Origin of the sequence: Sphingobium sp. YR768 (assembly GCF_900111125.1) — a bacterium.
Taxonomy (GTDB): Bacteria; Pseudomonadota; Alphaproteobacteria; order Sphingomonadales; family Sphingomonadaceae; genus Sphingobium.
In genome coordinates this window covers 399,217-454,317 of record NZ_FOGE01000002.1, presented here as the reverse complement: position 1 = coordinate 454,317, position 55,101 = coordinate 399,217, and the positions used below count along the sequence as shown (strand labels likewise).

Annotated in this window: 56 protein-coding genes, 1 tRNA gene, 1 pseudogene and 1 riboswitch (2 of these 59 cut by a window edge); of the genes and pseudogenes, 27 read left to right on the top strand and 31 right to left on the bottom strand. The window is 63.3% G+C overall.

Translation table 11 applies throughout. The features are described 5' to 3' along the window. The 4 genes from BMX92_RS04565 to BMX92_RS27270 form a co-directional block, all read right to left on the bottom strand. Nucleotides 1-1,076 carry the 5' portion of an alpha,alpha-trehalose-phosphate synthase (UDP-forming) gene (locus BMX92_RS04565; protein WP_093012680.1) on the bottom strand. The gene continues 322 nt to the left of window position 1, outside the view, so only the first 1,076 of its 1,398 coding nucleotides appear in the window; the start codon lies at nucleotides 1,074-1,076; its stop codon lies off the left edge, out of view. Next, on the bottom strand, nucleotides 1,073-2,842 hold the full coding sequence (locus tag BMX92_RS04560; protein WP_256213277.1) for a glycoside hydrolase family 15 protein: 1,770 nt from the start codon (nucleotides 2,840-2,842) through the stop codon (nucleotides 1,073-1,075). The genes BMX92_RS04565 and BMX92_RS04560 overlap by 4 nt, the downstream gene beginning before the upstream one ends. Nucleotides 2,843-2,944: 102 nt before the next feature. Beyond that, nucleotides 2,945-3,700 (bottom strand): trehalose-phosphatase, encoded by a 756-nt coding sequence (gene otsB / locus BMX92_RS04555; RefSeq protein ID WP_093012484.1) that lies wholly within the window; start codon nucleotides 3,698-3,700, stop codon nucleotides 2,945-2,947. 102 nt (nucleotides 3,701-3,802) lie between these two features. Continuing rightward, nucleotides 3,803-3,973 carry a hypothetical protein gene (locus BMX92_RS27270; RefSeq protein ID WP_177184929.1) on the bottom strand — a complete coding sequence of 57 codons (171 nt, stop codon included), beginning with the start codon at nucleotides 3,971-3,973 and terminating at the stop codon, nucleotides 3,803-3,805. A gap of 132 nt (nucleotides 3,974-4,105) precedes the next feature. On the opposite strand from BMX92_RS27270, the gene BMX92_RS04550 reads away from it, so the two are divergent. The 5 genes from BMX92_RS04550 (at nucleotide 4,106) to BMX92_RS04530 (ending at nucleotide 9,789) form a co-directional block, all read left to right on the top strand. Next, on the top strand, nucleotides 4,106-5,026 hold the full coding sequence (locus tag BMX92_RS04550) for a LysR substrate-binding domain-containing protein (protein WP_177184933.1): 921 nt from the start codon (nucleotides 4,106-4,108) through the stop codon (nucleotides 5,024-5,026). Between the two features lie 43 nt (nucleotides 5,027-5,069). Next, nucleotides 5,070-5,312 (top strand): type II toxin-antitoxin system CcdA family antitoxin, encoded by a 243-nt coding sequence (locus BMX92_RS04545; RefSeq protein ID WP_093012481.1) that lies wholly within the window; start codon nucleotides 5,070-5,072, stop codon nucleotides 5,310-5,312. Then, on the top strand, nucleotides 5,312-5,605 hold the full coding sequence (locus BMX92_RS04540; RefSeq protein WP_256213266.1) for a CcdB family protein: 294 nt from the start codon (nucleotides 5,312-5,314) through the stop codon (nucleotides 5,603-5,605). Before BMX92_RS04545 ends, BMX92_RS04540 begins: the two co-directional genes overlap by 1 nt. Nucleotides 5,606-5,657: 52 nt before the next feature. Further along, nucleotides 5,658-7,946: a DNA topoisomerase IV subunit A gene (gene parC / locus BMX92_RS04535; protein WP_093012475.1), complete on the top strand. Its 2,289-nt coding sequence runs from the start codon at nucleotides 5,658-5,660 to the stop codon at nucleotides 7,944-7,946. An 88-nt stretch (nucleotides 7,947-8,034) separates the two neighbouring features. Beyond that, a complete protein-coding gene (locus BMX92_RS04530; RefSeq protein ID WP_093012472.1) occupies nucleotides 8,035-9,789 on the top strand; it encodes a putative bifunctional diguanylate cyclase/phosphodiesterase in 1,755 nt (584 codons plus the stop codon). Here the strand turns inward: BMX92_RS04530 and BMX92_RS04525 are convergent. The 4 genes from BMX92_RS04525 to BMX92_RS04510 are packed head-to-tail and all read right to left on the bottom strand — an operon-like array spanning nucleotide 9,753 to nucleotide 12,679. After that, nucleotides 9,753-10,964, bottom strand: a complete 1,212-nt coding sequence (locus tag BMX92_RS04525; RefSeq protein ID WP_093012469.1) for a CCA tRNA nucleotidyltransferase — start codon at nucleotides 10,962-10,964, stop codon at nucleotides 9,753-9,755. The genes BMX92_RS04530 and BMX92_RS04525 overlap by 37 nt on opposite strands. Then, nucleotides 10,945-11,553: a CoA pyrophosphatase gene (locus tag BMX92_RS04520; protein ID WP_093012466.1), complete on the bottom strand. Its 609-nt coding sequence runs from the start codon at nucleotides 11,551-11,553 to the stop codon at nucleotides 10,945-10,947. The genes BMX92_RS04525 and BMX92_RS04520 overlap by 20 nt, the downstream gene beginning before the upstream one ends. After that, a complete protein-coding gene (locus BMX92_RS04515; protein ID WP_093012462.1) occupies nucleotides 11,550-12,116 on the bottom strand; it encodes a DUF1285 domain-containing protein in 567 nt (188 codons plus the stop codon). Before BMX92_RS04515 ends, BMX92_RS04520 begins: the two co-directional genes overlap by 4 nt. Nucleotides 12,117-12,160: 44 nt before the next feature. Then, nucleotides 12,161-12,679, bottom strand: a complete 519-nt coding sequence (locus BMX92_RS04510) for a GNAT family N-acetyltransferase (RefSeq protein WP_093012459.1) — start codon at nucleotides 12,677-12,679, stop codon at nucleotides 12,161-12,163. A 130-nt stretch (nucleotides 12,680-12,809) separates the two neighbouring features. On the opposite strand from BMX92_RS04510, the gene BMX92_RS04505 reads away from it, so the two are divergent. After that, entirely contained in the window at nucleotides 12,810-13,193 is a 384-nt protein-coding gene (locus tag BMX92_RS04505; RefSeq protein ID WP_093012455.1) for a dihydroneopterin aldolase, read from the top strand. An 82-nt stretch (nucleotides 13,194-13,275) separates the two neighbouring features. On the opposite strand, the gene BMX92_RS04500 is transcribed toward BMX92_RS04505, so the two are convergent. Then, complete coding sequence (locus BMX92_RS04500; RefSeq protein WP_093012452.1) at nucleotides 13,276-14,223, bottom strand: isopenicillin N synthase family dioxygenase; 948 nt, start codon at nucleotides 14,221-14,223, stop codon at nucleotides 13,276-13,278. Between the two features lie 102 nt (nucleotides 14,224-14,325). Here BMX92_RS04500 and BMX92_RS04495 point away from each other — a divergent pair, with 102 nt between their 5' ends. Next, nucleotides 14,326-14,733: an EVE domain-containing protein gene (locus BMX92_RS04495; protein WP_093012674.1), complete on the top strand. Its 408-nt coding sequence runs from the start codon at nucleotides 14,326-14,328 to the stop codon at nucleotides 14,731-14,733. A gap of 150 nt (nucleotides 14,734-14,883) precedes the next feature. Then, complete coding sequence (locus BMX92_RS04490; protein WP_093012449.1) at nucleotides 14,884-15,162, top strand: hypothetical protein; 279 nt, start codon at nucleotides 14,884-14,886, stop codon at nucleotides 15,160-15,162. Between the two features lie 128 nt (nucleotides 15,163-15,290). Here BMX92_RS04490 and BMX92_RS04485 read toward each other — a convergent pair whose 3' ends face one another. Further along, a complete protein-coding gene (locus BMX92_RS04485) occupies nucleotides 15,291-15,593 on the bottom strand; it encodes a glycine zipper 2TM domain-containing protein (RefSeq protein WP_093012671.1) in 303 nt (100 codons plus the stop codon). A gap of 134 nt (nucleotides 15,594-15,727) precedes the next feature. On the opposite strand from BMX92_RS04485, the gene BMX92_RS04480 reads away from it, so the two are divergent. The 3 genes from BMX92_RS04480 to BMX92_RS04470 all read left to right on the top strand — a co-directional run bounded on the left by BMX92_RS04480 (nucleotide 15,728) and on the right by BMX92_RS04470 (nucleotide 20,965). Beyond that, the gene (locus tag BMX92_RS04480; RefSeq protein WP_093012446.1) at nucleotides 15,728-16,168 is read left to right on the top strand and encodes a cupin domain-containing protein; all 441 of its coding nucleotides are present in this window, start codon (nucleotides 15,728-15,730) and stop codon (nucleotides 16,166-16,168) included. Nucleotides 16,169-16,914: 746 nt separating this feature from the next. Then, a riboswitch (cobalamin riboswitch) is annotated at nucleotides 16,915-17,165 on the top strand. A 181-nt stretch (nucleotides 17,166-17,346) separates the two neighbouring features. After that, on the top strand, nucleotides 17,347-19,464 hold the full coding sequence (locus BMX92_RS04475) for a TonB-dependent receptor (protein ID WP_093012443.1): 2,118 nt from the start codon (nucleotides 17,347-17,349) through the stop codon (nucleotides 19,462-19,464). Beyond that, complete coding sequence (locus BMX92_RS04470; RefSeq protein WP_177184928.1) at nucleotides 19,451-20,965, top strand: PepSY domain-containing protein; 1,515 nt, start codon at nucleotides 19,451-19,453, stop codon at nucleotides 20,963-20,965. Before BMX92_RS04475 ends, BMX92_RS04470 begins: the two co-directional genes overlap by 14 nt. Before the next feature lie 13 nt (nucleotides 20,966-20,978). On the opposite strand, the gene BMX92_RS04465 is transcribed toward BMX92_RS04470, so the two are convergent. The 4 genes from BMX92_RS04465 to BMX92_RS04450 all read right to left on the bottom strand — a co-directional run bounded on the left by BMX92_RS04465 (nucleotide 20,979) and on the right by BMX92_RS04450 (nucleotide 24,600). After that, nucleotides 20,979-21,054 (bottom strand) — tRNA-Thr (locus BMX92_RS04465). Nucleotides 21,055-21,151: 97 nt separating this feature from the next. Further along, complete coding sequence (locus BMX92_RS04460; RefSeq protein WP_093012668.1) at nucleotides 21,152-22,009, bottom strand: hypothetical protein; 858 nt, start codon at nucleotides 22,007-22,009, stop codon at nucleotides 21,152-21,154. Next, on the bottom strand, nucleotides 22,006-23,316 hold the full coding sequence (locus BMX92_RS04455; protein ID WP_093012436.1) for a replication-associated recombination protein A: 1,311 nt from the start codon (nucleotides 23,314-23,316) through the stop codon (nucleotides 22,006-22,008). The genes BMX92_RS04460 and BMX92_RS04455 overlap by 4 nt, the downstream gene beginning before the upstream one ends. A gap of 105 nt (nucleotides 23,317-23,421) precedes the next feature. After that, nucleotides 23,422-24,600 (bottom strand): glycosyltransferase family 4 protein, encoded by a 1,179-nt coding sequence (locus BMX92_RS04450; RefSeq protein WP_093012433.1) that lies wholly within the window; start codon nucleotides 24,598-24,600, stop codon nucleotides 23,422-23,424. A gap of 125 nt (nucleotides 24,601-24,725) precedes the next feature. On the opposite strand from BMX92_RS04450, the gene BMX92_RS04445 reads away from it, so the two are divergent. Beyond that, nucleotides 24,726-24,944, top strand: a complete 219-nt coding sequence (locus BMX92_RS04445) for a hypervirulence associated TUDOR domain-containing protein (protein ID WP_093012430.1) — start codon at nucleotides 24,726-24,728, stop codon at nucleotides 24,942-24,944. 82 nt (nucleotides 24,945-25,026) lie between these two features. Here BMX92_RS04445 and BMX92_RS04440 read toward each other — a convergent pair whose 3' ends face one another. After that, the gene (locus tag BMX92_RS04440) at nucleotides 25,027-25,317 is read right to left on the bottom strand and encodes a GIY-YIG nuclease family protein (RefSeq protein WP_093012427.1); all 291 of its coding nucleotides are present in this window, start codon (nucleotides 25,315-25,317) and stop codon (nucleotides 25,027-25,029) included. 110 nt (nucleotides 25,318-25,427) lie between these two features. Here BMX92_RS04440 and BMX92_RS04435 point away from each other — a divergent pair, with 110 nt between their 5' ends. Together BMX92_RS04435 and BMX92_RS04430 are read left to right on the top strand one after the other, a co-directional pair. Then, complete coding sequence (locus BMX92_RS04435) at nucleotides 25,428-25,856, top strand: hypothetical protein (protein ID WP_093012424.1); 429 nt, start codon at nucleotides 25,428-25,430, stop codon at nucleotides 25,854-25,856. Between the two features lie 133 nt (nucleotides 25,857-25,989). After that, entirely contained in the window at nucleotides 25,990-26,643 is a 654-nt protein-coding gene (locus BMX92_RS04430; protein ID WP_093012421.1) for an MOSC domain-containing protein, read from the top strand. A 106-nt stretch (nucleotides 26,644-26,749) separates the two neighbouring features. Here the strand turns inward: BMX92_RS04430 and BMX92_RS04425 are convergent, their stop codons facing one another. Beyond that, complete coding sequence (locus BMX92_RS04425; protein WP_093012418.1) at nucleotides 26,750-27,886, bottom strand: pyridoxal phosphate-dependent aminotransferase; 1,137 nt, start codon at nucleotides 27,884-27,886, stop codon at nucleotides 26,750-26,752. A gap of 57 nt (nucleotides 27,887-27,943) precedes the next feature. Between BMX92_RS04425 and BMX92_RS04420 the strand changes: the two genes are divergently transcribed. Beyond that, nucleotides 27,944-28,207 carry a hypothetical protein gene (locus BMX92_RS04420; RefSeq protein WP_093012415.1) on the top strand — a complete coding sequence of 88 codons (264 nt, stop codon included), beginning with the start codon at nucleotides 27,944-27,946 and terminating at the stop codon, nucleotides 28,205-28,207. A gap of 135 nt (nucleotides 28,208-28,342) precedes the next feature. On the opposite strand, the gene pgl is transcribed toward BMX92_RS04420, so the two are convergent. The 8 genes from pgl to BMX92_RS04380 all read right to left on the bottom strand — a co-directional run bounded on the left by pgl (nucleotide 28,343) and on the right by BMX92_RS04380 (nucleotide 37,967). Next, the gene (pgl, locus tag BMX92_RS04415; RefSeq protein WP_093012412.1) at nucleotides 28,343-29,035 is read right to left on the bottom strand and encodes a 6-phosphogluconolactonase; all 693 of its coding nucleotides are present in this window, start codon (nucleotides 29,033-29,035) and stop codon (nucleotides 28,343-28,345) included. A 5-nt stretch (nucleotides 29,036-29,040) separates the two neighbouring features. Further along, nucleotides 29,041-29,520 (bottom strand): YbaK/EbsC family protein, encoded by a 480-nt coding sequence (locus BMX92_RS04410; protein ID WP_093012409.1) that lies wholly within the window; start codon nucleotides 29,518-29,520, stop codon nucleotides 29,041-29,043. Next, nucleotides 29,517-30,521: a UDP-glucose 4-epimerase GalE gene (gene galE, locus BMX92_RS04405; RefSeq protein WP_093012406.1), complete on the bottom strand. Its 1,005-nt coding sequence runs from the start codon at nucleotides 30,519-30,521 to the stop codon at nucleotides 29,517-29,519. The genes BMX92_RS04410 and galE overlap by 4 nt, the downstream gene beginning before the upstream one ends. 64 nt (nucleotides 30,522-30,585) lie before the next feature. Then, nucleotides 30,586-32,763: a 3-hydroxyacyl-CoA dehydrogenase NAD-binding domain-containing protein gene (locus BMX92_RS04400; protein ID WP_093012403.1), complete on the bottom strand. Its 2,178-nt coding sequence runs from the start codon at nucleotides 32,761-32,763 to the stop codon at nucleotides 30,586-30,588. Between the two features lie 115 nt (nucleotides 32,764-32,878). Beyond that, nucleotides 32,879-34,087 carry an acetyl-CoA C-acetyltransferase gene (locus BMX92_RS04395; RefSeq protein ID WP_093012665.1) on the bottom strand — a complete coding sequence of 403 codons (1,209 nt, stop codon included), beginning with the start codon at nucleotides 34,085-34,087 and terminating at the stop codon, nucleotides 32,879-32,881. Between the two features lie 305 nt (nucleotides 34,088-34,392). Further along, a complete protein-coding gene (locus BMX92_RS04390; protein ID WP_093012400.1) occupies nucleotides 34,393-35,844 on the bottom strand; it encodes an NAD(P)(+) transhydrogenase (Re/Si-specific) subunit beta in 1,452 nt (483 codons plus the stop codon). A 13-nt stretch (nucleotides 35,845-35,857) separates the two neighbouring features. After that, nucleotides 35,858-37,432 carry a Re/Si-specific NAD(P)(+) transhydrogenase subunit alpha gene (locus BMX92_RS04385; RefSeq protein WP_093012397.1) on the bottom strand — a complete coding sequence of 525 codons (1,575 nt, stop codon included), beginning with the start codon at nucleotides 37,430-37,432 and terminating at the stop codon, nucleotides 35,858-35,860. A gap of 145 nt (nucleotides 37,433-37,577) precedes the next feature. Then, complete coding sequence (locus tag BMX92_RS04380) at nucleotides 37,578-37,967, bottom strand: winged helix-turn-helix transcriptional regulator (RefSeq protein WP_093012394.1); 390 nt, start codon at nucleotides 37,965-37,967, stop codon at nucleotides 37,578-37,580. Between the two features lie 106 nt (nucleotides 37,968-38,073). On the opposite strand from BMX92_RS04380, the gene BMX92_RS04375 reads away from it, so the two are divergent. Continuing rightward, nucleotides 38,074-38,685: an NAD(P)-dependent oxidoreductase gene (locus tag BMX92_RS04375; protein WP_093012391.1), complete on the top strand. Its 612-nt coding sequence runs from the start codon at nucleotides 38,074-38,076 to the stop codon at nucleotides 38,683-38,685. 174 nt (nucleotides 38,686-38,859) lie between these two features. Here the strand turns inward: BMX92_RS04375 and yghU are convergent, their stop codons facing one another. Both yghU and BMX92_RS04365 read right to left on the bottom strand, forming a co-directional pair. Next, nucleotides 38,860-39,729, bottom strand: coding sequence for a glutathione-dependent disulfide-bond oxidoreductase (gene yghU / locus BMX92_RS04370; RefSeq protein ID WP_093012388.1), 870 nt, complete (start codon nucleotides 39,727-39,729; stop codon nucleotides 38,860-38,862). A gap of 89 nt (nucleotides 39,730-39,818) precedes the next feature. Then, complete coding sequence (locus BMX92_RS04365; protein WP_093012386.1) at nucleotides 39,819-40,253, bottom strand: universal stress protein; 435 nt, start codon at nucleotides 40,251-40,253, stop codon at nucleotides 39,819-39,821. Between the two features lie 386 nt (nucleotides 40,254-40,639). Between BMX92_RS04365 and groES the strand changes: the two genes are divergently transcribed. Continuing rightward, on the top strand, nucleotides 40,640-40,927 hold the full coding sequence (gene groES / locus BMX92_RS04360) for a co-chaperone GroES (RefSeq protein ID WP_093012383.1): 288 nt from the start codon (nucleotides 40,640-40,642) through the stop codon (nucleotides 40,925-40,927). Nucleotides 40,928-41,030: 103 nt separating this feature from the next. Next, nucleotides 41,031-42,674 carry a chaperonin GroEL gene (groL, locus tag BMX92_RS04355; RefSeq protein ID WP_093012380.1) on the top strand — a complete coding sequence of 548 codons (1,644 nt, stop codon included), beginning with the start codon at nucleotides 41,031-41,033 and terminating at the stop codon, nucleotides 42,672-42,674. A 397-nt stretch (nucleotides 42,675-43,071) separates the two neighbouring features. Here the strand turns inward: groL and BMX92_RS28345 are convergent. Continuing rightward, nucleotides 43,072-43,194: pseudogene (locus tag BMX92_RS28345) on the bottom strand (GNAT family N-acetyltransferase); the annotation flags it as partial. Between the two features lie 87 nt (nucleotides 43,195-43,281). Continuing rightward, the gene (locus BMX92_RS04350; protein WP_256213265.1) at nucleotides 43,282-43,989 is read right to left on the bottom strand and encodes a GNAT family N-acetyltransferase; all 708 of its coding nucleotides are present in this window, start codon (nucleotides 43,987-43,989) and stop codon (nucleotides 43,282-43,284) included. Nucleotides 43,990-44,153: 164 nt separating this feature from the next. Between BMX92_RS04350 and BMX92_RS04345 the strand changes: the two genes are divergently transcribed. After that, a complete protein-coding gene (locus BMX92_RS04345) occupies nucleotides 44,154-46,145 on the top strand; it encodes a putative bifunctional diguanylate cyclase/phosphodiesterase (protein ID WP_093012659.1) in 1,992 nt (663 codons plus the stop codon). Nucleotides 46,146-46,167: 22 nt separating this feature from the next. On the opposite strand, the gene BMX92_RS04340 is transcribed toward BMX92_RS04345, so the two are convergent. Beyond that, the gene (locus BMX92_RS04340; RefSeq protein ID WP_256213276.1) at nucleotides 46,168-46,986 is read right to left on the bottom strand and encodes a crotonase/enoyl-CoA hydratase family protein; all 819 of its coding nucleotides are present in this window, start codon (nucleotides 46,984-46,986) and stop codon (nucleotides 46,168-46,170) included. 373 nt (nucleotides 46,987-47,359) lie between these two features. Here BMX92_RS04340 and BMX92_RS04335 point away from each other — a divergent pair, with 373 nt between their 5' ends. Both BMX92_RS04335 and tgt read left to right on the top strand, forming a co-directional pair. After that, nucleotides 47,360-47,539, top strand: coding sequence for a hypothetical protein (locus BMX92_RS04335; RefSeq protein ID WP_093012374.1), 180 nt, complete (start codon nucleotides 47,360-47,362; stop codon nucleotides 47,537-47,539). Nucleotides 47,540-47,588: 49 nt separating this feature from the next. Next, a complete protein-coding gene (tgt, locus tag BMX92_RS04330) occupies nucleotides 47,589-48,719 on the top strand; it encodes a tRNA guanosine(34) transglycosylase Tgt (RefSeq protein WP_093012372.1) in 1,131 nt (376 codons plus the stop codon). Nucleotides 48,720-48,799: 80 nt separating this feature from the next. Here the strand turns inward: tgt and BMX92_RS04325 are convergent, their stop codons facing one another. Then, nucleotides 48,800-50,308, bottom strand: a complete 1,509-nt coding sequence (locus BMX92_RS04325) for a sensor histidine kinase (RefSeq protein WP_093012656.1) — start codon at nucleotides 50,306-50,308, stop codon at nucleotides 48,800-48,802. An 88-nt stretch (nucleotides 50,309-50,396) separates the two neighbouring features. Further along, the gene (locus tag BMX92_RS04320) at nucleotides 50,397-50,600 is read right to left on the bottom strand and encodes a NepR family anti-sigma factor (RefSeq protein ID WP_093012369.1); all 204 of its coding nucleotides are present in this window, start codon (nucleotides 50,598-50,600) and stop codon (nucleotides 50,397-50,399) included. 335 nt (nucleotides 50,601-50,935) lie between these two features. On the opposite strand from BMX92_RS04320, the gene BMX92_RS04315 reads away from it, so the two are divergent. The 6 genes from BMX92_RS04315 to prsK all read left to right on the top strand — a co-directional run. Continuing rightward, nucleotides 50,936-51,727, top strand: coding sequence for a response regulator (locus BMX92_RS04315; RefSeq protein WP_093012653.1), 792 nt, complete (start codon nucleotides 50,936-50,938; stop codon nucleotides 51,725-51,727). Between the two features lie 77 nt (nucleotides 51,728-51,804). After that, nucleotides 51,805-51,936 (top strand): hypothetical protein, encoded by a 132-nt coding sequence (locus tag BMX92_RS27875; RefSeq protein ID WP_256213263.1) that lies wholly within the window; start codon nucleotides 51,805-51,807, stop codon nucleotides 51,934-51,936. Between the two features lie 116 nt (nucleotides 51,937-52,052). After that, complete coding sequence (locus BMX92_RS04310) at nucleotides 52,053-52,697, top strand: sigma-70 family RNA polymerase sigma factor (RefSeq protein ID WP_093012650.1); 645 nt, start codon at nucleotides 52,053-52,055, stop codon at nucleotides 52,695-52,697. Nucleotides 52,698-52,747: 50 nt separating this feature from the next. Next, complete coding sequence (locus tag BMX92_RS04305; RefSeq protein ID WP_093012366.1) at nucleotides 52,748-53,011, top strand: hypothetical protein; 264 nt, start codon at nucleotides 52,748-52,750, stop codon at nucleotides 53,009-53,011. A gap of 549 nt (nucleotides 53,012-53,560) precedes the next feature. Further along, nucleotides 53,561-54,949, top strand: coding sequence for a TIGR03013 family XrtA/PEP-CTERM system glycosyltransferase (locus BMX92_RS04300; protein WP_093012363.1), 1,389 nt, complete (start codon nucleotides 53,561-53,563; stop codon nucleotides 54,947-54,949). A 13-nt stretch (nucleotides 54,950-54,962) separates the two neighbouring features. Further along, nucleotides 54,963-55,101, top strand: the start of a protein-coding gene (gene prsK / locus BMX92_RS04295) for an XrtA/PEP-CTERM system histidine kinase PrsK (protein ID WP_093012360.1). 1,934 nt of this gene lie beyond the right edge of the window; only the first 139 of its 2,073 coding nucleotides appear in the window; it begins with the start codon at nucleotides 54,963-54,965; its stop codon lies beyond the right edge, outside the window.

The following is a 55,101-nucleotide window of genomic DNA, read 5'->3' as shown; positions in this document are numbered from 1 at the left end:
GGCGTCACCAGCCCGATCTTGGCGCCGCGATAGATGCCCGCCAGCTTGTCGCGGGGATAGCCCTGATTGACGTAGCGGATCGGGGTCCAGTCTACATCGCTATATTCGCCGTTGATCCGCCCGGCGAGGGAATCGAGCGTGGCGCGGATCTGCTGATAGCTTTCCACCTCCCCGCGCGATGGCGGCGCGATCTGCGTCAGCACCACCTTGCGATGCTGTTCGGGATGATCCTTGAGGAAACGGGCGTAGCCGCCGAACCGCTCCTCCAGTCCCTTGCTGTAATCCAGCCGGTCGACGCCCACGATCATCGTGCGGTCCTGCAAGGAGGCGCGGACCAGCGTACTCATCTCGTTGGCGGCGTCGCTGGTGGCGGCTTCGGCAAATTCCTGGGCATTGATGCCGATCGGGCAGGCGACCGCCTGAATGGTGCGATCGCCGACGGTGACGAAGTCGCCATCGACCGTTCCGCCCATTTCCCGCTCCACATAATGGCGGAAGGATTCCAGCCACTCCTCGGTATGGAAGCCGATGACGTCATAGGCGAACAGGGTGCTGACCAGCTTGGTATGGTGCGGCAGCGACACCAGCAGTCGGGTGGGCGGCCAGGGGATGTGCAGGAAGAAGCCCATGCGGTTCTTCAGCCCCTTGTCGCGCAGCATCTGGCCCAGCGGGATCATGTGATAATCATGGACCCAGATGATGTCTTCGGGTTCGATCAGCGGGGTGGCGGTGTCGGCGAAGCGCAGGTTGACGCGGTTATAGCCGCCCTCGAAATCGCGGGCATATTCGGCCAGGTCGATGCGGAAATGGAAGAGCGGCCACAGCGTCTTGTTGGCATAGCCATTATAATATTCGTCGACATCCTGTTCTTCCAGATCGATCGTCGCCGTCTTGACGCCGTCATCCTCGGCAAAGCCGATATGGCCGGTGAAATTGTCGGTGACTTCCCCCGACCAGCCGACCCAGATGCCCCGGCTTTCGCGCAGCGCCTGCGACAGCGCGACAGCAAGACCGCCCTGATTGCCGGTCTTGCTGGGCCTACTGACCCGGTTGGATATGACGATAAGACGGCTCAACGCATTGCGCTCCATGGTTTGCTCAGCAAGACGGCGCAGTTGATGATGCCGACCAATGAGTAGGTCTGGGGATAGTTCCCCCACAATTCCCCGGTCGCGGGGTCGATATCTTCGGACAACAGCCCGGCGGCGGTGCGGCGGGACAGCATCTCCTCGAACAGGGACCGGGCCTCTTCCGTGCGGCCGGTACGATGCAGCGCCTCGATCAGCCAGAAGGTGCAGACGTTGAAGGCGGTGACGGGTTCGCCGAAATCATCGGGGGCGCTGTAGCGCAGCATGTCATTGCCCCGGCGCAGATCCGCCTCCAACGCGGCGAGCGTGCCGACGAACATCGGATCGTCGGCACTCAGGAAGCGCAGGTCCAGCAACTGGAGCAAAGATGCGTCGCGCGCATCATCCTCGAAATTGGCGGAGATGGCCTTGGTGTCTTCCCGCCAGGCGGCCTCCACGATGCGCGCCTTCATGGTTTCGGCGCGATTTTGCCAGTGGGCGGCGCGCAGCGGCAGGTCGAGTGCGGCAGCGGCATGGGCAAGGCGATCGCACGCCGCCCAGCACATTACCGCGCTATAACTGTGGACATGGGCGCGGGTGCGCAATTCCCACAGGCCTGCGTCCGGCTGATCATAGACGGCCCAGGCGCGCTCGCCCACCGCCTCCAGCGCCTCGAAATCGGCATGACCGGCCATGCGCAGCAATCGCTGGTCGATAAAGCCCTGAACCGAGGACAGGACGATCTGGCCATAGGCATCATGCTGTATCTGTTCATAGGCGGCATTGCCCACGCGCACAGGCCCCATGCCGCGGTAGCCCGGCAGGCTTTCGGCCTCCCATTCATGCAGCGTGGCATTGCCGCGCACATCATAGAGCGGCTGAATATGCCCGCCCTTCGCCCCGTCCACGATGTTGCGCAGATAGACGAGATAGGTTTCCAGCACGTCGAGCGCGCCCAGCCGGTTCAGCGCCTCCACCGTATAATAGGCGTCGCGCACCCAGCAGTAGCGATAGTCCCAGTTGCGGCCGCTGTCGGCATGTTCGGGAATGGAGGTGGTCAGCGCCGCGACGATCGCGCCGGTTTCCTCATGCTGGCAGAGTTTCAGCGTAATGGCGGATCGGATCACCGCTTCCTGCCATTCGGCCGGGATGGCGAGGCCGCGCACCCATAGCTGCCATTCCAATATCGTATCGTCCAGCATCCGCTCGATCGCGGGGCGCAGCGCGTCGGAGAAACCTTCGTCCGGGCCCATGAAGAAATGCATGTCGGATTCCAGCCGGAACCAGCTTTCCTGCGCGATCAGGCCGATGGGCGCATTGGTCGACACGCGCATCGCCATATAGGACAGGACCATGCGGATATGGTTGGAGCCGTAATTGACCGGCACCTTGTCGCCATTCCAGTTGGTGGTCGGGCGCAATTTCACCCGGATGCGCGGGCTGCCCGCCACCGGGCGGACGATGCGGATGAAGGCCACCGGGCGATACATGCGGCCCTGATGCTTATGGCGCGGGCAGAAATCATAGGTTTCGATCGCATTGCCCTGCGCATCGCTCTGGCGCGTGACCAATATGGGCGTGTTTCGGATATACTGTTGTTCGACCGCGACGCAATTTTCCAGCTCGATCGCCCAGAAGCCGCGCGACTGGCTGTCGTCCCAGTCCTTATGGTCCAGCAAAGCGGAAAAGACCGGGTCGCCGTCGACGCGGGGCACGCAGGCCCACACCATACGGCCTGCGCGATCGATCAGCGCGGAAGCCTGGCAATTGCCGATAGGCCAGAGGTCGAGATTGCGCTCGTTCCCGGCGTGGATGGAAGGATTTGCTGCTTGGATTGCTCTGCCCCTTCGCTGGTCAGGATGAAGGGCACCGACAATTCAGCCGGTGATCCCCTGCGTCAGATAATGCCTGACGGCCCCAACCTGTTCCAAAGAGAATGTCGCCAATGTGGGGCGGGGCGATCCGACGAGGATTCCAGCACCACCCAGTTCGACCGCTACGGCAAAGCCTTCCTCGTCGGTGACGTCGTCGCCGATGAAGATGGGAACGCCGCCGGCCATGGGCGCGGATTGCATCAGCGCCTTGAGCGCGCTGCCCTTGTCCGCGCCGCCGGGGCGCAGTTCGTACAGCATCTTGCCTTGCTGCACGGTCAGGCCATGCTGGCGCGCCAGATGCTTGGCAAGGTCGGCGGCATCCTCCTGCCACTGCGGCGCGCCGCGAAAATGCAGGCCGACGCTGATCGATTTGCGTTCGACCAGCACGCCGGGCTTGTCGCTGGCAAAGGCGTTGAAGGCGGTTTCGACCGCATCGATGGCGGGCAGGCGCGGCGGCGTGTCCACCGCTTCGCCGGGCCGGGCGAACTCCAGCCCATGCGTGCCCGACAGGAGGAAATCGCCAAAGCCCAGATCGCACAAGGTTGCCACGGAGCGTCCGCTGACGATCGCGAGCCGTCCGCCCAGCCGATCGCGCAGCTCTGCCAGGGTCGCCAGCAGATCGGCATCGACCACAACGGCATCGGGCGTGTCGGCCAGCGGCGCCAGCGTGCCGTCAAAATCGAGGAAAAGCGCAGCGCCGGTCAGCAGGCCGATCGGCGGGGCGGGCAGGGCGATGGGGGAGAGAAGGGTGTCGGTCACGCCTTTAAGAGTGGCGTCTCAGGCCAAAACCGCAACCCCTCATCTCGCAATCGCAGCAATTTCCTAAGAATCCGTTTGAGAATGCGCCATCCGGCGCAGTCTCTAAGATCGGCAGGCGGGGTCGCTGGTCCTGTTATCGGTCCAGGGCGATGTCCACTGGATCCGGTGCAGCGCCCGAAACGCCTGCATGATCCCGGCGATCAACCGGTCGATGCCCTGATTGGTGTGTTCGCGGCCGTCATTCCACAGCCGGTCGTCATATTCGTCGCGCATGACGCGGTCCTTTTCTATGAGTCGGTGGTTAGCGCGGTGCGATTGTCCGCAGGCCGGCAATTGCCGGATATGCGCGATTCCCGCCAACAAAAGGCTGGACGTCTTAAATAAGGACAGCTTATGGTTCTGGCCATGTCCAGCCTGCCGCCGCTCTCCGCCATTCGTGTGTTCGAAGCCGCCGCCCGGCTGGAGAATTTTACCGCCGCCGCGCAGGAACTGGGTATGACCCAGGCGGCGGTCAGCTATCAGGTGAAGTTGTTGGAAGAGCGGCTGGGCCTCAGCCTGTTCCGGCGGGTCGGGCGCAAGGTGGCGCTGACCGACAAGGGGCGGGAGATTGCACCGGTCCTGACCCGCGCGTTCGACCTGATGCGCGATGGCTTTACCGCGCTGACGCAGGATCATTCGGCGGTGCTGACGATCAGTTGCACCAACAGCTTCGCCCATCTGTGGCTGGCGCCCAGGATCGGCGCCTTTCAGATGCGCCACCCGCATCTGGCGGTTCGCATCCAGTCCAATGACGCCATTGTCGATCTGGCCCGCGATGGCGTCGACCTCGCCATTCGCGGGGGCAAGGGGGAGTGGCCGGGGCTGGAAGCGAAGCTGCTCACGCACAGCCGCCTTGTGCCCATGTGCAGCCCCGACTGGCTCGCGCGGCATAGCCCGATCGCGGATGCCGCCGCCTTGCTCGCCTTGCCCCGGCTCTCGCCGGAGGATAGCTGGTGGCATGACTGGCTGGCGGCGATGGGCGTGGAGGCGAGCGATCATGACGGGCCGCCCGCCATCGCGCTCGACAGTCAGGTGATGGAGGGGCGGGCAGCCATGGCCGGGCAGGGCATCGCCATTCTGACCCATATGTTCTGGCGAGCCGAGGTGGAGGCCGGGCTGTTGGTGGAGGCGGTGCCATCCTATGTGCGCGACAAGGCGAGCTACTGGATCGTCTACCCGCCCCACGCCCGCAACGCGCCCAAGATCAAGGCCTTTCGCGACTGGATCAGCGCCGAATTCGCCAGCGAGATCGCGGCCGATCCGGACGGGCGCTACTTGCCGCGGTGATGCGTCATGCGTATGTTCATGCGCATATTCAGTGAGGGCCGCCATGACCAAGCAGGAACGTATCGGAACGCGCAAGGCGACCAACCTGTCGCTGGATGCCGATCTTGTCGCGGATGCGCGCGATCTGGGGATCAACCTGTCCCGTGCGTGCGAGGACGCGCTTCGGAAGGAGATTTCCGCCGAGCGCGGGCGGCGGTGGCAGGAGGAAAATAAGGACGCGATTGCTGCCTGGAATGACTGGGCCGAAAATAACGAATTGCCGCTCGACAAATATCGGCAGTTCTGATGCGTTTCGGGGTGTACCGGCTGTCTGGCGGCGGTCTGGTGCTCGATTGTCAGAGCGATCATGTCGATCATCTGGGAACGCGACTGGTGGTGCCGCTATTGCCGCCCGCTGACATGCCCGCCGCATTGCCGGCTTTGCATCCCAGCTTCGTCATAGAAGGCGAGCGGTTGATGATGGCGACCCATTTGGCTGGCGCGGTGCATTCGCGATTGTTGAAACAGCCGGTTACGATTTTGGACGACCATCACGCCGCCATTATGCGTGCAATAGACATCCTGTTGACGGGTTTCTGACTCTGCGCAATTCCCGTTCCGTTCTTCTCTTCTGCCTGCTAAGCCGTCCCCGATGACCGATTTTCGCGACCCGTTCGACGCTATCAAGGATCACCCGTTCGATGATGCGCTCTCGCAGCGCTATCTCGTCTATGCGCTGTCGACCATCACGGCGCGGTCGCTGCCGGATCTGCGCGACGGGCTGAAGCCGGTGCATCGGCGCCTGCTCTGGGCGATGCGGCTGCTGAAGATGGAGCCGGGCGGGGCGAACCCCGATATCCTCGTCGCCAATCCGGCGCGGAACACCACCAGCTACAAAAAATGCGCCCGTGTCGTCGGCGACGTCATCGGTAAATATCACCCGCATGGCGACGCGTCAGTCTATGACGCGATGGTGCGTCTGGCGCAGGATTTCTCGCTGCGTACACCGCTGGTCGACGGGCAGGGCAATTTCGGCAATATCGACGGCGATAATGCGGCGGCGATGCGTTATACCGAAGCGCGCCTGACGCAGGCGGCGGCTGACCTCATGTCCGGGCTGGACGAAGGCACGGTCGATTTCCGCCCCACCTATAATGGCGAGGATGAGGAGCCGGAGGTTTTCCCCGGCCTCTTTCCCAATCTGCTGGCCAACGGCGCCAGCGGCATCGCGGTCGGCATGGCGACCAGCATCCCGCCGCACAATGTCACCGAACTGATCGACGCGGCCGGCCTGCTGATCGAAAATCCCGATGCCGATCATGCCGCGTTGATGCAGATCGTGAAGGGCCCCGACTTCCCGACTGGCGGTGTGCTGGTGGACAGCCCGGCGATCATCTCCGAAGCCTATGCCACCGGGCGCGGCGCTTTCCGCACGCGGGCGCGCTGGCATAAGGAGGAGGAAGGGCGCGGCAGCTGGATCGCGGTCGTCACGCAAATTCCCTATCAGGTCCAGAAGTCCAAGCTGATCGAGCAGATCGCGGCGCTGATCAACGACAGGAAGCTGCCGATCCTGGCCGATGTGCGCGATGAATCCGACGCGGAAATCCGCATCGTCATCGAACCGCGCGCCCGCACGGTCGAACCGCAGATGCTGATGGACAGTCTGTTCCGGCTGACCGATCTGGAAAATCGCTTCCCGCTGAACCTCAACGTGCTCGATTCCACCCGCACGCCGCGCGTGCTGGGGTTAAAGCCGCTGCTGGTGGAATGGCTCAAGCATCAGATCGACGTGCTGGTCCGCCGTGCCCAGCATCGGCTGGACAAGATCGCCAATCGGCTGGAACTGCTCGACGGCTATATCATCGCCTATCTCAATCTCGACCGGGTGATCGAGATCATCCGGACCGAGGATGAACCCAAAGAGGTGATGATGGCCGAATTCGGCCTCAATGACCGGCAGGCCGAAGCGATCCTCAACATGCGGCTGCGTTCGCTGCGTCGGCTGGAGGAGATGGAACTGCGCCGCGAGCATAGCGAACTGCTCAAGGAAAAGGACGAACTGGAAAAGCTGGTCGAAAGCCCGGCCCGCCAGCGCACCCGCCTGAAGAAGGATCTGGCCGCGCTGCGCAAGCGCTATGGCCCGGAAACCGATCTGGGCCGCCGCCGCTCGCTGGTGGAGGAAGCCGCGCCCGCGCGGGAAATCCCGCTGGAGGCGATGATCGAGCGTGAGCCGATCACCGTGATCCTGTCCGAACGCGGCTGGATCAGGGCGATGAGCGGCCATCGCGATCTGGCCGCCGCCGATACGCTCAAATTCAAGGAAGGCGATGGCCCGCAATTCGCCTTCCACGCTTACACCACCGATAAGCTACTGATGGCGACGGCGACGGGTCGTGTTTATACGCTGGCGTCGGACAAATTGCCGGGCGGGCGTGGCTTCGGCGATCCGGTGCGGTCGCTGGTCGACATGGATAATGAAGGGGCGATCATCGCCCTGATGCCGGCGCGGATCGGCAGCGACCTGTTGCTGGCCTCCTCCGACGGTCGTGGTTTCGTGGCGGCGGTCGGCGATCTGATCGCCGAAACGCGCAAGGGCAAGCAGGTGGTGAATGTCCGGGCAGGCGCGAAGCTCAGCGTCATCCGCCCTGTCCCGGCCGAGGCGGACAGCATTGCCGTGATCGGTGAGAATCGCAAATTGCTGGTTTTTGCCCTTACGGAAATGCCGAAAATGGCGCGCGGGCAGGGCGTGCAAATGCAGCGTTACCGGGATGGCGGCCTGTCCGATGCGATCGCCTTCACGCTGTCCGATGGCCTTAGCTGGACCATGGGCGGCGAGTCGGGGCGGACCCGGACGGAAAGCGACATGATGCCCTGGAAAGTGGCGCGTGGCGCTGCCGGCCGGATGCCCCCCACGGGTTTCCCGCGTGACAACCGCTTCTAAACCGGGCGTTTCTCCTTTTTTTCGGGCAGCCGCCGCAAAGGTGAATAACGTTTCCTGAAAATTTACCCCTGCGCGATACAGCGGACATATGGAATCCATTTCGGTGCGCAATTTGCCGGTCGTCGAGACCAGCGGCACCCCTTCAGAGGGGGAGGGTGTCGCGCATCCGTTGTACAGCGTCGGGATGACGCAGTGGCTGTCTGCCTTGCCGCAGGTCGCCGCCATATTTTCGTTTGAAGACAAACAGATAAAGCTAATCGAAGGCAATGTGCGGTTCAACGCAGCCTTCCAGGCAAATTTGGAAGGCGGCGCCAGCCACGCTCGCGCAGCGGGCGAATGGCGGGAGCGGGTCATCGCTTTCATCCATTCCGAACGCGATTCGGACAGTTTCGAGATTCGCCGCGACGGCAAGCTGGGGCCGGAATATTTCATGTGCACCGTGGGGCGTCTGCCTGCGGCTGAGGATCGTCCCGAACATTTTCTGTTCACCGCGATCGACCGCACCAGCGAACGGGCGATCGAAAAGAATCTGCGCCGGGAGCTTTTGTCGGACGGGCTGACCGCATTGCCCAACCGCACCGGCTTTGGCGAAGAGATTGACGATAGGCTGGCCAATTCGGTCTGGCCCGACAATGCCCAGTTCGGCATCATCGCGATCGACCTTAGCCGTTTCAGCCGCGTCAATGAATCGCTCGGCCCGATGGCCGGGGACGAATTGCTGATCACGGTCGCCAAGCGGCTCAAGTCCAGCCTGCGTCAGGGCGATGTGCTGGCCCGCATCGGTGGCAATGATTTTGCGATCTTTGCGCGTCTAAACAATGGCTTGTCCGATGCTCTTCATATCGTTCAGAGGATCAAGGAGGCGCTGAGTTCGCCGATCCGCCTGAGCGATCTCCAGATCCGCGTCGATTGCGCCATCGGTTGCGCCCTGTCGATCAACCTGGACGATGACCCGGACGATATCGTGCGCAAGGCGCAGGCGGCGGTGAAGATCGCCAAGCGCAGCGGCAAGGTCGAAATCTATCGCAACGGCGTGCTCAAGGAAGCGCAGCGCCGCTTCTCGATCGAAAGTCGTCTGCGCGATGCGCTGGCGCAGGGTGGGCTGACGCTGGCCTATCAGCCGCTGATCCATCTCCAGACCGGCGAGATTACCGGGTTCGAAGCGCTGGCCCGCTGGGATGACGAGGAACTGGGACCGGTATCGCCGGTGGAGTTCATCGCCGTGGCCGAAGAGAGCGGGCTGATCACGCCGCTCGGCCGCTGGGCCGCCTATGAAGCGGCGCAGGCGCTCTCCCGCTGGGATGCGAAGTTCGGGCAGGCGCTGCCGGTCGGCGTCAACGTCAACCTCTCGCCCATCCAGATGGCGCGGGACGATGTGGCGTCGATGTTCGAGGAAGCGCTGCGCTATTCCGGCATCGCCGGCAGCCGCCTGACCGCCGAACTTACCGAAAGCGCGATCATCGCCGATCCCGACAAGGCGCGTAAGTTGCTGGTCGCACTCAAGGATTTGCAGATGCCGATCGCGATGGACGATTTCGGCACCGGTTTTTCCAACCTCGCCAGCCTGCACAGCCTGCCGATCGATATCTTGAAGATCGATCGCAGCTTCGTGTCCACCATGCTGGAAGATCGCGACAAAACGATCATCGTCCGCACCATATTGTCGCTCGCCGAATCGCTGAACCTGAAGGTCACGGCCGAAGGGATCGAGACGCAGGGTCTGGCCCATGCCCTTCAGAAGATGGGCTGCTGGCAGGGGCAGGGCTATTATTTCGCCAAGGCCATGTCCGAGGCTGATGCCTATGATTATTGGCGCGCGCGCTGGAATTTCGAAACGGTCTGATCCGCCAGTTCGCCGACGCGCGCAGCGTCGGGGAAATCTTCCGCTACCCAGAGCCTTTGCACTTCATGCAGGGCCTTCGCCACGTCCGGTCCGGGCTGAAGCCCCCGCGCGATCAGGGCACCGCCGCCGATCGGCAGGCTGGGCGGTGTCCAGCCGATTACGTCCGCCAGCGCATCCAGCGGCTGGCCGGCATCGATCAGCAACCGGTCGATCGCGCCTTCCACCCCGACCCGATAGGCCAGCGCGCGCGGCGTTTCCCCATCCACGCCCGGCTCCAGCGCCGTCATCAGCCGTTTGCGCGCCTTGTTCGACAATTTGAGCCGCGCGCCGATCTGGTCCGCCAGCGCCGGATCATGCGGCAACAGCACGGCCAGGCGACGCAGCGCCGATCCGCCGACACCGCTCTCCGCTTCGCGCGCCATCAGCCTCTCGACCCGGTCGACGCCCGCCATCACCACTTCTGGCAGGACCGGCACCAATATGCCGCCCTCGACCATCAGCCGCAGCGCATGCACCGGCGCCGCCACGCCCAGCAATTTCAGCAATTCGTCCGCGATTCGTTCGCGCGAAAGAGCCATCAGGCTGTTGGCGGCGGCAACGCAGGCGTCATAGGCGATGCTGTCCACTTCATTGTCGCCATAGCGCGCCAGGAAGCGGAAATAGCGCAGGATGCGCAGATGATCTTCGGCGATCCGCGCGGTCGCATCGCCGATGAAGCGCAACTTCCGCGCCTCCAGATCGGCAAGGCCGCCGAAAAAGTCGCTGATCTCGCCGCTCAGCGGATCGGCATAGAGGGCGTTGATGGTGAAGTCGCGGCGGGCCGCATCCTCGCGCCAGTCGTCGGTATAGGCGATGGTCGCGCGGCGCCCGTCGGTGCTCACGTCGCGGCGCAGCGTCGTGATCTCCACCGGGCCATCGGGCAGGACGGCGGTGATCGTGCCATGGTCGATGCCGGTCGGCACCGCCTTGATCCCCGCCGCCTTCAGCCGGTCGACCACATCATGCGGGTCGAGGCTGGTCGCGATGTCCAGATCATTGACCGGCAGCCCCAGCAGCGCGTCGCGCACCGCGCCGCCGACATAACGGGCCTTGCCCGCCGCTGCGTGCAGCGCGACAAGCAGGCCATCGAGGCCGGGACGATGACGCCAGTCGGCGTCAGGCAACAAGACGGTCATGACCCAGCCTTCGGGAAAGATTGGCAAGAATGGCGGCGGTGATCCCCCAGATGCGGCGGTCCTGCCAGAAAATCTCATAATAGGCCCGCATCGCCCCGGCATATTCCACCTCGCGCCGGATGCGGTTGGCGGGGTCCAGCGCGTAGGCGAGCGGCAGTTCGAACCAGCTTGCTACTTCCCCCGCCTGCGCGCGCAACGGCAGGTCTGGCGGAATGACGCCCAGCACCGGCACGATGTCGAACCCGGTGAAGGTGCAATAGCGGTCCGATGTGCCGATCACCTGCACCGCGGCCGGGGGCAGGGCGATCTCCTCCTGCGCTTCCCGCAGGGCGCCGGCAATCTCGTCCACATCGCCCGGATCGACCCGGCCGCCGGGAAAGGCGATCTGCCCGGCATGTTTGCGCAACGTCGTGGCGCGCTCGGTCAGGATCAGGCCCGGTTCGGGCCGGTCGGTGATCGCCACCAGCACGGCGGCGGGCGCCAGCACGATCTCCTCCACGATGCGCGGGTCACGCACATCGGACAAAGGCAGTTCTTCGCGCCGATGCCCCTCCTCCAGTGCGGCGCGCAGCCTTTCCGTCAGGCTCATGCAGCGCCGTCCAGCGGGAAGAAGGCGCCCTCGCTCCACAGGCCGACGCGCTCGCCCTCTTCCTCCAGCGCCAGGTTCATCAGCTCATAATAGACGCTGCGCGCGACCAGCGCTTCCAGCCCGCCGCGCACATGCAGATAGGGGTGGGGGCCATCCACCGTCTCGCGCAGGCTGAGCATATGGTCCGGTCCGGCCGTGACCAGATCGCCGCTGTTCAGGCGGAAAGCCAAAGTCCGCGCCCGGCCTTCCCCCTCGGTCCTCAGTTCCACCGCGACGAAAGGCGCATCCTCGACCGCGATATCCAGCTTCTCGACCGGCGTCACCAGCACATGGCTGCCATCGGGTTCGCGACGCAATATGGTGGAGAAGAGCCGCACCATCGTTTCACGGCCGATCGGCGATCCCTGATGATACCAGGTGCCGTCGCGCGCGATCCGCATTTCGCTGTCGCCGCAATGGGCGGGGTTCCATTGGTCCACCGGCGGCAGGCGCTTTTCCGCCATCAGCCGCGCAATATCGGCCAGCGACAGGGTGGACAGATCGGGCAGGGGTTCCATGGGCATGGGGCGGAGATAGGAGCGCGCCTGCCCGAAGGCAAAGGGGTAATTCAGGCGGTGACCGCAATTCGCGGCGCGAGCATGCCCGTGCCGCCGATCGCGGCGCCATCGACCGACAGGGCCAGCAGGCGGCGCTTCTCGAACGGGCCGGGCGCGTCCCATCCGTTGGTGCCTTCATCGGTGAAGCCCCAGAAGCGGCCATAATATTCCGGATCGCCGATCATCATCAGCGGTTCGCAGCGCATCGCGCGGGCGGCGGCGACCACCGCGTCCATCAGCGCGCGGCCATGGCCGCCCTTCTGATGCGCCGGTTCGACCGCGACCGGGCCGACCATGATCAGCGGCAACTGGCCGCCATCCGCCAGCGTCAGCGCCACCGGCCAGCTTTGCAGCGATCCGATCAGCGCGCCGTCCGCATCGACCATGGCGAAGGACAGGGCCGGGAGCCAGGCCATGCCGTCGCGGATCTTGTAGGCGGTTCGGCCATGGCGATCAGGACCGAAGGCCGCGTCGAGCAGTTGCTCGATCGCTGCGTCAGACTGACTATCCAAGGGCACAATGTGAGACACGACTTGCCGTTCCGCCTACTATGGCGCATGGGGCAGCGCCGGAAGCGGGGGCTTTAGCGCCCGCCTCGCAAAAGGAAAGACTAAATAGGCCCCGCCTGCCGGCAGGAGTGGGACCATATATGGCAAGGCTATGCAGACAGGATTTGACGATTTTCTGACGCTGGAGGTGAACAACCTGCACGTCGACGTGCTGACCGGCATCTATTCGGAGGAGACGCATCTCCCCCAGCCGCTGCGCATTTCCATTCGCGCGCGCCTGCGAATCGCCGATCATTATGAGCCGTCGACGCCGCTCGGCCATTCCAAAAACTATATGGACCTGAAGCACGCGGCCTCGACCGCGCTGCCCGAAGGCGTGCATTTCACCCTGATCGAAGCGGTGGCCGACCATATCATCGACACTATCTTCGGGCAGGACGACAAGGTCAGCCATGTCGAGGTGAAGATCGTCAAGCTGGCGCTGAGCGAGCGCGGCGAGGAAATCGGCATCACCCTGGGGCGCGGGCGGAAGTAAGCGACTATTCGTCATTGCGAGCGCAGCGAAGCAATCTATGGCGCGCCGGTGGATTGCTTCGCTCCGCTCGCAATGACGGGCATCATCCCTTCTTGATCAGCCCGATCTCGATCAGTCGCTCGGTCAGATAGTCATGCGCGCTGATCGGCGCTTCCCGGCGCGGATTGTCCTCGCTCACGCATTGCGGCAGCGCGTCGATCATGAAGTCGGGGCGCAGATGCAGGAAGAAGGGCATGGAATAGCGCGAATGGCCGCGTCGTTCCGGCGGCGGATTGACAACCCGGTGGCTGGTCGACGGCAGCACATGGTTGGTCAGCCGTTGCAGCATGTCGCCGACATTGATCGCCAGCGCGCCCGGCGGCGGCACCACCGGCAACCAGTTGCCATCCCGATCCTTCAGCTCCAGCCCGCCTTCCTCGGCGCCCAATAGCAGGGTGATCAGGTTGATATCCTCATGCGCGCCCGCGCGCACGCCCGGCGCCTGCGGCGACACCGGCGGATAATGGAGCAGGCGCAGGATCGAATTGCCATTTTCGATGGGGCCGTCGAACCAGCGTTCGGGCAGGCCCAGATAGAGCGCGATGGCCGACAGCAATTCCGCCCCGACCCGGTCGAACTCGCTATAGAGTTTCGCGAAGAGCGGCTTGAATTCCGGCATTTCGGCGGGCCACACATTGGGCGGCATCGTTTCCGCCAGCGGATCGCCTTCGGGCAGGTCGCGGCCGACATGCCAGAATTCTTTCAGGTCATTTTCGGTCGCGCCTTTGGCGATTTCCGTGCCGAACGCAGTATAGCCGCGCTGCCCGCCATTGAACTTCGCATTATATTCCTCCTTCACCGCCACGGGCAGGGCGAAGAAGCGATGGGCCATGGCCCAGGCCTGATCGATCAGCGCCATGTCCATGCCATGATCCTTGACCATGGCGAAGCCGAAGCGTTGGAAGGATTGACCGAAAGCCTCAGCGAAATCCGCCTTGGCCATGTCTGCCAAGGACAGGACGGGCACCTGCTCCAGCACCGATTGCGACACGTCTTATCTCCAAAAAATCGAAAGGGGCGCACCGCCTATATGGGGTCGCCCGCGCATGGACGCATCCTTGATCGCGGCGGGCCGCTGTTGCAAGGAGGCAAAATGAATTACTGGCTGATGAAATCGGAACCCGACGTCTTTTCCTATGACGACTTGGTCGCCAAGGGGAAGGCCGAATGGGACGGCGTGCGCAACCATGCAGCGCAGGGGCATATGCGCGCGATGCGCAAGGGCGACCTGTCGCTCTTCTATCATAGCAATATCGGGGTCGAGGCGGTCGGCATCATGACGATCGCCGAAGAAGCCGCGCCCGATAGCACCGACGACACCGGCAAGTGGATCGCGGTCCATGTCGCCCCGCATGAAAAGCTGGAAAAGCCAGTCACGCTGAAGGCGATGAAGGCCGATTCGGCGCTGGCCGATATGGTCATGTTGCGCCAATCGCGCCTTTCCGTGTCGCCGCTGACGAAGGCGCAGTTCGACCATATTGTCGCTATGTCAAAGGCTTAATGACTTGATGCTGGCATGATTGCATTTGGTGCAATCATACTGCCCTATTTTGCGATTGTCGCTTTGCCGCGCCGCACCATAAACAGGCTTCAACAGAACAAGAATATAAGAGGTGTTTGATCGGCATTCACAAGGAGTTTACCCATGCGAATGCTGTCCAAGTTCATTGTTGCTGGCGTTGTTAGCGCTACCGTCGCCACCGCCGCCTATGCCGAAGAAGCCGCTCCCAAGCAGCGCTTCACGCACGAAGGCTATACCTATGTCTACCAGGTGAAGGACACCAAGGCTGGCAAGGTGATTTCGGGCCGTCGTTTCCCCGACGCCGTCGCTTTCAACTTGGCCGTCAAGAATGGGAAGGTGTCGGGCGTGTCGGGTGGCCAGCAGGTCGCCTTCAAGGTCGAAGACGCGCGCGGCGCCGCTTCGGAATAAGCCTTGAGCGCTTGAAAAGTTAGGGACGGCATCCGACGGGATGCCGTCCCTTTTTTCATGCTTATTTCAATCGGAAGCCGGCGCCCGCTCCGGAAGGCGCCGACTGATCCGTCAGCGGCCCAAACCGCTCAGCGACAGGTGCGCTTGCTGTCGATCGACTTGCCGAGCAGCGCGCCGCCGGCCGCACCCAGGATGGTGCCGGTGGCACGATCACCTCGCGTATCGATCGCACGGCCGACCAGCGCACCGCCGACGCCGCCGACGATCAGGCCGGTCGTGCCGTTCGACTTGCGGCAATAGGTGCGGCCGTCGCGACCACGCCATTCCTTGTAGCGATAATGTTTGCGGGCCTGTGCACCATCGGTGGGCACGGCCATGGAAACCGGGACGGCCAGCGAAATGGCGACCAGGGCGAGCAGGGCTTTACGCATATGTATCTCCTCCATTAGCGTATGGGTATTAAGTGATTTGGCGCTTGAACCCCTGCACCTTGATCTAAGTTGCATGAACGTCAGGCAACGAGGCAAAGCACTGTTTCCAAAGACATAAATTTTGAGGTGAAGCGATGCGTGCAGACGATGATCGGGATGGACACGCCCTTATCACTGCGCTCGATCTGGCGCCGCATCCGGAAGGCGGCTGGTATCGGGAGACTTGGCGCGGCCCTGCAACGGCCGATGGACGCGCGACCGGCACCGCGATCTATTTCCTGCTGGAGGCGCATGAGCGCTCGCACTGGCACCGGGTCGATGGCGAGGAACATTGGTTCTGGCATGCAGGCGCGCCACTGATCCTGTCCGTCGCGGCCGAGGGGGAGCCGGCACAGCATCTGCTGCTCGGCCCGGACATCATGGCGGGGCAGGTGCCGCAGGGGCGGGTGCCGGCCCATTACTGGCAGGCGTCGACGCCGCAAGGGGGCTGGACGCTGGTCAGTTGCACCGTCACCCCCGGCTTCGATTTTGCTGGTTTCACGCTCGCGCCGCCGGACTGGTCGCCGCCTGGATGATCGGCCCGGAAAACTTATCCACACTTATCCACAGCTTTGATCGGCGGCTGTCAAAAATCCGACCGATTTCGCTTTGAACGACTCACGGTTGGTGAGAGCATCTGTGTATCGGAAGGGATGAAACGGAGCGATCCGGATCAGAAAATGGATGAGAAATCAGACATTTAAATATTCCGATAGTCGCTGAAAGGCATCGACCGAAAGGATGATGTGGATAGGTGGCACAGGTCGATCGAAGCCGCTGCCGGGTACGCGCGAAAGTGAACGTCGGGCACGGGGACGAATGACCAGCGACGCGATGAAGGCTTTCAGCCGGACCGCGCCGCACACCGGAGCAACATTCTCGCCCTGAGGATGATGCGAAGGACATGAAGGGCCGATGATCGCACCCCCTTGCGGGACGCGGATCGCATGACCCGACGGAAGTGGGGACCGGCAGCAATGCCGGCCCCCATTTTGCGTTGTGGGGCTGTTTGCAAGGGCGACGTGCCCGCATGGCTTCCGTGGTCCGCTCAATCCTCCGCCATATCTAGAGTGAGATGAGATTGGTTTGATCCACGCCGTCATTGCGAGCGGAGCGAAGCAATCCACTGACGCACTCATGGATTGGTTGGGCTTTGCCCGCCTTCGGCCCGCTGCGCTTGCAATGACGATTCAATGTGAAGTCATCCCGCTCTAAGCCCTCTTGCGCAACCCGCACGGGCGACATAGACAGCCATCGCCTTTCGGCTGCCCTTGGGCGGCAGGGGGGCAAAGATCGCGTCGGTTCCCCGGAGACGGGGATTAAAATGGGAACGCGGTGAGGATGGCGCAAGCTGTCCAAATCCGAGGCTGTCCCTGCAACTGTAAGTGGCGAGCGCGATATACAGGAGCGGACGGCAGTAGGACCGATCCGCCAGCCACTGGGCCGGACGCTAAATCCTGCGAGGCCTGGGAAGGCCGTATATCAAGCGATGACCCGCGAGCCAGGAGACCTGCCGGCGTCTGGTCGCTCTTGCCCTGGTCCAGGGGATGGCCGCGGCACGGTATACTCCGTCTGAGCGACGAACGAGCGGCAGGGGCCGCATCGGACGCTGTGTGTCGGTCGCCCCTGGCGTCCGGCCGATGCCGGTTGCCGACCGTTCGTGAACGGCACGCCCCCGCCCATTTTGTCGTGCGACGCCGACGGGGGGATAGATATGTTGAAGTTCACACCGGCTGCGCTTGCGGCCTTCTCTCTTGCTGCGCCCAGCGCCTTTGCCCAGCCTGCCGAAGATAATGGGAATGATCCGGCGATCATCGTGACCGGCGTGGTCGATCCGCTGCGCCTCACCATGAAGGCGGAAGGGGCCAGCCGCCTTGGCCTGACCGCGCTGGAAATGCCCGCCAGCGTCGAGACGCTGGATGGCGATGCCATCCGCCTGCGCGGCGACCTGACCATTCAGGACGCCGCCGCCCGCGCGACCGGTATCGTCAACACCTCGGGCGTGTTCGGCTATGGCCTGTCGGCGCGCGGCTTCACCGGCCAGAATTCGGTGATGACGCTCTATGATGGCATGCGCATGTACAACAACACGTTGACCTTCCCGGCCGACCCGTGGATGGCGCAGAGCGTGGAGATTTTGCGCGGTCCCGCCTCGGTTCTCTATGGCGAGGGCGCGATCGGCGGCGCCGTCAATGTCGTGCGGAAACAGCCGTCCGACCAGATGGAGGTGAGCGGCCGGGTCGGCGTCTCTTCCTATGACAGTTTCAACGTGGCGGCCGGTGCCGGTGGCCCGATCAGCGAAGGCATCGCCTTTCGCGCGGACGCCAGCTATCGCCGGTCGGAAGGCTGGATGGACCGGGGCGATTCCGATGCGCTGGCTTTGTCCGGCGCAATCCGGTTCAAGCCTGCCACCGACCTGTCCATCACCCTGTCCCATGACCATAGCGTGCAAAATCCGCGCACATGGTTCGGCATGCCGCTGGTCAACGGCAGCCTGGACCGATCGATCGCCCGCAACAATTATAATGTGGCCGATGCCCGGCTGCGCTTCCGCGACAATTGGAGCCAGGCGAAGGTGGAATGGACGCCGTCCGATGCGCTGACCATCCGCAGCACTTTCTACCATCTATGGGCCAATAAATATTGGAAGAATGCCGAAAGCCTGACCTATGTCGCCGCGACGCAGGGCAGCGCGGCGCAGGTGCGCCAATCCAGTTTCCTGGAACTCTACCATATCCAGAAACAGACCGGGAACCGAACGACCGCCAATCTGAACCATGATCTGGGGGGACTGGAAAACAGCCTCGTCGTCGGCTTCGACATCAACCGCATCAGCTACAAGAATGTCAGCAACAGCGGCAATAATGCGACCCGACTGGTCGACGCCGCCGATCCCGATCCGGGCCTGTTCATCCACCAGTCCACGGCGACGACGAAGGCCCGCTACACCAACCGCATCCGCCAATATTCGATCTTTGCCGAAGACCGGCTGAAGTTCAGCGATCGCTTCTCGCTGGTCGGTGGCCTGCGCCATGACCGGCCGGAAATCACCAAGACCGACTATGTGAATGCGGCGAATAATTTTACCTCTACGCCCGACGCGGTCACATGGCGGGTCGGCGCGGTCTATAATCCCGTCCCGTCGCTGGCGCTCTATGGCCAATATGCGACCGCGGCCGATCCGGTTGGCGCGCTGGTGTCCACCAGTGTCGCGCAAAGCGATTTCGACCTGTCGACCGGTCGCCAATATGAAGCGGGGATCAAGCATATCTTCTGGGGATCGCGCGGCCAGTGGACGCTGGCCGTCTATGACATCGTCAAGCGCAAGCTGCTGACATCCGATCCGCTGATCCCGACCATTCAGGTGCAGGTCGGCCAGCAAAGCTCGCGCGGGGTAGAAGCCTCGCTCTTCCTGGAGCCGGTCGATCATCTCAGCGTCACGCTGAACGGATCGCTGCTGCGCGCCCGCTATGATGATTTCGCCGAATCCGTGGGCGGCGTTCTGTTCCAGCGGGCCGGCAATCGCCCCACCAATGTCGCGACGAAAACGGCCAATGCCTTTGTCAGTTGGGAATTCATGAAGGGCTGGGTGCTGGACGGCGGCGTCAGCTATGTCGGCAAACGTTATCAGGATGCGGCGAACAGTCGTGTCGTCCCGGCTTATACGCTGACCGACGCAGGGCTGCGCTGGCAGTTCGTGGACGGGGCAAGCGTTGCTCTGCGTGTCCGCAATATCTTCGATACGACCTATGCGCGCGCCACCTATGGCAGCACCCAATGGGTGCTGGGCGATCCGCGCACGGTGGAGGCGACACTCCATGTCGCGCTCTGAAGCGATCGGTGTGGTGTGGCGGGGACCATCGGTTCCCGCCGCGCTGTGGAAGGCGACGAAGCGCTGGCTCTATATTTTCCACCGCTGGACCGGCATCATCCTGTGCCTGTTCTTCGCCATCTGGTTCCTGTCGGGACTGGTGATGCTCTATGTGTCCTTCCCCTCCTTCCGCGCGGCGGAGCGGGTGGCGACCGCAGCGCCGATCGACTGGCGACAGGTGCGTGTCGGGCCCGACCGGGCGCTGGCGGTGCTGGGTGAGGCGGGCGCCCCCACCGAAATGCGCCTCGGCGTGACCGGCGGGGAACCGGTCTATCGCATCGTCATGCCGGATGGGCGGCGCGCCCTATCCGCGCGCACCGGCGCCGAAATCCGCGCGGTCGATGCCGCCCGCGCCGCTACGATCGCCTCCACCCTCACGGGCGCGCCCGCTCTGTCGGTCGATCCGGTCGATCATGATCAATGGGTCGTCACCCGCGCCTATAAGGCGATGGCGCCCTTCTGGCGGGTGCGCACGGCTGATGCGGCATCGTCCGACATCTATGTCAGCCAGCAAACCGGGGAGGTGGTGCAAAACACCACCGCGCATGAACGCTTCTGGAACTGGCTGGGCGCAGTGCCGCACTGGATCTATTTCGAAGCGCTTCGCGTGTTTCAGGAGCCATGGCGTCAGACCGTATTGTGGACGTCCGGCATAGGGTTGCTGGGCGCGCTGGCGGGGATATGGATCGGCCTGCTGCGGGCGCGGTTCAGGCGCCGCTACAAATCGGGATCGGTCAGCCCCTATCGCGGCTGGATGAAATGGCATCATGTCGCCGGTCTTGTCGGCGGCCTGTTCCTCGTCACCTGGATAGCGAGCGGCTGGCTGTCGATGAGCCCCTGGGGCGGATTGCGGGACAAGGGGCGGGGCGATGTCGCCAGCCTCTATGCCGGTGCGCGGCCCGACTATCCCGCGACCGATCTGGCCGCTCTGGCGCAGGCGGGGAGGGGCATGCGCGAAGTCCGCTTCGGCTGGCTGGGTGGGCAACCGATCATTACCCTGTGGGGCAGGGGACGACCGCGCCTGATCGATGGCGTAACCGCCCAACCGATGATGCTCAGCCGGGATCGCATCCTCACCATGGCGCGCCATGCGATGCCGCGCGCGGCGCTTACCGGCGTCGATCTGCTGGAGCAGCCGGACCGTTACTGGTACTCTACTGGCGATCCGCGCGACGATGATCGTCCGCTGCCCGTCCTGCGGCTGAAGTTCGACGATGCGGCGCAGAGCTGGCTGCATATCGATCCGGCGACCGGCGCGCTGCTGGGGCAGGTCGGGTCGGGCGGGCGCAGCTATCGCTGGCTGTTCAACGCCCTGCACAGCCTGGACTTTCCCTGGCTGCTCCGGTGGCCGCCGCTGCGGCATATTCTGGTGTGGATATTGTCCGGCGCTGGCCTGATCATTTCGATCAGCGGCGTGACGATCGGCTGGCGCCGCCTGTTCCCGGCCCGCGCCGGCGCTTGAGGCCAAAAAACAATGGTGCCGGCTAGAGGGCTCGAACCCCTGACCCCCTGATTACAAATCAGGTGCTCTACCAACTGAGCTAAGCCGGCCTGAAGGCCGCACATAGAGCGGCGTTCAGGTCCAGTCAACGAATTGCCCCGTCAAAATATGGCGGGTGCATAATGGGCCGAAAACCCTTGCCCGGCTTCAGGTGACGCCGAAGGTCCAGCCTTCGCTGCGCGCGATCTGCGCGGTCATCGCGCCGGGCGCCCAATGATCCGCCTGCGCCGCCGCGCGCCGCATCCACGCGGCGGTGACGATCGCATCCGCGCCATGATCATCGGGCATCGCGCCTTCATGCGGCGCCGATCCCAGCGCCGTCAGCGCATCATTGAGCGCCGTCAGATCCCGCATCTTGCTGCGTCCCCTAGGCCGACCGGCGGCCCGCGCGGCGATGCTGGTATAGATTTCCACCACCAGCGATCCCGCATCCGGCACCGGATCGAATGGCCAGACCGGCACATGCGGCCGCACATGGTGCAGCATGCGCATGCCCGCAAAGCTCGCCTTGGCCACCTGCGCCGCGCCGATCGCATCGTAGACGGTGGAGGGCTTCCCCCCGCCGCCCGCATTATACAGCGCCTCGCACGCCCGGTTGTGCATGAAGGCCGCCTTCACCCCATCCGCCTTGCCGAAATAGAAATGGCGCCGATGCGCGACCTCCAGCAGGCTGGCCGCGCCCAGATCCACATCGTCGCAAATCGCATCGACATAGGCCCAGAAGCCCGGCCCATCCTGCGGCACAGCATCGCCGGGCAGATAGCTGCCCCGCGCGATGAAGGGCGGGGCGAAGCTGAAGTCGAAGCCGAACAGGGTAGGAGCCTCGCCCGCCATATCGATCAGCCAGTCGGCCACCGCCTGCCGCGACCAGAGGCGATCGGGCGGGGACACCAGCCGGGGCAGCGCATCCCCCGCCTCGCACAGCGCGACTGCGACCCCCTTGTGTCGTGCGCCCTTCGCGCCGGACCAGTCGATCGCGGCGAAGCGCGCAAAGCCCGGCGTCACGCCGCGCCGCGCTCCGCCCGCAGCTTGTTCCAATAGGCGATGCGCTCGGCAATCCGCGCCTCGAACCCGCGATCGGACGGCGCATAAAAGGTCTGCGGGCTCATCTCCTCCGGCCAGTAATTGGCGCCGGAAAAACCGCCCTCGGCATCATGGTCATATTGATAGCCCGTGCCATAGCCGACCTGCTTCATCAGCTTGGTGGGCGCGTTGACGATGTTCATCGGCGGCATCAGCGATCCGGTCTCGCGCGCCGATTTGAACGACGCCTTCATCGCCATATAGGCCGCGTTCGATTTGGGCGCCGTCGCGCAATAGAGGCAGGCCTGCACGATCGCCAATTCCCCCTCCGGCGATCCCAGAAATTCATAAGCATCCTTGGCCGCCAGACATTGCACCACCGCCTGCGGATCGGCGAGGCCAATATCCTCGGTCGCAAAGCGCACCAGCCGCCGCAGCACATACAACGGCTCTTCCCCCGCCGTCAGCATCCGCGCCATATAATAGAGCGCCGCCTGCGGATCGGACCCGCGCAACGATTTATGCAGCGCGGAGATCAGGTTATAATGTCCCTCCCGATCCTTGTCATACACCGCGACCCGGCGGTGCAGCAGGGCGGACAGGCCCGCCGGATCGAGCGGCGCGGGGATATCGATCGAATAGAGCGTCTCGACCTGATTGAGCAGGAAGCGCCCGTCGCCGTCCGCGCTGGCCAGCAAGGCTTCCCGCGCGGCGGGATCGAGCGGCAGGGGCCTGCCCGTCAGCGCCTCCGCCCGGTCCAGCAATTGCTCCAGCGCGCTCGCATCCAGCCGCCGCAGGATCAGCACCTGCGCGCGTGACAACAGCGCCGCGTTCAGCTCGAAACTGGGATTTTCGGTGGTTGCTCCGACCAGCGTGACCGTGCCGTCCTCGACGAAGGGCAGGAAGCCGTCCTGTTGCGCTCGGTTGAAGCGATGGATTTCGTCCACGAACAGCAGGGTCTTTTCGCCCAGCCGGGCATGGTCCTTCGCGGCGGCGAATACTTTCTTGAGGTCGGCGACACCGGAAAAGACGGCGGAGATCGGCGCGAAGCGCATCCCCACCGCATCGGCCAGCAGGCGCGATATCGTCGTCTTGCCCGTGCCCGGCGGCCCCCAGAAGATGATGGAGGACAGCCGCCCCGCCGCCACCATCCGGCCGATAGCCCCCTCCGGCCCGGTCAGATGCTCCTGCCCGACCACATCGGCCAGGGTGCGCGGGCGCAGCCGGTCGGCAAGAGGGGCGGCTTCGATAGTCTCCGGCTGCTGCTGGTCTGCGAACAGATCGCTCATTCTCTCACCGTTCGCCCTGAGCCTGTCGAAGGGCCGTTCTTTCTGTGGAAAAAATGCGGGGCTTCGACAGGCTCAGCCCGAACGGAATATAGGGAATAGGCTGAATTATGGAACAGGGCTGGATCGCGGCGACAGGCCCTGCGCGCGCTGGCGGATGACGCGCAGATAGGTGTCGACCAGCGCCTGATTGACCTGATCCCATCCATTGCGTTCCGCGCGCCGCTGTGCCGCCTGTCCCGCCGCGTGCCGGGCATCGCCATCCAGACAATAGGCCTCAAGCGCATCGGCAAAATCGCCGATCGCGCCGGGGCGGATCAGCCGGCCGGTCACGCCTTCGGTGACAAGGCTCTCGCTGCCGGTCGCCCGCGCCGCCACGGTCGGCAGGCCGCACGCCATCGCCTCCAGCGTCACATTGCCGAACGTCTCGGTCACCGACGGGTTGAACAACATGTCCATGCTGGCGACCGCGCGGCCCAGATCGGGGCCTTTCTGGAAGCCGGTGAAGACCGCATTGGGCAAACGGTTCTGGAACCATTCGCGCGCCGGGCCTTCGCCCACGATCAGCACCTTATGCTGCACCTGCCGCGCGCCGAGCTGGTCGATCGTGTCGGAAAATACGTCCAGCCCCTTTTCCATCACCAGCCGGCCGATAAAGCCGATCGTTGGCGCATCGTCGCCGATTCCCAGCGATCGCCGCCATTCCATGTCGCGGCGGTCCGGATTGAAAATCTCCCGGTCGATGCCGCGCGTCCAGATGCCGACATCATAATTCATCCGCTGGTCGCGCAGCAGTTGCGCCATCGATTCGGACGGCGCGACGATCGCGTCGCAGCGGCGATAGAAGCGACGCAGGATGGACAGGATCAGCGGCTCCAGAAAGGCCAGCCCATAATAGCGCGGATAGGTTTCGAACCGGGTATGCACGGACGCCACGGCCGGCAGGCCATGGTCCCGCGCCCAGCTGACCGCGCGATGGCCCAGCGGATCGGGGCTGGACACATGGACCAGATTGGGCTGGAACGCCTTGAGATCGCGGCGCAGTTTGGCCGACAACCGATGCGGCACGCGATATTCCTTGCGCCCCGGCACGGCAAAGGAAGGCGCGCTCACCAGATCGCCCGCAGGCTCGAAAGCCGGGGTGTCGGTGGTCGGCGAATAGACGCGCACGGTCGCCCCCTGCTTGAGCAGATAGGTGACGAAGCGGTTGAGCGCCTGATTGGCGCCGTCACGCACATAATTATAGTTGCCACTGAACAGGGCGACGCGAAGGCCGGATGCATCCATCGGCGCCCCTTAGCCCAAGACGCGCGAAAACCCAAGGGAACCATATAAGTGCTTGGGAATTTGGCATTTGCAGGCTCGGAAAGCCGGCCGATGCAGTTGCCCCGCAAAAAGGAGAGGATGCCCCGATGACCAGGATTTTCCGTAAAGGAATGCGGGTCAGGTGGAATTGGGGGCAAGGCGTCGGCCGTGGACGGATCACCGAGCGATTCGACCGCCATGTCGAACGCACGATCGAAGGCACGCTGGTCCGCCGCAACGGAACGCCCGCCGACCCCGCCTATCTGATCCATGTCGACAGCGGCGGCGAAGTCCTTAAACTGCGCTCCGAACTCAGCGCTGTTTAGGCGGTGGATGGTGGAACTTCATGCTGATGCAGGAACAACTTCCCTTTCTCGTCACCCCAGCGAAAGCTGGGGTCTCAGGCGGTCAGAGGATAAGGTCTGAAATATCGCGCCAATCGGGATTGCTTTCTTCGATGAGCCGTATTTTCCATTCGCGCTTCCACGCCTTGAGAGCCTTTTCGCGAGCAATGGCAAAGCTGATGTCGTCATGATGTTCCGCAAGAACGAGCTGCGTAAGGCCGTATTTCTTGCAGAAGATCGAACCTGTGCCGTTCCGGTGCTGTAATAGGCGTGCGACCAGATCGGCCGTGACGCCGATGTAAAGAACGCCTCTTGCCTTGTTCGTCATGATATAGGTGTAGCCGCCACGCGCCATGCCCTATCGTGACGCGCCTCCGCCTGAGATGCCAGCCTTCGCTGGCATGACGATAAGAAAGTCTGTCCACGACTACTTGCTGCCGTTCGCCACTTCAGCAAAGATGTGGTATGAGGCTCATCGCGCTCTTTGCATCCTTTCCGCTCCTGATCGGCGCGACAGCTACGCCAGCGGGCACGGCAGAGACGGCACCGACGACGAGAACCGTATGCGAGTTAAAGACTATGGCTGCACATGGTCGTCACGGCACTTACTTCGTTAGTATCACGGCGGCCGCTCACTACGACTTCGAATATGGCTATTTTCTTCAAGACTACGGATGTGTTGACCCCGTTGACGGAACGGGCCTGCTTGATATTGCACTGCCTACCGGTTCTCGGCTCGACGGCTTTCCAGAACTAGCGAAGCTCTCATCTCAGACTTGGATTGCGGGTGCAGTCGGCAAGGTGCCTCGCTGCACATGCATTGGGATCGTCTCCTTTGAGCAAGGAAACGTCACGTTCACCCTCAAGGAAGCGGTAATTCGGGCATCTGACTAAGCAGTATCATTTATGTTTGCTCCGTACCCAAATCCGCCATCCAACCACGCTCGAACATGTCCATGCCACCTCACAATCCATTCCCACGCGATCGGCCATCGCCGCATGCCTGCACCCATGGCATAAGCGCGCGATGACCACGCCCCATATGATCATCGACGCCCTTCTGATCGGCAAACCCGTGCCCTTTCGCGGCGAAGACTATAGCGCCATCGCCAAGCAGCCGACGCGCGATCCCGTGCGCATCGGCTGGGCGGGGTTCGAGGGCGATCAGGTTGCCGACACCGTCCATCATGGCGGCTGGGACAAGGCGATCCATCTCTATCCGCAGGATCATTATGGCTGGTGGCGCGATCGCAAGCCCGGCCAGCCCCTGCTCGACGCGCCGGGCGCTTTTGGCGAGAATATCGCCTCGCGCGGCATGACGGAGGCGGAGATTTGCCTGGGCGATCGGTTTTCGCTGGGCAGCGCGATCGTGGAGGTCAGCCATGGCCGCCAGCCCTGCTGGAAGCTCGACCACCGCTTCGCCGCGCGCGACGTGATGGCGACCATCGTCAAGACCGCCCGCAGCGGCCTCTATTTCCGCGTCATTCGCGAAGGGGAGGCGCAAGCCGGCACCCGCATGGACCTGCTCGACCGGCCGCTCCCCGACTGGCCGATCGCCCGCGTCTTTCACCTGCTGATCGGCGGCAGCCACAAGGCCGACCCCGCCGCCGTCCGTGCGCTGGCCGACATGCCGGTATTGGCGGAAGCCTGGCGGGACAGGGCGCGGAAACTCGCAGGATAAGGGGGCGTAGAATTCAGGAAGGCAGGACGGCGATGTGAACACGAAGCGACCGGAAGCGGACTTTCTTACTTCCTCCCCAAGCACCCATGCCGGTCACAGAGCTACCCTATCGACCGCCCTGCGCCTGAAACCAGGGCACCATCCGCGTGATTGCATCCTCGACCCGATCGGTCGACACGGCGAAGCTGAAGCGGATGAAGCGGTGGCCGTCGACCGGATCGAAATCGATCCCCGGCGCAGTCGCCACGCCGGTTTCGCGCAACAGCTTCTGGCAGAAGCTGAGGCTGTCATTGGTCAGGTGGCTGATATCGGCATAGATGTAGAAGGCGCCGTCCGGCGGGGCGATCTGCGCCAGGCCGAGCGCGGGGAGGGCATCCAGCAGCAATTGCCGGTTGCGGCGATAGCCCTCGACATGCCGCTCCAGTTCATCGGTGCAGTCGAAGGCGGTCAGACCCGCGCGTTGCGCCAGCACCGGCGGCGTCAGGAACAGATTGCCCATCCGCGCCCGCGCCACGCCGATCAGGTCGGCCGGCACCACGATCCAGCCCAGCCGCCAGCCGGCCATGCTGTAATATTTGGAGAAACTGTTCACGATGATCGCGTCGGGCGCATATTCCAGCATCGAATGGGCCGGCTCGCCGAAGCTCAATCCATGATAGATTTCGTCGGAGATGATGCGGATGCCCCGCTCCGCGCAGACCGCCGCGATCCGTTCCAGTTCCTCCGCCGGGATGATCGTGCCGGTGGGATTGGCCGGGCTGGCGAGGACCAGGCCGTCCGGCGCGGGATCGAGCGCGGCGAGCGCATCGGCGCTGATCTGGTAGCGCTCGGCCGGGCCGCAGGGGACCTCCACCGGTTCCAGATAGAGCGCTTTGAGATTGTTGCGATAGGCGACATAGCCCGGCCGCGCCGTGGCGACCCGTGCGCCGGGGCGGAACAGGCAGGTCAGCGCCAGCACCAGCCCCGGTGACGCGCCGCAGGTCAGGATGATCTGTTCGGGGTCGACCGCAACGCCATGCCGTTCCCCATAATGGCGGGCGATCCGTTCCTTGAGCGCCGGGCTTTCCCAATAGCCCATCGGGTCGGTGTCCAGCACCTGATGCGCCACCGCGATCGCCTCGGCCGGCGCGCCGGTCGATGGCTGGCCGAACTCCATATGCAGGATGGAACGGCCCGCGGCTTCGAGGGCATGGGCTTCGCGGCTGATGGCGATGGCGTGGAAAGGGTCGATCTCGGCTACCATGGGGCGTGCCTATTATGACCGGGCAACCATGTCCATGGCCGGCGCGTTTCCACCGGCATGGACCAGACGCTGCTCACCGCCTTGCAATATTATGGCGCCGGGGCCGCGACGGTCGCGGCTTTGATCGTCTCGCTCAATCTGGGGCGGCGGGTGACGGGATGGGCGTTCGTCCTGTTCGTCACATCCTCCATCGCCCTGATCGGCTGGGGCTTTCTCGACAAGGATAGCGAAGGGATAGGCTGGCAGAATGTCGCCATGCTGGCCATCAACGCGCTGGGCGTGTGGCGCTATCTGATTTCAAGGCATGAAGTGCGAAACTAATTCCTCCCCTCAAGGGGAGGGGGACCGTTCGCGAAGCGAATGGTGGAGGGGTAATCGCGCAACCTCTGGCCAGCGCGCCATACCCCTCCGTCACGCGCTTCGCGCGCGCCACCTCCCCTTTCAGGGGAGGATTTTTTAGGCCTCCGCGATCCACACCTCGACCGGCACGTCATCCTGCAACAGCGCCAGCCGGATCGGCAATTCCTCGACCGCGCCACCCGCCAGCGCGCGATCATAGACCGCTTTCTTGCCCGCGCCGCTGATCTGAAGGAAGAGGAAGCGGCTCTGCAAAACCCCATGCGCGGTCAGCGACATACGCTGGTGCGGGGCGACCGGCGGGGTCGCCGCGATGGTCAGCGCCTTGCTCGCCAGCCCTTCGGCCAGTTCCGCGCCCTCGGGGAAGAGCGACGCGGTATGCCCGTCATCCCCCATGCCCAGCAACACGATGTCCAGCGGCCAGGGCAATGCTGCAAAGGCCGCCTCGACCGCCGGCTGCCCGGCATAGGCGTCAGCCGCGTCATTCTTCATCGGTACGAAGCGCGCGCTGGCCGCCGCGCCCTGCAACAAGGTTTCCCGCACCAGCCGCTCATTGCTGTCGCCGCTGTCAGGCGAAACCCAGCGCTCGTCCACCAGCGTCACGACCACCTTGCTCCAGTCGAGATCGGTCGCGCTCAGCGCCTCCAGCACCGGTCGGGGCGATCGTCCGCCCGACACTGCGATGCTGGCGACCCCGCGCGCGGCGATAGCGTCGGACAGGATCGCGGCGATGCGCGTGGCGATATCGGCGGCGGCGTCCGCGCCGGTGGCAAAAAGATGTTCGGTCGGCATGGGGCTTACTCCGCGATCGCGTCTGGAAGCGTGCAAATGTCCACCCAGGTCGCCCCGGTCAAGGCCGCCAGCCGATCGGGCGTCAGTTCGACCGAACTGGTCCGCGATCCGGCCGCCGGAAAGACGGTGGCGAAATCCCTGAGCGACACGTCGCAATAGACGGGCAGCGACTGGGCGAGGCCGAAGGGGCAGACGCCACCGACCGGATGGCCGGTCAGTTCCTCCACCTCATGCCCGCCCAGCATGCGCGGCTTGGCGCCCAGCGCCGCCTTGGACTTGGCATTGTGCAACCGTGCGTCGCCCCGCGCGCAGACCAGCACCACCGTTTCGCCCACGCGAAGCGACAGCGTCTTGGCGATCCGCGCGGGCTCGACACCCAGCGCGGACGCCGCCTCGATCACCGTCGCGGTGCTGACGCCCTGATCGATGATCGTCACATCGGGCGCATGGGCGGCGAACCAGGCGCGGACGCTGGCGTCGCTCATTCGCCGCGAATATCGCCCAGCTTGCGTTCCCAGGCGAGGGCATGCTGCACGATCTTGTCCAGATCGGCATGTTGCGGCTGCCAGGGGAATTCCGCCATGATCTTGCGATTGTCGGAAATCAGCGAAGCGGGGTCGCCGGCGCGGCGTCCCTCGACCCGGCGATCGATCGTCATGTTGGTCACGCGGTCCACCGCGTCCAGCACTTCCATCACCGAAAAGCCCCGGCCATAGCCGCAATTGAGCGTGTAATTCTTCGTCTTGTCGGCCTGCAACGCATCGAGGGCCAGCACATGGGCGTTGGCCAGATCGCTGACATGGATATAGTCACGCACGCCGGTCCCGTCGGGCGTGTCGAAATCGCTGCCGAACATCGCGACATGGCTGCGCTTGCCCAGCGCGGCCTCGACAGCGACCTTGATCAGGTGGGTCGCGCCGGCGGTCGACTGGCCGGTCCGGCCCTGCGGATCGGCGCCCGCGACGTTGAAGTAACGCAGCACGCAGAAATTGATCGGATGTGCCGCCGCCACGTCGGCCAGCATGATCTCCGTCATCAGCTTCGACATGCCATAGGGGTTGATCGGCAGCTTGGGGCTGTCCTCGCGCACCGGGCTTTCCTCCGGCGTGCCATAGGTGGCGGCGGTGGAGGAGAAGATGAAGTGCGGCACGCCGACCCGCACCGCGCTCTCGATCAGGTTGCGGCTTTTGGCGCTGTTATTGTGATAATATTTGAGCGGGTTCTCGACCGATTCCGGGACAATGATGGAGCCTGCGAAATGCATGATCGCGCCGATATTCTGCTCTTTCAGCAGCGCTTCGACCAGCGGCTGGTCGGCAATGTCGCCTTGCGTGAAATGCACGTCTTCGGGGATGGCCCAGCGGAAGCCGGTGGTCAGATTGTCGATCACCGCAACGCGGTAGCCCGCATCGCGCAGCGCCAGGACCGCATGGCTGCCGATATAACCGGCGCCCCCCGTGACCAGAACCGTCGGCTTTTCGCTCATAAAATAAGGTCTCCCCGGATGTGCCGGGGAGACCTAAACCAGCCTCGTTACGATTTACAGTCTTTTATGCCGCAGCGCGGGACGGAAGCGGGCGATAGAAGGTCGCGCCGCTGGCCGCCATGTCCCGCAACTGCTGCGTCGGCGTAAAGCGCGGGCCATGGGCCGCCGCCAGTCGATCCAGCACGGCCACGACATGGGCGATGCCGACCGTGTCCATATGGCTGAACGGCCCGCCGGTATAGGGCGCAAAGCCCCAGCCGAAGATCGCGCCGATATCGCCATCTTCCGGCGTTTCCAGCACGCCTTCCTCGAAACAGCGGGCGCATTCGATCAGCTGGCGATAGAGCAGGCGCTCCTTCACCGCCTCGACATCGGGCTGCTCGGCGGCGCGCGGGAACATCTCGCCGAGTACCGGCGACAGATGCTTCTTCGCGCCTTCGGGATAGTCGTACCAGCCCTTGCCATTCTTGCGGCCCAGACGGCCGGCCTCGACCATCTTCACCATGATGTCGTCCGAACCCTGGGGTACATAGGCGTCGCCCAGTTCCTTCTTCGCCGCCGTCATGATCTTCCAGCCCAGCTCGATCGAGACCTCATCGCTGACGGCCAGAGGACCGGTCGGCATGCCAAGCTGCTTGCCGGCATTTTCGATCAGCGCCGGATTGACGCCTTCGCCGACCAGTTCCGCGCCTTCCTGCACATAGGTGCCGAAGCTGCGCGAGGTGTAGAAACCACGGCTGTCATGCACGACGATCGGCGTCTTCCTGATCTGCGCCACGAAATCCAGCGCCTTGGCGATAGCGGCCGGGCCGGTCTTTTCACCCAGGATGATCTCCACCAGCGGCATCTTCTCGACCGGCGAGAAGAAATGGACGCCGATGAAATTCTCCGGCTTGGTCCAGGCCTGCGCCAGCTTGGTGATGGGCAGGGTCGAGGTGTTGGAGCCGAAGATGGTGTCCGCGCCCAGCACGGCTTCGACCTGTTTCGTCACTTCCGCCTTGATGCCGACATCCTCAAACACCGCCTCGATCACGAAATCGGCCCCGGCGAGCGCGGCATAGTCGGTGGTCGGCGTCACGCGGGCCAGCGTCTCCGCCAGCTTTTCGGGCGTCATGCCCTTGCCAAGCCGCTTCTTGAGCACCTCCTCGACATGCGCCTTGCCCTTTTGCGCATAGGCCAGGTCGCGGTCGAACAGCATGACCTCGATCCCCGCCTGCGCCGCGACGGTGGCGATGCCCGCGCCCATCATGCCGGCACCCAGCATGGCCAGCTTCGTCGTCGGCGCCTTGGGCTGATCCTTGGGACGGCGCGCACCACGCTCGGCCGCCTGCTTGTTGACGAAGAGGGTGCGGATCATGTTCGACGCCTGCGGATCGGCGGCGACCTTGGCGAAATATTTGCTCTCGATCCGGATCGCCCGGTCCATCGGCAAAGTGATGCCTTCATAGACGGCGGACAGCAAAGCGATCGGCGCGTTCATGTTGCGCTGGGTCTGCTTCAGCGTCATCGGCAGCGCGCCAGCCATGGTCTGGACGAAGGCGGGATTGAAGCCGCCTGCGCCACCCGGAACCTTATAGCCCTTCACGTCCCAGGGTTGCGTATTGGCGCTCGGATTGGCCTTCACCCAATCGCGCGCGGCCTGAACGGCGGTGCCCTGCGGCACGACGCCGTCCACGACCTTCAGCATCGCGGCTTCGGCCGGGCGGAACAGCTTGCCCTGAAGCATGTACATCAGCGCGGCCTGCACGCCCATGATGCGCGGCAGGCGTTGCGACCCGCCACCGCCGGGGAACAGGCCGATCAGGATTTCGGGCAGGCCAAGCTGCGTCTTGCTGCTGTCGCCGACAAAACGACGATGACAGGCCAGCGCCAGTTCGAACCCGCCGCCGACGCAGGTGCCCTCGATGGCGCAGGCGATCGGCTTGCCGCTGGTTTCAAGGCGGCGGAACAGGCCGTTCAGCACGAACAGCTTGTCAAAAATCGCGGCCGGGGCAGGGCGATCGCCGCTTTCGCTTGCCAGCATCGACCCGAAATATTTCAGGTCCATCCCGGCCATGAAGCCGCTGTCCTTGCCCGACGCGATGACCGCGCCCTTGATGCCCTCTTCCGACGCGATGCGCGTGATCGCGGCATCCAGATCGGACAGGAAGTCGGGGCCGATGACGTTCATCGACTGGCCGGGCACGTCGATCGTCAGGGTCGCGATGCCGTCGGCGTCGATGTCGAATGTGATGGTCTGCATGATGAAGCTACCTCTCAATCCCGTTCGCCCTGAGCTTGTCGAAGGGCCGCACTTTTCTTTTTGAAGAAGAACAGGGCTTCGACAGGCTCAGCCCGAACGGTGCTTTATATTTGTTTCAAACGCGCTCGATAATGATGCCGGTGCCCATGCCCGCACCGACGCACAGGTTGATGAGCGCCGTGCCCTTGCCAGACCGTTCCAGTTCATCCAGCGCCGTGCCCAGCACCATCGCGCCGGTCGCGCCCAGCGGATGGCCCATGGCGATCGCGCCGCCATTCACGTTGATCTTGCTGTGGTCGAGGTTCATCGCCTGCATGTAACGCAGCACGACCGAGGCGAAGGCCTCGTTCAGTTCCCACAGATCGATGTCGGCGGCGCTCATGCCCGCACGCGCCAGCAGCTTGCCCGCGACGAACTCCGGCCCGGTCAGCATGATAAGCGGCTCCGACCCGATCGAGGCCATCGCCTTGATCCGGGCGCGCGGCTTCAGCCCATATTTCTCGCCCATATCCTTGTTGCCGACCAGCACGGCGGCGGCGCCGTCCACGATGCCGCTGCTGTTGCCGGCATGGTGGATATGGTTGACCTTCTCCAGTTCGGGATAGCGCAGCAACGCGACGGTATCGAAGCCGGGCATTTCCTCGCCCAGCGCGGTGAAGCTGGCCTTCAATGCGCCCAGCGACTGCATCGTCGCATCGGGGCGCATATGTTCGTCATGATCCAGCACGATGCCGCCGATCACATCCTTCACCGGCACGATCGACTTTTTGAACCGGCCTTCGTCCCAGGCTGCCTTCGCGCGCTTCTGGCTCTCGACCGCATAGGCGTCCGCGTCATCGCGGCTGATGCCGAATTTGGTGGCGATCACGTCGGCGCCGATGCCCTGCGGCGCGAAATAGGTTTTGTAGGCGACCGCCGGGTCCATCGCCCAGGCGCCGCCGTCCGACGCCATCGGCACGCGGCTCATCGACTCGACGCCGCCGCCGATCGCAAACATCGCCTCGCCCGAATAGACCTTGGCCGCCGCCATGTTCACCGCCTCCAGCCCCGAGGCGCAGAAGCGGTTGATCTGCACGCCCGGCACGGTCTGCGCATAATCGGCGTTCAGCACGGCGACGCGGGCAATATCCGCGCCCTGTTCCCCCACGGGGCTGACGCAGCCCAGAATGACGTCATCGACATCGGCCGTGTCGATCTGGCTGCGGTCGCGCACGGCTTCCAGCACCTGCGTCGCCAACTGGATCGGGGTGATTTCGTGCAGCGACCCGTCGGCCTTGCCCCGGCCACGGGGCGTCCTGACGGCGTCGTAAATATAGGCTTCCATGTTCATTCCCTCTCCGTGGGGGGCCGTTTTGGCGCTTCGAATGTGGAGAGGAATGTATTTACGTTTACGTAAAGTGCAAGCGTCTATTGCAAGAGATTATCGCAACCGGCCCTGCCGTAACGGCAATGGCGCGTTCATGACACAACTGTCCAACTTGCTGTCGCAAACCTTGCGCCTCGCAGCGCGAATCTGCCCGATATTCCAGCCCCATGGCGCGTAACAAAACGACCCGACCCGCACATGGCGCGGGCCGGGTCGCCAGGGATGATGCGGGGCGGGCGGAAACAGTCCGCCCGCCGCCCTGATCAGCCGATCTTGCCGAGCAGGCTGTCCACCGCGACCTTGGCGTCGCCATAGAACATCCGCGTATTCTCCTTGTAGAAGAGCGGATTCTCGATGCCCGAATAGCCGGTGCCCTGGCCGCGCTTCGACACGAACACCTGCTTGGCCTTCCACACTTCCAGCACCGGCATGCCGGCGATCGGGGAGTTGGGATCGTCCTGCGCCGCCGGATTCACGATGTCGTTGGAGCCGATCACGATCACCACGTCGGTCGAGGGAAAGTCCTCGTTGATCTCGTCCATTTCCAGCACGATGTCATAGGGCACCTTGGCCTCGGCCAGCAGCACGTTCATATGACCGGGCAGGCGCCCCGCGACCGGGTGGATGGCGAAGCGGACATTTTTGCCCGCCGCGCGCAGCTTCCGGGTCAGTTCGCTCACGCTCTGCTGCGCCTGCGCCACCGCCATGCCATAGCCCGGCACGATGATGATGCTGTCCGCATCGTTGAGCGCAGCCGCCACGCCATCGGCGTCGATCGCCACCTGCTCGCCTTCAATCTCCGCCGCCGGGCCGCTGGTGCCGCCAAAGCCGCCCAGAATCACCGACACGAAGCTGCGGTTCATCGCCTTGCACATGATGTAGCTCAGGATCGCGCCCGATGAACCGACCAGCGCGCCGGTCACGATCAGCAGGTCGTTGCCCAGCGTGAAGCCGATCGCGGCGGCCGCCCAGCCCGAATAGCTGTTCAGCATCGACACGACGACGGGCATGTCCGCGCCGCCGATGCCCATCACCAGATGGAAACCGATGAACAGCGCCAGCACCGCCATGGCGATCAGCACGGTCAGTTCGCGGCCCTCGACCCCGATATTGCCGACATACATCACCAGCAGCACCAGCGACGCGATCGCTGCGCTGGCGTTGAGCAGATGCCCGCCCGGCAGCTTCTTCGCCTTGCCGTCCAGCTTCCCGGCCAGCTTGCCGAAGGCGACGATCGACCCGGTGAACGTCACCGCGCCGATGAAGATGCCCAGAAATTCCTCGACCTTCAGGATGTTGATCTCGACCGGGGTCTTGTGCGCCAGGATTGCGGCAAAGCCGGTCAACGCCTCGCGCGCGGCGGGATCGAGCGCTTGCACCGTTTCCAGCTCGAAATGCGCGTTGAAGCCGATGAACACGGCGGCGAGGCCAACGAAGCTGTGCAGCGCAGCGACCAACTGCGGCATTTCGGTCATCTGGACCCGAACCGCCACGATCCAGCCGATCACGGCGGCCACGGCAAAGCTGCCCAGCACGATCGGCAGATTGGCCGCACCCGGGCCGAACAGCGTCGCCACGACGGCCAGCGCCATACCAGCGATGCCATACCAGACGGCGCGCTTGGCGCTTTCCTGATTGGACAGGCCGCCCAGCGACAATATGAAAAGAACCGCGGCCGAAATATAGGCGGCGGATACCACACCAGTATCAAACATGGATCGCCCCCCTTTAGGACCGCTGGAACATGGCCAGCATCCGGCGCGTGACCAGAAAACCGCCAACGATATTGATCGATGCGATCAGGATGGAGATCGTCGCCAGCGCCAGCACGATGCTGTTGGACGATCCCACCTGAAGCATTGCCCCCACGACGATGATGCCCGAAATCGCATTGGTCACCGCCATCAGCGGCGTGTGCAGCGCATGGCTGACATTCCAGATCACCTGAAAACCGACGAAGCATGCCAGCACGAACACCGTGAAATGCGCCATGAAGCTGGCGGGCGCCACCGCGCCGACCGCAATCAGCAGCACGGCCGCGACGATCAGCGTCGTCACCTGCGACCGGGTCTGCGCCTTGAACGCCGCGATATCTTTCGCGCGCTTCTGTTCGGGCGTCAGCTCCTCGGCCTTGGGCTTGGGTTTCTGGGCCGCGATCGCCTTGATCTTGGGCGGGGGCGGGGGGAAGCTGACCGCGCCTTCAAAGGCGATGGTCGCACCCCGGATCACGTCATCCTCCATGTCATGGACGATCGCGCCATCCTTGCCCGGCGTCAGGTCCGCCAGCATGTGGCGGATATTGCTGGCATAAAGCGTGCTGGACTGGGTCGCCATGCGGCTGGGGAAATCGGTGTAGCCGATGATCGTCACGCCATTAGGCGACACGATCTTCTGGTCGGCGACCGTCAGTTCGCAATTGCCGCCGCGTTCCGCCGCCAGATCGACGATGACCGATCCGGGGCGCATCGCCTCGACCATGTCCTTCGTCCACAGCACGGGCGCGTCCCGGCCGGGGATCAGCGCGGTTGAAATGACGATGTCGACATTGGGCGCCAGTTCGCGGAATTTCTTGAGCTGCGCTTCGCGGAATTCCGGGCTGGACGGCGCGGCATAGCCGCCGGTCGTCGCCCCATCCTGCTGTTCCTCGGCAAAGTCGAGATAGACGAACTGCGCGCCCATCGATTCGATCTGCTCGGCGACTTCGGGCCGCACGTCGAAGGCCAGCGTGATCGCGCCGAGCGATGTCGCCGCGCCGATCGCCGCCAGACCGGCGACACCCGCGCCGATCACCAGCACTCTGGCCGGCGGCACCTTGCCCGCCGCCGTCACCTGTCCGGTGAAGAAGCGCCCGAAATTGGCGCCCGCCTCGATCACCGCGCGATAGCCCGCGATATTCGCCATGGACGACAGCGCGTCCATCTTCTGCGCGCGCGAAATGCGGGGCACCATGTCCATCGCCAGCACATTGGCGCCGGTCGCGCTGATCGCCGCCAGTTCTTCGCCACGCTGGCCGGGATAGAAAAAGGAAATCAGCGTCTTGCCCGGCGTCAGCCGAGCTGCCTCGTCCGCTTCGGGCGGTCGCACCTTCACCACCACGTCCGCTTCGGCCCACAGCGCCGCCGCGCTCGGCATTACCGTCACACCGGCGGCGCGATAGGCATCGTCGCCGAAACCGGCGGCGATCCCTGCGCCACTTTCGACAAGGCACGCATGGCCCAGCTTTTGCAATTGCAGCGCGCTGTCGGGTGTCAGCGCGACACGCGCCTCATCCCTGGCGACTTCTCTGGGTGCACCGATCTTCACACCGTCTCCTCCCCCTAACTTATTTGCGCTTGCCGCCTTTTTGTCGTGCGGCACACAGCCTGACAAGTGGCTCTTGGTCGGACGGGCGCCATCGGTCCATCGCGAAACTCTTCATCGCATGGAAGCTGAACTATCTTGGTCGGCGTCAGGCCGCCATCGCGTCGGCCCGGTCCAGCGCGCGGCGTGATGCCATGATCTCGCCCACATGCGCCTCCGCCCAGCGGGTGATCTGGTCCAATATGCCGATCAGCCCGTCCGCCAGCGGGGTCAGCGCATATTCCACCGTCACCGGCACCGTCGGGAAGGCGGCGCGGCTGACCAGTCCGTCCCGCTCCAGGCTCTTGAGCGTCTGGGACAGCATCTTCTGCGAAATGGCGCCGATCCGCCGCCGCAGATCGTTGAAGCGCACCGGGCCGTCCTTCAGGCTCAGCAGCACCAGCACCGCCCATTTGTCGCCGATCCGGTCCAGCACCTGCCGGGTCGGGCAGTCGGGATTATAGGCGTCGCCCGGGCGAAGGGGCAGGGGATCGGTCATGGTCGGTATCCTCGGCGTAACCAGGTGATGGCAAAGTGCCTTCTTGCGACTATGATATCCTAATCGCTATCTGGTTTCCATCAGTAACCATGATGGAGATAAGAACATGAAGGTAGCGATCATCGGCGGCAGCGGCCGGGCCGGACGGGAAATCAGCGCGGAACTGGCCCGCCGCGGGCATCAGGTGACGGCGATTTCGCGCCATCCCGAAAATGCGGTCGAGGCCGAAGGCGTCACGGCAGTCGCGGGCGATGTCAACGATACGGCAGCGCTTGCCGAAACATTGCGCGGTCATGATGCGGTGGTCAGCGCGGTCATGTTCTCCGACACTGACCCCGTGTCACTCGTCGGCGTGGTGCGGGCATCCGGCGTGCCGCGCTATCTGGTTGTCGGCGGCGCGGGCAGTCTGGAGGTCGCGCCGGGCGTGCCGCTCATCACCACCCCGGAATTCCCCGAAGCCTATAAGGCTGAAGCCGGCAAGGGTGCGGATTTCCTGACCTATCTGCGCGGCGTGGACGACATCGACTGGGCCTTCCTGTCGCCGTCCGCCTATTTCTTCGTCGGCGACCGCAAGGGCAGATTCCGTCTGGGCAAGGACGCACTGCTGGTCGACGCGGACGGCAATAGCAGCATCTCCTACGCCGACTATGCCATCGCACTGGTGGATGAGATCGAAACGCCGCAGCACAGCAAGGCACGGTTTACCGTTGGGTATTGAGCCTATTAGCCCTCTCCCGTCTTCACGGGAGAGGGTTGGGTGAGGGTCTTTCTTCTTACTGGCGGAAAGTGCTGGTCCAGAAAGAAGAAAGACCCTCACCGACTGCGACTAGGCAGCAAGCTGCCAAGTCTCCGTTGCCTCTCCCGCGAAGGCGGGAGAGGGCGAGAGGCGGCCTTACGCCGCCCCTTCCAGCTTATCCTGCGTCTTCGTCTCGAAGTCGCTCGCATCATGCCGTTCGTGCAATTGCTCTTCCAGCGGCCCGTTCACCTTGTTGACGATACGGCCGCGCTTCACCGCCGGGCGGGCGTCGATCTGCTTCGCCCAGCGCAGCAGGTTGGTGTAGCTTCCCGCATCCAGAAACTCCGCCGCGCCATAGGCCCGGCCCAGCACCAGCCCGCCATACCAGGGCCAGATCGCGATATCGGCGATCGTATATTCCGCGCCCGCCACATACTCATTGTCCGCCAGACGCTTGTCCAGCAGGTCCAGTTGCCGCTTCACTTCCATCGTGTAGCGGTTGATCGGATATTCATATTTCTCCGGCGCATAGGCGAAGAAATGGCCGAAACCGCCGCCCAGCAGCGGCCCGGCGCCCATCTGCCAGAACAGCCAGTTCAGCGTCTCGGTCCGCCCCGCCGGGTCGGTGGGCAGGAACTTGCCGAACTTCTCCGCCAGATAGAGCAGGATCGATCCGGATTCGAACACGCGCTGCGGCGGCGATACGCTGCGGTCGAGCAGAGCGGGGATCTTGCTGTTCGGATTGACCTCGACAAAGCCGCTGCCGAACTGGTTGCCATCGCCGATCTTGATCAGCCAGGCGTCATAGTCCGCCGCGCGCACGCCCGCTTCCAGCAATTCCTCCAGCAGGATCGTCACCTTCTGCCCGTTGGGCGTGGCGAGCGAATAGAGCTGGAGCGGATGCTCGCCCACCGGCAAGACCTTGTCATGGGTCGCGCCGGCGATCGGCCGGTTGATATTGGCGAAGGGGCCGCCATTCTCCTTGTCCCATGTCCAGACTTTGGGCGGGGTATAGGCTTCGGTCATGCAGGCTGGCTCCGATGTAAGAATGGATGCCCCCGCAGGTAGGAAAGGGGGCATCCACCCGCAACCGAGCAGCGCTTATCGATCCATGATTATTTCCCATCCACCCTGACGACCAGCACGCTGACCGGCGCCATATGCACGATGGCCGATGCATTGGAGCCGAGCAGCCGCGACGTGAGCGAAGGCTGGTGCGACGCCAGCACGATCAGGTCGGCCTTGCGCCGTTCCGCCTCGATCAGCACTTCGTCGCGCACCCGCCCGCGCCGGGTGAATATCTGGGTGCGGGCCGGTTCCAGCCCCGCTTCCTTCGCCCATGTCTGCATGTCGGACAGGGCATCCTCTTCCTCCCGCTCGTCGAAATCGCTGGCCAGCAAGTCTGAATAGCGGGTCGGCAAATAATAGCGGACATAGAGGATATGGACGACCGCCTGCGTCCCGGCGGCCTGCGCTGCCGCAGCGATGGCGGCACGGGCCAGATCGGGGCTGTTGACGTCGACGGCGGCGATGATCGTGGCGTAGGGCATCCTCTTGGCTCCTGTATCGATTATGCCGGATCAACCCGCCTCGCGCGCGGGCGATGCGCCTGTCATGAAAGATTCCCGAAGCGACATATATAAGGAACAACCGCAATATCCGCGCAATCCATCGCGTTGGCGAGGACGGGTGGGGGCAGGGGGCCTATGGCGGCGCGCGACGGATGGTCGCCCCGGCCCGGCGAAAATTTTTCCGCGCTCAGGCCCTTGACCGGCGGAACGACTTTTCCATATGCATGCCGCTAGCACTCTCATCCGATGAGTGCTAACAAAGAAGAGTTCATCGGGAGACGGACAGGCGGACAGGGCATTTCGGGGCGCGACCCCGGTTCCCGTGCGCCCACCCCCTCCCCAGACGCTAGGGAAAGGCAATCAACATGGCATTTCGTCCGTTGCACGACCGCGTTCTCGTTCGCCGCATTGAAGCGGAAGCGAAGACGGCCGGTGGCATCATCATCCCCGACACCGCCAAGGAAAAGCCGCAGGAAGGCGAAATTGTCTCCGTCGGCACCGGCTCGAAGGCCGAAGATGGCAAGGTCACGCCGCTGGACGTCAAGGCCGGCGATCGCGTGCTGTTCGGCAAGTGGTCCGGCACCGAAGTCAAGGTCGACGGTGAAGACCTGCTGATCATGAAGGAAAGCGATATCCTCGGCATCGTCGCGTAAAGCTGCGAACCGGGTATCGATTTCAGTTTCTGGCGGAATTCCGACACCTGCAACGGTGTGAACTTCGCAAATTTTGCAATTCTCAAGACAGAGGAATTAGATCATGGCAGCGAAGGACGTAAAGTTTTCGCGTGACGCTCGTGAGCGCATCCTGCGCGGCGTCGACATTCTGGCCGACGCGGTCAAGGTGACTTTGGGCCCCAAGGGCCGCAACGTCGTCATCGACAAGAGCTTCGGCGCGCCCCGCATCACCAAGGACGGTGTTTCGGTCGCCAAGGAAATCGAACTGAAGGACAAGTTCGAGAATATGGGCGCCCAGATGGTCCGCGAAGTTGCTTCGAAGACCAACGACATCGCCGGTGACGGCACCACCACCGCGACCGTTCTGGCCCAGGCCATCGTGCGCGAAGGCATGAAGTCGGTTGCCGCCGGCATGAACCCGATGGACCTGAAGCGTGGTATCGACCTCGCCGTCGTCAAGGTCGTCGAAGACATCAAGTCGCGTTCGAAGCCGGTTTCGGGTTCGGCCGAAGTCGCTCAGGTCGGCATCATCTCCGCCAACGGCGACCGTGAAGTCGGCGAAAAGATCGCCGAAGCCATGGAAAAGGTCGGCAAGGAAGGCGTCATCACCGTGGAAGAGGCCAAGGGTCTCGACTTCGAACTGGACGTCGTGGAAGGCATGCAGTTCGACCGCGGCTACCTGTCGCCCTACTTCATCACCAACCCGGAAAAGATGGCCGTCGAGCTGGCTGATCCGTACATCCTGATCCACGAAAAGAAGCTGTCGAACCTTCAGTCGATCCTTCCCATCCTGGAAGCCGTCGTTCAGTCGGGCCGTCCGCTGCTGATCATCGCGGAAGACATCGAAGGCGAAGCGCTGGCGACCCTGGTCGTCAACAAGCTGCGCGGCGGCCTGAAGGTTGCTGCGGTCAAGGCGCCTGGCTTCGGCGACCGGCGCAAGGCCATGCTGGAAGACATCGCCGTCCTGACCAAGGGCGAAGTGATCTCGGAAGACCTCGGCATCAAGCTGGAATCCGTGACCCTGGGCATGCTGGGCACCGCCAAGCGCGTCACCATCGACAAGGACAACACCACCATCGTCGATGGCGCCGGTGAAGCCGACTCGATCAAGGGCCGTACCGAGCAGATCCGTGCACAGATCGAAGTTACCACTTCGGACTATGACCGTGAAAAGCTTCAGGAACGTCTGGCGAAGCTCGCTGGCGGCGTGGCCGTCATCAAGGTTGGCGGCGCGACGGAAGTCGAAGTCAAGGAACGCAAGGACCGCGTTGACGACGCCCTGCACGCCACGCGCGCAGCCGTCGAAGAAGGCATCGTCCCCGGTGGCGGCACCGCGCTGCTGTATGCGACCAAGGTTCTCGACGGCGTCACCGGCATCAACGACGACCAGACCCGCGGCATCGACATCGTCCGCAAGTCGCTGACCGCTCTGGTTCGCCAGATCGCCAGCAACGCCGGTCAGGACGGCGCCGTCGTGTCGGGCAAGCTGCTCGATCAGGACGACACCTCGTTCGGCTTCAACGCTGCGACCGACACCTATGAAAACCTCGTCGCCGCTGGCGTCATCGACCCGACCAAGGTCGTGCGCACCGCGCTCCAGAACGCTGCCTCGGTTGCTGGTCTGCTGATCACCACCGAAGCCGCCATCTCGGAACTGCCCGAAGACAAGCCCGCCCCGGCCGGCATGCCCGGCGGCATGGGCGGCATGGGCGGCATGGACTTCTAAAAGCGATCGTAGCGGGTGGGCATCGCTCACCCGCGGTTCGATCGCGACTTCAAAGAAGTCCTGCCTTCCATATCGGAATGAAGAGGCCGGTGGAGCGATCCACCGGCCTTTTTCGTGGGATGCCGTTGGCGCCGGATGACGTTAGGTCGGTCCAGCAAACTCCGTTCGTCCTGAGCTTGTCGAAGAACGCGCGACGTCCTTCGACAAGCTCAGGACGAACGGATCATATTATTCCATCCGCGCAATCCTGTCCTATCAGGCGCGCGGATGGGATAAGCGACAACGGCTCTTTCCCATCGTCATCTTCATCACCCGGCTTTCCGATAGGATCGCGCTGCTGTAATATTATGTCAGAATTCGCGGGAAATATGCGAAGTTAAGCGGAAGAGCCCTGCGATCAGTCGCGCGGCTCCGTCACCACCATCATCGGCAATTCCGCCCGCACCTCGAACCCCAATGTCCGGTACAGAGCGATCGTCTTGTCATGGGCCGCATAGGCATGGAGGAAGGGCGTCTCGCCACCCGGCTTTCCGATAGGATCGCGCTGCTGTAATATTATGTCAGAATTCGCGGGAAATATGCGAAGTTAAGCGGAAGAGCCCTGCGATCAGTCGCGCGGCTCCGTCACCACCATCATCGGCAATTCCGCCCGCACCTCGAACCCCAATGTCCGGTACAGAGCGATCGTCTTGTCATGGGCCGCATAGGCATGGAGGAAGGGCGTCTCGCCCCGATCAAGCATCGCCTGCATCACCACCCGCATCAGCGCGCCGGCAATGCCGCGACCGCGCCAGTCGGGATGGGTGCAGACACCGCTGACCTCGGTAAAGCCCGGCATCCGCATCCGCTCGCCCGCCATGGCGATCAACCTGCCCTCCACCCGCATACCGATGAACCGGCCCAGCCTGTGGGTATGCGACCGGAAAGGGCCGGGCTTGGTCAGCAGCGCCAGCTCCAGCATGTCGGCGGCATCCGCTTCGCCCAGCACCGACCATGCGGGCGGCGCGGCTTTAGCCGGGGTGATGGTCGGCGCAACCATCTGCGCCAGCATTGCGGTACGCGCCACCGTCAAGCCCGGCGGTGCGACGATCGCATCGGGGCCAAGCAGCCATAGTTCATCGTCCGGCGGCGTCAGTGCGGCGAGTGATCGGCGACTGGCATCGCTATCATCCGCTGCCGCCCCGAACGGCCCATGAAGCGGATCGATCCGCCGGGCCAGATCATCGCCTTGCGCCAGCGCGGACCAGCCATGCGCCAGGCTATGCCAGATCGGATGGTCGAGCGGATGAATGGCGCGGCTCCTCTGATATGTCATTGGGACGGGAGAGCGCGGCCTATCATGTCGTTTCGCGCACGACAATATTATCGCAACGTCCTGCCTGCCGGCTCGGATTCCGTAGCGATATGAAGGCTGAAGCGCCCGATTGCCAATGCACCGTTTACCAAATGGCAATGCTGGTCGCCGATAAGGCACAAGACGTGTCCCGGCCACTCCACTTCCTGCGCGCTAAGCTGCGCGCGCGCTTCGCGCCAGCGACCCAGCAAAGCGCTGAGGTGAAGGACAATCTCGTCAAGGCGCTTTATGCGTCGCCGGCCTCCCTGCTCAGCGGTGCGATTTCCGGTGGTTCGCTGGGTCTGGTCGTCGCCTATTCAGCGCGTCTGACGCCCATCATCGTCATTTCTGTGCTGATCCTGCTCGTCGGGATCAGTCGGTCGATTTCCGCCGTCTATTTCCAGCGGCAACTGGCGCACAAGGATGATCTGGCCAGCCCGATCTGGGGCGCCGCCTATGAAGCGGGCGCATGGATTTATGCTGCGCTGCTCGGACTGCATGCCTTCGCCACGCTGACGATGACCCACACGGCCAGCCTGCATGTGCTGAGCGTGGGCATGGTGGCCTCCTATGCCGGCGGCATTTCCGGCCGCAATGCCGGGCGGGTCCATGTCGCGGTAGGACAGACCTGCTTTTCATTGCTGCCGACATCGCTGGGCCTGATCCTGGCGGGGGGGCTTGGCTATACCATATTGGGTGTGCTCTGCTTCCTGATGATCTTCGCCATGGCGGAAATCACCAAGACGACGCACCGCATCGTGTTGCAGGCGCTGCTCGCCAAGAATGAAAAGGCGATGTTGGCGCAGAAGTTCGAAAAGCTGGCCCGTTTCGACAGCCTGACCGGCGTCGAAAACCGCATGGCGATGCAGATGCGGTTGCGCGATCTGTTCGAACAGCGGCAATCCGATAATGAAGCGATGGCGATCCTGTGGATGGATCTCGACCGCTTCAAGGAAATCAACGATTCGCTCGGCCATATCGTGGGCGATCAGTTGCTGTGCCAGGTGGCGGAGCGCGTAACCCGCGCGCTGGACGGGCGCGGCCATGTCTCACGCTTTGGTGGGGACGAATTCATCATCATCTGTCCCTATGCCGACCGTGTCGTCGCTGACGCTGTCGCGTCGGACGTGATGCAGGAATTTTCCGTCGAATTCGAAGCCGGCGGTTATTCGTTGAACGTCACCGCTTCGATGGGCATCGCCGTGGCTCCCGCTGACGGCCGTGGCAGCGACGAACTGCTCCAGCATGCGGACCTCGCGCTCTATCAGGCCAAGCATGGCGGGCGTAACCGTCACAGCCGCTTCGACTGGTCGATGAAGGAGCGGCAGAACCGCATCTATGAACTGGAAATGGGGCTGCGTGCGGCGCTCGCCAATGGCGACCTGCGGCTGCATTATCAGCCGATCTTCAACAGCGAGACGGGCCGCATCGTCATCTGCGAAGCGCTGATGCGCTGGCACCATCCCCGGCTGGGATCGATCTCGCCCGGTGAATTCATCCCGATCGCGGAAAGCAGTTCGCTGATCGAGCCGATCACGACATGGGCGCTGGAACGGGCCTGTCAGGACGCCATGGAGTGGGACGAGGATATCCGCGTCGCCGTCAATATTTCGCCCGCGCTCATCAAGAGCGACGGGCTTTCGCGGTCTGTCATGGCCGCGCTGCTGAAGGCCGGGATGCGCGCGCGTCGGCTGGAACTGGAAGTCACCGAATCCACCTTCCTGGAAGATGATGGCCGCACCCATCTGATTCTGGCGGAAATGCGCCGGATCGGCCTGCGGTTGGCGCTGGACGATTTTGGGACCGGCTATTCGTCGCTCGGTTCGCTGCGGTCCCACGCCTTCGACACGATCAAGGTCGATCAGAGCTTCATGCGCGGCGTGGGCGAAAATCCCCGCGATCGCGCCATCGCCCAGTCCGTCGCCTATCTCGCCCATTCGCTGGACGTCGAAACGGTGGCCGAAGGGATCGAGACGGAAGAGCAGCTACGCTATGCCCGCGAAGTTGGCTTCACCAATGTTCAGGGGTTCGTGCTGGCCAGGCCGATGCCGGCCGACGCGCTGCTGGAACTGATGGCGCAGATGCGGTCGGACGGGCACGACATGGTCGGCCTTATCCGTCAGCGGCGCCTCGCCTGAAGCGCCGCTGCAATAGGGTGGATCAGCGCGTAAGGCGCGTCTGTGCGGATGCCAGCCGACGCATCATCCGCATATCCTTCAGGTCGATCTTGACGGCCGATGCCGCCCAATTTTCGACAATGTCCTTCAGTTCCTCATAATCCAGAGGATCGACCCGGCGGCCCGCCTGAAACACGCCGACATGGCCCGAATGATGCGGCCGCGTGCTGCTGATATAATCCCGGACCGCCGCTTCGCCTTCGCCATCCTCCACCAGCCGGTGGACGATGCCCAGATCATACATTTCCTCGGCGCTGTAGACCTTGCCGGACAGGATCATGCGCTCGGCCATCAGACGGCCCAGCTTGCGGGCCAGAATGGAATAGGCGCCCATGCCGGGGAACAGGCCGAACAGCATTTCGGGCAGGCCGAATCGCGCGCTGCGCTCGGCGACCACGATGTCGAAGCAGAGCAGCGCTTCGAACCCGCCGCCCAGCGCATCACCCTGTGCCAGCGCGATGGATACGACCGGCATGTCGCCATTGCGCCAGGTGCGGTTGACCACGTCGATACAGGCATGGCCATAGTCGATCAGCCCGGGCAGGTCGCCGCGCTCGATACAGCCGGCGAACAGTTCCAGATCGCCGCCGAGATTGAAAACGCCCGGAAAGCGGGAGCCGGCGACCAGATATTTGATCGGCAACTGGCCAGCGTCGAACAGCCGCTTGCTCTCCACATACCAACTGCGCACGTCCCGCAGCATCGCCATGGAGAAATTCGGCCGTTCCTGCGGCGCCATGAATGCCCAGAGGGTTTCCAGTGGCGCATCCCATTGCACGTCGATCTGGCCCAGATCGAACATTTTCGACTGGCCGGCCAATGCGGCGGGCTGGGTTTCCGTAGCGTCGAAAGGCACATCATCAGCTGATGAGAACGGCTCTTCGGATGCCGTGTCATATTCTCGTCCCGTGGGACTAAAACGTCCTGAATCAATCATGTGCGACCCCGTTTTCCTATTCTGCATGAACAGATCAGGCTGGTCGGCAGGATGCAATCAACCGGCCATATATTGATAGGCCGTTAACCATTTTTGGTCATCACTGTTGCATTGAGGTCGCCCAAAAACGGAAGGAAGCGGGTGTTCTGTGGCGGGAAAGTCACAAACGCCTCTGTTTTGCAAATGTAAAATTTACCATGCAGGCCTTTGTTAACCTTTGCGAATTAGTCTCAAGGGCATGATTGATCCGCGTTCCTCCTCCCATCGCGTGACCCTGGCCCTGCATGATGCGCAGGGTGACCCATGGCCGCTGCGTCTGTCTGCCGACTGCCTGCGCTTCATCGGTCCCTATCGCCGGGTGGAAGGGTTTAATATCGACGCGATGCTATTGCTGGAGGGGCTTCGCAAGGCTCGCTGACCCCTGCTAATCCTTGTACATGGGCGCGTTCATCCCTAGAGCGCGGCGCATGACCAGACCCCGTTTTTCCTTTTCCATCAGCGCCACCGACGGCAAGGCACGCACTGGCGCGATTCAGATGAAGCGCGGCGAAATCCGCACGCCCGCCTTCATGCCCGTGGGCACCGCCGCCACTGTGAAGGCGATGCGCCCGGCCGAAGTCCGCGCGACCGGCGCCGACATCATATTGGGCAACACCTATCATCTGATGCTGCGCCCCGGCGCGGAACGCATGGCGCGCCTTGGCGGCCTGCACGGCTTCATGGGCTGGGATCGGCCGATCCTGACCGACAGCGGCGGCTATCAGGTGATGAGCCTTTCCGCGCTCACCAAGATGAGCGAGGAGGGTGTCGCCTTCTCCAGCCATATCGACGGGTCGAAGCATATGCTGACTCCCGAACGGTCGATGGAAATCCAGCGCCTGCTGGACAGCGACATCGTCATGGCGTTCGACGAATGCACCAAAAATGGCTGCACCCATGACGAGGCGGCAAAGTCGATGGAGCGCTCGATGCGCTGGGCCAAGCGCTCGCGCGACGGCTTCGACTCCGGTGGCGACCATGCGGAACGGGCGGCCCTGTTCGGCATCCAGCAGGGATCGCTGGACGAAAATCTGCGTCGTATATCGGCCGAAAAGCTGATCGAGGTGGGTTTCGACGGTTATGCCGTGGGTGGCCTTGCGGTGGGCGAGGGGCAGGAGGCGATGTTCGCCACGCTCGACTTCGCGCCCGACATGCTGCCGCAGGACAAGCCCCGCTATCTGATGGGCGTGGGCAAGCCGGATGATATCGTCGGTGCGGTCGAGCGCGGCATCGATATGTTCGATTGCGTGCTGCCGACCCGGTCGGGCCGCAACGGGCAGGCGTTCACCTGGGCCGGTCCACTCAACATCCGCAACGCCAAGTTTAACGAGGATCTTGGGCCGATCGATCCGCGCTGCGGCTGCCCGGTCTGTGCGACCTGGAGCCGCGCCTATCTGCACCATCTGGTGAAGGCGGGCGAAATGCTGGGCGCCATGCTGATGACCCAGCATAATATCCACTTCTATCAGGAACTGATGCAGGGCCTGCGCGACAATATCGCGGCGGGCACGCTCTCGGCCTTCACGGCCGATTTCCGCCGCGACTATCAGCGGGTCTGAGCGCTTGCTTGGAAATGCGTGAAAGAGCGCATTTCAAGAACTGCACCAGAGGCGCTTCTCCAAACAAACTCTGACGGCGATCAGGGAATGACGGTGATAGCGATGGCGTATCGGCCGGCGTCGCCATCATGGTCCAGCGGTGATCGCAACTGGCGCGACAGGCCGGTCAGCACCCGGCCATAGCGTTCGCCCAGTCGACTGGTCATCTCTTCGGACGTCATCAGTCCACGCGACTGCATGACCAGCAGGGCGCGATCAGGCCGGGCCTCATCCTGATGCACGGAAATGCGCATCATACTGTGCGGCGCCATCATCATCGCCAGTTCCACCAGTTCGGTGATCAGGAAGGCGATCGGCACGGCCACATCCTGACTGATGTGCAGATTGTCGCTTTCGATCTGGATCGCGAAGCGGCGCGCCTTGGCTGGCGCGGTGCCGCGCAGGCTGGCCGACAATTCGCTGATCAGCGGCCGCACGCCGACGCCGCGATTTTCCTCCAGCTCCGCAAAATGATTGCGATGGACGACCGACAGGGCATCGACCCGGCGCTGGATGGAGGCATAGGCCTCGATCGCTTCCGCTTCATGGGCGGATCGCGCATGCAGGCTGATCAGGCTGGCGATGATTTGCAGGTTGTTCTTGACCCGGTGATGCACCTCGCGCGTCAATTTGCGCTGCGTGTCGAGTCCTTCGGCCATCTCCGCCTCATGCGTGGCGACATCTTCGCTGATCTCGCGGAAGGTTTCGCCCAGTGCAACGATCTCCTGCGCGGGGGTGCGCACCCTCTGCATAGGCTCCAGCACTTCGCCCGGCTGATAGGCGGCGACCACCCGGCGCAGCAACACCAGCGGGCGAATGAGCAGGCGATTGACCACGAACCAGCCAATCGCCGCCGCGGCGAACCACATGACCAGCGGCAGGGACAGCGACAATAGCCGCGCCACCGTGGCGGGGGGATCACGCACCGACATGGTCAGGATGATGTCAGGCGGATCGAGCCGGGCGGAAAGACTGGCCATATGCCCCATCGCCGCACTGCCTGATCGGCTGACGATCAGTTTGACGTCACCCTGACGCAGCGTGAGTTGCCGGTTCTGAAGCGCGGTGGCGGGATCGGCGATGCTTTCCAGATGCATGCGGGAATAATAAGCGAGCCCGGCCACCTGACCGTCATGGCTGCGCACCCGGCTGACCACATATTGCGAGGTCGGCAGCAATTGGGCGATCGGTCGATCGAAGCGGGCGCCGGGCGCTATCCCGGCCGGCTCGTCATCGTCGGACTTGCACAGCCGCCTGCCCGCCCTGTCATAAATATAGAAGCGGGCGCCATCTGTGTCATGAGAAGACAGGAAGAAGGCCAGCCGCCCGCACATGCCGGGATCGGCTGCATGATTGGCGATGGCGTTGACGGTGAGTTCCAGCGCCGTGCGGTCCGCCTGAAGATCGGCCGTCAGTTTGCGGGCGCTCTGCGTCACCGCGACACGCAGCAACGCCTCCTTTTCGAGATCGGCAGTACGGATCGCCTGAAGCGAAGTGACGAGGGCGATAACACCAAGCGGCAGAAGCGCCAACGTCAGGATGAGGAACATCTTGACGCCGGTGGACCGGAAATACAGCAGCAGAGGCTCGATCAGGGAGCGGGCTGCCGGAGGAAGGCTGCCCTTCATCATGATAATCTCAGTCCAACTTGTTCAGAAGATCCAGCATTTCCGACGGAATATCTTCGTTCACCGCGCGCTCATATACGGTCCGCAATACTTGAGATACATGCGCGTCTTCCTTGGCCGCAGCAGGCGTCGTGCGGCGCTTGCGGGAGGCAGGCGCGTCCTTCACTTGATCCTCGGGCGTACCAATGCCGGCATTGTTGCTGTCATCGGCCACGTCTCGATCCGTCGTTGAAGAAACCAAAATCAGCCCCTCTAAGCAGCCACATTTACCATGTCAGACATCCCGTTTCGCGGGATTCTTTCAAGTCGTCAATTCGTTGGCGGGCGACCTTCACAGGAAAATCGCGATATCGCCAAAAAAACCATATGGGTGCGAAACAAATCGAGCGGTCGATGGTTCCGCAATCCGAAGCATTTTTTACGCTGCCCGTTTCACGGTCGGCGAAGGGGGGACGGGGGCTTGCCAATGCGGCATGGACATTCCATCCTTCCTGCTACGCCGATGCTTCGGGACAATATGCCCGATTTGGGCAGGGAGACGATTTGACGATGTCGCTTGGACAGCAACTGCACCCCCATCTTCCGTTTTTGCGGCGCTATGCCCGCGCCCTCACGGGCAGCCAGGCGCATGGCGACGCCTATGTACGTGCCGCCCTGGAAGCGATCGTGGCCGCGCCGGAAGAATTTCCCAGCGACGTCGATCCGCGCCTTGGCCTCTACAAGACTTTCCAGGCCATCTGGTCCTCCGCCCATCTGGAGGATTTGCCGGCCACGGCGGGCAGCAATCGTGAAGCGATTGCACAGGCGCGCCTTGCACGCCTCACTCCTTTGCCGCGTCAGGCTCTGTTGCTGACGGCGCTGGAAGGCTTCACCATCGACGATGTCTCCTATCTGATCGCGATGGACAGCGATGAGGTCGAGGCGCTGGTGGAGGAAGCGCTGACCGAGATCGAGGCGCAGACCCGCGCCAAGGTGCTGATCATCGAGGATGAACCGATCATCGCGATGGATATCGAAACCATCGTCCGTGATCTGGGTCATGACGTCACTGCGATTGCCGTGACGCGCGAGGATGCGGTGCGCGAAGCGCTGGCGGATCGCCCCGGCCTGGTGCTGGCCGATATCCAGTTGGCCGACGACAGCAGCGGCATCGACGCGGTGAAGGATATTTTGGCCGAATTCTCGGTGCCGGTGATTTTCATCACCGCCTTCCCGGAGCGGTTGCTGACCGGCGAGCGGCCCGAGCCGACCTTCCTGATCACCAAGCCGTTCCAGCGATCGACGGTAAAGGCCGCGATTTCGCAGGCGCTCTTCTTCGACGAAGCGACGGCCCCCGCCTGATTGGCGGCCTTTCGATAAAATCGGGAACCCCGATCGGAACGCTGCGTTAATGATGCGTAACGATCGGGAGAAGGACCATGGTCGAGCAGGAAAAGCATATTGCTACGCAAGATGCACGTGCTGGCGCGACGCCGCATGTGATGCGCTATATGCTTGCCATCTCCCTGACGTTGGCAGTCATCGCCATGTTGCTGGTGCTTTGGCGCTAGTCGATGGACGCGGGAATTGGCTTTGGCGATAAACGATTTAAGGTACGGGCGCACTTATGGCTTTGACGACGTCGATTCATGCGGCGAAGGCGGTTGCCGACACAGGGATGAACCCCATGGATGAAGACGTTGGCGATGTCGGCGCTGTGGAAGAACGCGCAGCGCTGTCTGATTCGGACTTCAAGCGGGAACTGGCTTCGGTCATTCCGCATCTGCGCGCTTTTGGTCGCTCGCTTTCGGGCAATCGCGATCTGGCGGACGATCTTGTGCAGGAAACTCTGCTGAAGGCATGGGCGGCGCGTACGCGCTTCCAGGCCGGCACCAACATGCGGGCCTGGACCTTCATCATTTTGCGCAACCATTATCTCTCGCAGATGCGCCGTTCGCGCTTTCGTGGCGAATGGGATGATCTGACGGCGGATCGCATCCTTGCCGCACCGGCCAGTCAGGACAAGCATGTCGAACTGTCCGACATGCAGCGCGCCTTGCTGCAATTGCCTCAGCCTCAGCGCGAAGCGCTGATTCTGGTCGGGGCAGGTGGTTTCGCCTATGAAGAGGCAGCCGAAATTTGCGGCGTTGCCGTCGGCACCATCAAGAGCCGTGTGGCCCGTGGTCGCGCCGCGCTGGAGCAGATTTTGGAAAGTGGCGATCTGCCATCCCGCCGGACTCAGGAAACGACGGAAACGGCCGTGCTCGACGAAATCATGGATGACGTCGACCGGTTGAGCCGGGGCCTTGGCCATAATCACGACGAAGACTGAACGGAACGTTCGCGCCGTCCTGACCGTTATGGGAATGCAAGGAGGCGTCTATGGGTGACAAGCCCGTCCTGCGGGAGGGTGATCCCGCATCGCAAAGCCCTGCGCCGGAGCCGTCGCGCGGCAGCGGCGTGATTTTCGTCGTCGTCGCACTGGCGCTCATTCTGGCGATCGGCTTTTTCTACCTGACCAATGATCGACGCGACGACCGTCAGGCCGACGCCATAACCGGCGCGGCGGGATCGGTCGACAATGCCGCGCGCGTCATCGGCGACGCCGCAAAAAATGCGGCCGATAATCTGCGTAACGACAATTAGAATCTGATGACTTTACCTTGATCCGCTCGCTTCGAGCGAAGTCGAGAAGCGGGTAGGGCAGCGCGATCGTTTCTCGACTTCAGCCTATGTCTGAAGTTTATCCTGAGCGCCCGACCTGCGGGCAGTCGAAGGGCTCGAAACGAACGGGGGGTGTTGGATTGCCCCAGTGCCATCTCGTTCTAAGAGTCTGTTTGGGAATGCGCCTTTGGCGCATCCGCACCGGCCCTCACCCGACTGCCCAACAGGGTACCATATGTGGGCGGTCGGGTGGGGTTCAAACGAGTCACGTGCCTCGTTTGAAGGCCGGTGCGGCTACAAAAATGCGCTCTTTCGCGCATTTTTCTAACGGTCTCTAACAAGCGCTGCGCACAAAGAGGGGGGCGTCGTCTTTAGCATTTCGTCTCGTCGCGCTGGACGCGATCGTCATTCAGCATTTATTTGCCATTTTCCGGCAGGGTGCGCCCACTGTCGGATTATCTTACAGCGATTGTAAGGGGATTCGGCGCCAGAAGGCGCGCCAGTCCGGCGGCCAGCGGGATAAGTGCGACGATGATCAGGCTGTTCAAACATTATGTGCCGCATGCGGTGCTGTTGCTGGGCCTGCTCGATTTCGCGCTGCTGCTCGCTGCGGCGGAAGTCGGCTGGGTCTTGCGCGCGCATCAGATCGGTATGGATGTCGATCATATTTCCACCCGCATCGGCCCGTTGATCAGCTTCGCCGTGTCGATTCAGACCGCCATGATCGCGGTCGGCGTCTATGGCACCGAAGCGCTGCAATCGATTCGTTTCGCCTTCGCCCGCCTGCTCGTCGCCGTGTCGCTGGGCGTCATCTTCCTGTCCGTCCTCTATTTCCTGTTGCCCGGTATGACCCTGTGGCGATCCAATTCGCTCTACGCCATGGGCCTTGCCATGGGCGTGCTGGTGCTGGTGCGCCTGCTGCTGGGATCGATGATCGGCGGGGAAGCCTTCAAGCGACGATTGGTGGTGCTGGGCGCGGGCAATCGCGCCGCCCGGATCAAGGAACTGGAGCAGAAGCGCGGCGCGGGCTTTCTGGTCGTCGGCTTCATCGCCATGAATGACGGGCCGCAGGTGATCCCGGAGGCGATCAACCGCGACGCCGTCTTCAACCTGTCCGATTTCGTGGTGCGGCTGAACGCCAGTGAAGTCGTGCTGGCGCTGGAGGAACGGCGCAACGCCATCCCCATGTCGGACCTGCTGCGCATCAAGACGACGGGCGTCCATGTGAATGACCTGTCCAGTTTTCTGGAGCGCGAAACCGGCCGCGTCGACCTCGCCAGCGTCAATCCCAGCTGGCTGATCTTTTCCGACGGTTTTTCCGCCGGCCGCCGCCTGTCCAGCATCGCCAAGCGCGTCTTCGATATCGTCGCCAGTTCGATCCTGCTGGCGCTGACTGGCCCGATCATCCTGCTTGCCGCGATCCTGGTGAAGATGGACAGCAAGGGGCCGGCTTTCTACCGCCAGCAGCGCGTCGGCCTGTTCGGTCAGGAATTCTGGATCGTGAAGCTGCGCACCATGCGGCTGGACGCGGAAGTCAACGGCAAGGCGCAATGGGCCGAAAAAGACGATCCGCGCATCACCCGCCTTGGCTACTGGCTGCGCAAACTGCGCATCGATGAACTGCCCCAGACCTGGACGGTGCTGAAGGGGGAGATGAGCTTCGTTGGTCCACGCCCCGAACGCCGTCAGTTCGTCGAGGATCTGGAACAGCAACTGCGCTATTATGCGGAACGCCATATGGTGAAGCCCGGCATCACCGGCTGGGCGCAGATCAACTATCCCTATGGCGCGTCGATCGAGGATGCCCGGCACAAGCTGGAATATGACCTTTATTACGCGAAGAATTACACGCCCTTCCTGGACCTGCTGATCCTGATCCAGACCCTGCGGGTGGTGCTCTGGCCCGACGGCGCACGCTGACGGCCAGCGGACGATGGGCGCGCTCCTCCAATTTGTCGGCGACTGGGGCCATGCTCTGGCGGCGGTGCTGTTCGCCGCGCTGGGCATCTTCCTGCTGCGCCGTCGCGCCGACGCGCCCGAACCGCGCCTGCTGGCGGCGGCGCTGCTGCTGA

Coding starts and splice junctions, on each gene's coding strand:
- BMX92_RS04545 (WP_093012481.1), top strand. CDS start 5,070: ATGACCAAGCAGGAACGTATCGGAACGCGCAAGGCGACCAACCTGTCG.
- groES (WP_093012383.1), top strand. CDS start 40,640: ATGGCATTTCGTCCGTTGCACGACCGCGTTCTCGTTCGCCGCATTGAA.
- BMX92_RS04410 (WP_093012409.1), bottom strand. CDS start 29,520: ATGAGCGACGCCAGCGTCCGCGCCTGGTTCGCCGCCCATGCGCCCGAT.
- BMX92_RS04390 (WP_093012400.1), bottom strand. CDS start 35,844: ATGTTTGATACTGGTGTGGTATCCGCCGCCTATATTTCGGCCGCGGTT.
- BMX92_RS04530 (WP_093012472.1), top strand. CDS start 8,035: ATGGAATCCATTTCGGTGCGCAATTTGCCGGTCGTCGAGACCAGCGGC.
- BMX92_RS04310 (WP_093012650.1), top strand. CDS start 52,053: ATGGATGAAGACGTTGGCGATGTCGGCGCTGTGGAAGAACGCGCAGCG.
- BMX92_RS04300 (WP_093012363.1), top strand. CDS start 53,561: ATGATCAGGCTGTTCAAACATTATGTGCCGCATGCGGTGCTGTTGCTG.
- parC (WP_093012475.1), top strand. CDS start 5,658: ATGACCGATTTTCGCGACCCGTTCGACGCTATCAAGGATCACCCGTTC.
- BMX92_RS04380 (WP_093012394.1), bottom strand. CDS start 37,967: ATGACCGATCCCCTGCCCCTTCGCCCGGGCGACGCCTATAATCCCGAC.
- BMX92_RS04350 (WP_256213265.1), bottom strand. CDS start 43,989: ATGACATATCAGAGGAGCCGCGCCATTCATCCGCTCGACCATCCGATC.
- BMX92_RS04490 (WP_093012449.1), top strand. CDS start 14,884: ATGCTGTCCAAGTTCATTGTTGCTGGCGTTGTTAGCGCTACCGTCGCC.
- BMX92_RS04540 (WP_256213266.1), top strand. CDS start 5,312: ATGCGTTTCGGGGTGTACCGGCTGTCTGGCGGCGGTCTGGTGCTCGAT.
- yghU (WP_093012388.1), bottom strand. CDS start 39,729: ATGACCGAAGCCTATACCCCGCCCAAAGTCTGGACATGGGACAAGGAG.
- BMX92_RS04340 (WP_256213276.1), bottom strand. CDS start 46,986: ATGTTCGATCTGGGCCAGATCGACGTGCAATGGGATGCGCCACTGGAA.
- BMX92_RS04375 (WP_093012391.1), top strand. CDS start 38,074: ATGAAGGTAGCGATCATCGGCGGCAGCGGCCGGGCCGGACGGGAAATC.
- BMX92_RS04365 (WP_093012386.1), bottom strand. CDS start 40,253: ATGCCCTACGCCACGATCATCGCCGCCGTCGACGTCAACAGCCCCGAT.
- BMX92_RS04525 (WP_093012469.1), bottom strand. CDS start 10,964: ATGACCGTCTTGTTGCCTGACGCCGACTGGCGTCATCGTCCCGGCCTC.
- groL (WP_093012380.1), top strand. CDS start 41,031: ATGGCAGCGAAGGACGTAAAGTTTTCGCGTGACGCTCGTGAGCGCATC.
- BMX92_RS04515 (WP_093012462.1), bottom strand. CDS start 12,116: ATGCCCATGGAACCCCTGCCCGATCTGTCCACCCTGTCGCTGGCCGAT.
- BMX92_RS04435 (WP_093012424.1), top strand. CDS start 25,428: ATGAGGCTCATCGCGCTCTTTGCATCCTTTCCGCTCCTGATCGGCGCG.
- BMX92_RS04325 (WP_093012656.1), bottom strand. CDS start 50,308: ATGTTCCTCATCCTGACGTTGGCGCTTCTGCCGCTTGGTGTTATCGCC.
- BMX92_RS04480 (WP_093012446.1), top strand. CDS start 15,728: ATGCGTGCAGACGATGATCGGGATGGACACGCCCTTATCACTGCGCTC.
- BMX92_RS04550 (WP_177184933.1), top strand. CDS start 4,106: ATGTCCAGCCTGCCGCCGCTCTCCGCCATTCGTGTGTTCGAAGCCGCC.
- BMX92_RS04430 (WP_093012421.1), top strand. CDS start 25,990: ATGACCACGCCCCATATGATCATCGACGCCCTTCTGATCGGCAAACCC.
- tgt (WP_093012372.1), top strand. CDS start 47,589: ATGACCAGACCCCGTTTTTCCTTTTCCATCAGCGCCACCGACGGCAAG.
- BMX92_RS04495 (WP_093012674.1), top strand. CDS start 14,326: ATGAATTACTGGCTGATGAAATCGGAACCCGACGTCTTTTCCTATGAC.
- BMX92_RS04520 (WP_093012466.1), bottom strand. CDS start 11,553: ATGAGCCTGACGGAAAGGCTGCGCGCCGCACTGGAGGAGGGGCATCGG.
- BMX92_RS04475 (WP_093012443.1), top strand. CDS start 17,347: ATGTTGAAGTTCACACCGGCTGCGCTTGCGGCCTTCTCTCTTGCTGCG.
- BMX92_RS27270 (WP_177184929.1), bottom strand. CDS start 3,973: ATGCGCGACGAATATGACGACCGGCTGTGGAATGACGGCCGCGAACAC.
- pgl (WP_093012412.1), bottom strand. CDS start 29,035: ATGCCGACCGAACATCTTTTTGCCACCGGCGCGGACGCCGCCGCCGAT.
- BMX92_RS04470 (WP_177184928.1), top strand. CDS start 19,451: ATGTCGCGCTCTGAAGCGATCGGTGTGGTGTGGCGGGGACCATCGGTT.
- BMX92_RS27875 (WP_256213263.1), top strand. CDS start 51,805: ATGGTCGAGCAGGAAAAGCATATTGCTACGCAAGATGCACGTGCTGGC.
- BMX92_RS04505 (WP_093012455.1), top strand. CDS start 12,810: ATGCAGACAGGATTTGACGATTTTCTGACGCTGGAGGTGAACAACCTG.
- BMX92_RS04315 (WP_093012653.1), top strand. CDS start 50,936: ATGTCGCTTGGACAGCAACTGCACCCCCATCTTCCGTTTTTGCGGCGC.
- galE (WP_093012406.1), bottom strand. CDS start 30,521: ATGAGCGAAAAGCCGACGGTTCTGGTCACGGGGGGCGCCGGTTATATC.
- BMX92_RS04335 (WP_093012374.1), top strand. CDS start 47,360: ATGATTGATCCGCGTTCCTCCTCCCATCGCGTGACCCTGGCCCTGCAT.
- BMX92_RS04455 (WP_093012436.1), bottom strand. CDS start 23,316: ATGAGCGATCTGTTCGCAGACCAGCAGCAGCCGGAGACTATCGAAGCC.
- BMX92_RS04305 (WP_093012366.1), top strand. CDS start 52,748: ATGGGTGACAAGCCCGTCCTGCGGGAGGGTGATCCCGCATCGCAAAGC.
- BMX92_RS04425 (WP_093012418.1), bottom strand. CDS start 27,886: ATGGTAGCCGAGATCGACCCTTTCCACGCCATCGCCATCAGCCGCGAA.
- BMX92_RS04395 (WP_093012665.1), bottom strand. CDS start 34,087: ATGGAAGCCTATATTTACGACGCCGTCAGGACGCCCCGTGGCCGGGGC.
- BMX92_RS04400 (WP_093012403.1), bottom strand. CDS start 32,763: ATGCAGACCATCACATTCGACATCGACGCCGACGGCATCGCGACCCTG.
- BMX92_RS04440 (WP_093012427.1), bottom strand. CDS start 25,317: ATGGCGCGTGGCGGCTACACCTATATCATGACGAACAAGGCAAGAGGC.
- BMX92_RS04420 (WP_093012415.1), top strand. CDS start 27,944: ATGGACCAGACGCTGCTCACCGCCTTGCAATATTATGGCGCCGGGGCC.
- BMX92_RS04450 (WP_093012433.1), bottom strand. CDS start 24,600: ATGGATGCATCCGGCCTTCGCGTCGCCCTGTTCAGTGGCAACTATAAT.
- BMX92_RS04485 (WP_093012671.1), bottom strand. CDS start 15,593: ATGCGTAAAGCCCTGCTCGCCCTGGTCGCCATTTCGCTGGCCGTCCCG.
- BMX92_RS04445 (WP_093012430.1), top strand. CDS start 24,726: ATGACCAGGATTTTCCGTAAAGGAATGCGGGTCAGGTGGAATTGGGGG.